51 protein-coding genes (2 of these 51 running past the window's edge) are annotated in these 57245 nt (G+C 67.8%); 16 read left to right on the forward strand and 35 right to left on the reverse strand.

Going from position 1 to position 57245, the window contains the following annotated elements; all coding sequences use genetic code 11:
* Positions 1 to 674 carry the 3' portion of a GNAT family N-acetyltransferase gene (locus HCU76_RS13035; protein WP_218509527.1) on the forward strand. The gene continues 172 nt to the left of window position 1, outside the view, so 674 of the gene's 846 nt are visible here — the last part of the coding sequence; its start codon lies beyond the left edge, outside the window; its stop codon occupies positions 672 to 674.
* Here HCU76_RS13035 and tesB read toward each other — a convergent pair.
* From tesB to HCU76_RS13060, 5 genes are all read right to left on the reverse strand, one after another.
* Entirely contained in the window at positions 652 to 1569 is a 918-nt protein-coding gene (gene tesB, locus HCU76_RS13040) for an acyl-CoA thioesterase II (protein ID WP_218509528.1), read from the reverse strand. The two genes, HCU76_RS13035 and tesB, sit on opposite strands and share 23 nt — an antisense overlap.
* A gap of 126 nt (positions 1570 to 1695) precedes the next feature.
* Positions 1696 to 3051 carry an FAD-dependent oxidoreductase gene (locus HCU76_RS13045; RefSeq protein ID WP_218509696.1) on the reverse strand — a complete coding sequence of 452 codons (1356 nt, stop codon included), beginning with the start codon at positions 3049 to 3051 and terminating at the stop codon, positions 1696 to 1698.
* A gap of 10 nt (positions 3052 to 3061) precedes the next feature.
* Positions 3062 to 4057: a Bug family tripartite tricarboxylate transporter substrate binding protein gene (locus HCU76_RS13050; protein ID WP_371319812.1), complete on the reverse strand. Its 996-nt coding sequence runs from the start codon at positions 4055 to 4057 to the stop codon at positions 3062 to 3064.
* A 73-nt stretch (positions 4058 to 4130) separates the two neighbouring features.
* Entirely contained in the window at positions 4131 to 7052 is a 2922-nt protein-coding gene (locus HCU76_RS13055) for a hypothetical protein (protein WP_218509529.1), read from the reverse strand.
* Between the two features lie 506 nt (positions 7053 to 7558).
* Positions 7559 to 10486 (reverse strand): hypothetical protein, encoded by a 2928-nt coding sequence (locus HCU76_RS13060; RefSeq protein WP_213956179.1) that lies wholly within the window; start codon positions 10484 to 10486, stop codon positions 7559 to 7561.
* 514 nt (positions 10487 to 11000) lie between these two features.
* Between HCU76_RS13060 and HCU76_RS13065 the strand changes: the two genes are divergently transcribed.
* A complete protein-coding gene (locus HCU76_RS13065; protein ID WP_213956180.1) occupies positions 11001 to 11447 on the forward strand; it encodes an acyl-CoA thioesterase in 447 nt (148 codons plus the stop codon).
* A gap of 27 nt (positions 11448 to 11474) precedes the next feature.
* Here the strand turns inward: HCU76_RS13065 and fahA are convergent, their stop codons facing one another.
* The 6 genes from fahA to HCU76_RS13095 all read right to left on the reverse strand — a co-directional run bounded on the left by fahA (position 11475) and on the right by HCU76_RS13095 (position 18081).
* Positions 11475 to 12749: a fumarylacetoacetase gene (fahA, locus tag HCU76_RS13070; protein ID WP_218509530.1), complete on the reverse strand. Its 1275-nt coding sequence runs from the start codon at positions 12747 to 12749 to the stop codon at positions 11475 to 11477.
* Positions 12750 to 12865: 116 nt separating this feature from the next.
* Positions 12866 to 14017, reverse strand: coding sequence for a CaiB/BaiF CoA-transferase family protein (locus HCU76_RS13075; RefSeq protein ID WP_218509531.1), 1152 nt, complete (start codon positions 14015 to 14017; stop codon positions 12866 to 12868).
* 31 nt (positions 14018 to 14048) lie between these two features.
* Positions 14049 to 15083, reverse strand: a complete 1035-nt coding sequence (locus tag HCU76_RS13080; protein ID WP_371319813.1) for a Bug family tripartite tricarboxylate transporter substrate binding protein — start codon at positions 15081 to 15083, stop codon at positions 14049 to 14051.
* The gene (locus HCU76_RS13085) at positions 15073 to 16047 is read right to left on the reverse strand and encodes a tripartite tricarboxylate transporter substrate binding protein (protein ID WP_218509532.1); all 975 of its coding nucleotides are present in this window, start codon (positions 16045 to 16047) and stop codon (positions 15073 to 15075) included. The genes HCU76_RS13080 and HCU76_RS13085 overlap by 11 nt, the downstream gene beginning before the upstream one ends.
* 66 nt (positions 16048 to 16113) lie before the next feature.
* Positions 16114 to 16920: a citryl-CoA lyase gene (locus HCU76_RS13090; RefSeq protein ID WP_218509533.1), complete on the reverse strand. Its 807-nt coding sequence runs from the start codon at positions 16918 to 16920 to the stop codon at positions 16114 to 16116.
* 261 nt (positions 16921 to 17181) lie between these two features.
* The gene (locus HCU76_RS13095; RefSeq protein ID WP_213956186.1) at positions 17182 to 18081 is read right to left on the reverse strand and encodes a LysR substrate-binding domain-containing protein; all 900 of its coding nucleotides are present in this window, start codon (positions 18079 to 18081) and stop codon (positions 17182 to 17184) included.
* Between the two features lie 110 nt (positions 18082 to 18191).
* Here HCU76_RS13095 and HCU76_RS13100 point away from each other — a divergent pair, with 110 nt between their 5' ends.
* Entirely contained in the window at positions 18192 to 19088 is an 897-nt protein-coding gene (locus HCU76_RS13100; protein WP_218509534.1) for a dioxygenase, read from the forward strand.
* Entirely contained in the window at positions 19085 to 19693 is a 609-nt protein-coding gene (locus tag HCU76_RS13105) for an NADPH-dependent FMN reductase (RefSeq protein ID WP_213956188.1), read from the forward strand. Before HCU76_RS13100 ends, HCU76_RS13105 begins: the two co-directional genes overlap by 4 nt.
* 57 nt (positions 19694 to 19750) lie before the next feature.
* Here HCU76_RS13105 and pyrF read toward each other — a convergent pair whose 3' ends face one another.
* The 6 genes from pyrF to HCU76_RS13135 form a co-directional block, all read right to left on the reverse strand.
* The gene (pyrF, locus tag HCU76_RS13110) at positions 19751 to 20575 is read right to left on the reverse strand and encodes an orotidine-5'-phosphate decarboxylase (RefSeq protein ID WP_218509535.1); all 825 of its coding nucleotides are present in this window, start codon (positions 20573 to 20575) and stop codon (positions 19751 to 19753) included.
* A gap of 106 nt (positions 20576 to 20681) precedes the next feature.
* Positions 20682 to 21458, reverse strand: coding sequence for a uracil-DNA glycosylase (locus HCU76_RS13115; RefSeq protein ID WP_218509536.1), 777 nt, complete (start codon positions 21456 to 21458; stop codon positions 20682 to 20684).
* Positions 21455 to 22045 carry a ribosomal protein S18-alanine N-acetyltransferase gene (gene rimI / locus HCU76_RS13120; RefSeq protein ID WP_218509537.1) on the reverse strand — a complete coding sequence of 197 codons (591 nt, stop codon included), beginning with the start codon at positions 22043 to 22045 and terminating at the stop codon, positions 21455 to 21457. The genes HCU76_RS13115 and rimI overlap by 4 nt, the downstream gene beginning before the upstream one ends.
* A gap of 5 nt (positions 22046 to 22050) precedes the next feature.
* Positions 22051 to 22737, reverse strand: coding sequence for a tRNA (adenosine(37)-N6)-threonylcarbamoyltransferase complex dimerization subunit type 1 TsaB (gene tsaB, locus HCU76_RS13125; RefSeq protein ID WP_218509538.1), 687 nt, complete (start codon positions 22735 to 22737; stop codon positions 22051 to 22053).
* A complete protein-coding gene (locus tag HCU76_RS13130; protein WP_218509539.1) occupies positions 22730 to 23746 on the reverse strand; it encodes a DMT family transporter in 1017 nt (338 codons plus the stop codon). The genes tsaB and HCU76_RS13130 overlap by 8 nt, the downstream gene beginning before the upstream one ends.
* Before the next feature lie 71 nt (positions 23747 to 23817).
* Positions 23818 to 24585, reverse strand: a complete 768-nt coding sequence (locus HCU76_RS13135; protein WP_218509540.1) for a DeoR/GlpR family DNA-binding transcription regulator — start codon at positions 24583 to 24585, stop codon at positions 23818 to 23820.
* Between the two features lie 80 nt (positions 24586 to 24665).
* Here HCU76_RS13135 and HCU76_RS13140 point away from each other — a divergent pair, with 80 nt between their 5' ends.
* From HCU76_RS13140 to HCU76_RS13170, 7 genes are all read left to right on the forward strand, one after another.
* Entirely contained in the window at positions 24666 to 25247 is a 582-nt protein-coding gene (locus HCU76_RS13140; protein WP_218509541.1) for a GDP-mannose pyrophosphatase, read from the forward strand.
* Between the two features lie 83 nt (positions 25248 to 25330).
* A complete protein-coding gene (locus HCU76_RS13145; protein ID WP_218509542.1) occupies positions 25331 to 25717 on the forward strand; it encodes a hypothetical protein in 387 nt (128 codons plus the stop codon).
* Between the two features lie 77 nt (positions 25718 to 25794).
* Positions 25795 to 27036, forward strand: a complete 1242-nt coding sequence (locus tag HCU76_RS13150) for a TolC family protein (RefSeq protein ID WP_218509543.1) — start codon at positions 25795 to 25797, stop codon at positions 27034 to 27036.
* Positions 27033 to 28340 carry an efflux RND transporter periplasmic adaptor subunit gene (locus tag HCU76_RS13155; RefSeq protein WP_218509544.1) on the forward strand — a complete coding sequence of 436 codons (1308 nt, stop codon included), beginning with the start codon at positions 27033 to 27035 and terminating at the stop codon, positions 28338 to 28340. The genes HCU76_RS13150 and HCU76_RS13155 overlap by 4 nt, the downstream gene beginning before the upstream one ends.
* Entirely contained in the window at positions 28337 to 31567 is a 3231-nt protein-coding gene (locus HCU76_RS13160; RefSeq protein ID WP_218509545.1) for an efflux RND transporter permease subunit, read from the forward strand. The genes HCU76_RS13155 and HCU76_RS13160 overlap by 4 nt, the downstream gene beginning before the upstream one ends.
* Positions 31568 to 31574: 7 nt before the next feature.
* The gene (gene dacB / locus HCU76_RS13165; protein ID WP_218509546.1) at positions 31575 to 32984 is read left to right on the forward strand and encodes a D-alanyl-D-alanine carboxypeptidase/D-alanyl-D-alanine-endopeptidase; all 1410 of its coding nucleotides are present in this window, start codon (positions 31575 to 31577) and stop codon (positions 32982 to 32984) included.
* A gap of 110 nt (positions 32985 to 33094) precedes the next feature.
* The gene (locus HCU76_RS13170; protein WP_218509547.1) at positions 33095 to 34492 is read left to right on the forward strand and encodes a S9 family peptidase; all 1398 of its coding nucleotides are present in this window, start codon (positions 33095 to 33097) and stop codon (positions 34490 to 34492) included.
* Between the two features lie 120 nt (positions 34493 to 34612).
* On the opposite strand, the gene HCU76_RS13175 is transcribed toward HCU76_RS13170, so the two are convergent.
* Genes HCU76_RS13175 through purE form a run of 3 tightly spaced genes read right to left on the reverse strand, consistent with a single transcriptional unit; the run spans position 34613 to position 37375 of the window.
* On the reverse strand, positions 34613 to 35617 hold the full coding sequence (locus tag HCU76_RS13175; RefSeq protein ID WP_218509548.1) for an L-threonylcarbamoyladenylate synthase: 1005 nt from the start codon (positions 35615 to 35617) through the stop codon (positions 34613 to 34615).
* Between the two features lie 13 nt (positions 35618 to 35630).
* On the reverse strand, positions 35631 to 36818 hold the full coding sequence (locus HCU76_RS13180) for a 5-(carboxyamino)imidazole ribonucleotide synthase (RefSeq protein ID WP_371319814.1): 1188 nt from the start codon (positions 36816 to 36818) through the stop codon (positions 35631 to 35633).
* The gene (gene purE, locus HCU76_RS13185) at positions 36815 to 37375 is read right to left on the reverse strand and encodes a 5-(carboxyamino)imidazole ribonucleotide mutase (protein WP_218509549.1); all 561 of its coding nucleotides are present in this window, start codon (positions 37373 to 37375) and stop codon (positions 36815 to 36817) included. Before purE ends, HCU76_RS13180 begins: the two co-directional genes overlap by 4 nt.
* 33 nt (positions 37376 to 37408) lie before the next feature.
* Between purE and HCU76_RS13190 the strand changes: the two genes are divergently transcribed.
* Entirely contained in the window at positions 37409 to 38329 is a 921-nt protein-coding gene (locus tag HCU76_RS13190; RefSeq protein ID WP_218509550.1) for a tetratricopeptide repeat protein, read from the forward strand.
* Between the two features lie 25 nt (positions 38330 to 38354).
* Positions 38355 to 38852: an META domain-containing protein gene (locus HCU76_RS13195; protein ID WP_218509551.1), complete on the forward strand. Its 498-nt coding sequence runs from the start codon at positions 38355 to 38357 to the stop codon at positions 38850 to 38852.
* 204 nt (positions 38853 to 39056) lie between these two features.
* Here the strand turns inward: HCU76_RS13195 and HCU76_RS13200 are convergent, their stop codons facing one another.
* The 12 genes from HCU76_RS13200 to def all read right to left on the reverse strand — a co-directional run bounded on the left by HCU76_RS13200 (position 39057) and on the right by def (position 49855).
* A complete protein-coding gene (locus HCU76_RS13200) occupies positions 39057 to 39710 on the reverse strand; it encodes a Crp/Fnr family transcriptional regulator (RefSeq protein WP_218509552.1) in 654 nt (217 codons plus the stop codon).
* 275 nt (positions 39711 to 39985) lie between these two features.
* Positions 39986 to 40648 carry a helix-turn-helix transcriptional regulator gene (locus tag HCU76_RS13205; protein WP_218509553.1) on the reverse strand — a complete coding sequence of 221 codons (663 nt, stop codon included), beginning with the start codon at positions 40646 to 40648 and terminating at the stop codon, positions 39986 to 39988.
* Positions 40649 to 40769: 121 nt separating this feature from the next.
* Positions 40770 to 41675, reverse strand: a complete 906-nt coding sequence (locus HCU76_RS13210) for a phosphoribosylaminoimidazolesuccinocarboxamide synthase (RefSeq protein WP_218509554.1) — start codon at positions 41673 to 41675, stop codon at positions 40770 to 40772.
* A gap of 98 nt (positions 41676 to 41773) precedes the next feature.
* Positions 41774 to 42838, reverse strand: a complete 1065-nt coding sequence (gene fba / locus HCU76_RS13215) for a class II fructose-bisphosphate aldolase (protein WP_213959399.1) — start codon at positions 42836 to 42838, stop codon at positions 41774 to 41776.
* A 113-nt stretch (positions 42839 to 42951) separates the two neighbouring features.
* The gene (locus HCU76_RS13220) at positions 42952 to 43836 is read right to left on the reverse strand and encodes an alpha/beta hydrolase (RefSeq protein WP_218509555.1); all 885 of its coding nucleotides are present in this window, start codon (positions 43834 to 43836) and stop codon (positions 42952 to 42954) included.
* Positions 43837 to 43938: 102 nt separating this feature from the next.
* Entirely contained in the window at positions 43939 to 45387 is a 1449-nt protein-coding gene (gene pyk / locus HCU76_RS13225) for a pyruvate kinase (protein ID WP_218509556.1), read from the reverse strand.
* Between the two features lie 99 nt (positions 45388 to 45486).
* Complete coding sequence (locus HCU76_RS13230) at positions 45487 to 46680, reverse strand: phosphoglycerate kinase (protein WP_218509557.1); 1194 nt, start codon at positions 46678 to 46680, stop codon at positions 45487 to 45489.
* A 90-nt stretch (positions 46681 to 46770) separates the two neighbouring features.
* Complete coding sequence (locus tag HCU76_RS13235; protein WP_218509558.1) at positions 46771 to 47112, reverse strand: AzlD domain-containing protein; 342 nt, start codon at positions 47110 to 47112, stop codon at positions 46771 to 46773.
* Positions 47109 to 47792, reverse strand: coding sequence for an AzlC family ABC transporter permease (locus HCU76_RS13240; RefSeq protein WP_371319824.1), 684 nt, complete (start codon positions 47790 to 47792; stop codon positions 47109 to 47111). Before HCU76_RS13240 ends, HCU76_RS13235 begins: the two co-directional genes overlap by 4 nt.
* 60 nt (positions 47793 to 47852) lie before the next feature.
* Positions 47853 to 48809, reverse strand: a complete 957-nt coding sequence (gene fmt, locus HCU76_RS13245; RefSeq protein WP_218509560.1) for a methionyl-tRNA formyltransferase — start codon at positions 48807 to 48809, stop codon at positions 47853 to 47855.
* A 15-nt stretch (positions 48810 to 48824) separates the two neighbouring features.
* Entirely contained in the window at positions 48825 to 49337 is a 513-nt protein-coding gene (locus HCU76_RS13250) for a hypothetical protein (RefSeq protein WP_256354159.1), read from the reverse strand.
* Positions 49334 to 49855: a peptide deformylase gene (def, locus tag HCU76_RS13255; protein WP_213959392.1), complete on the reverse strand. Its 522-nt coding sequence runs from the start codon at positions 49853 to 49855 to the stop codon at positions 49334 to 49336. The genes HCU76_RS13250 and def overlap by 4 nt, the downstream gene beginning before the upstream one ends.
* A 304-nt stretch (positions 49856 to 50159) precedes the next feature.
* Here def and HCU76_RS13260 point away from each other — a divergent pair, with 304 nt between their 5' ends.
* The 3 genes from HCU76_RS13260 (at position 50160) to HCU76_RS13270 (ending at position 53080) form a co-directional block, all read left to right on the forward strand.
* Positions 50160 to 51311 (forward strand): LysM peptidoglycan-binding domain-containing protein, encoded by a 1152-nt coding sequence (locus HCU76_RS13260; protein ID WP_256354180.1) that lies wholly within the window; start codon positions 50160 to 50162, stop codon positions 51309 to 51311.
* Between the two features lie 25 nt (positions 51312 to 51336).
* Positions 51337 to 52485 (forward strand): DNA-processing protein DprA, encoded by a 1149-nt coding sequence (dprA, locus tag HCU76_RS13265; protein WP_218509561.1) that lies wholly within the window; start codon positions 51337 to 51339, stop codon positions 52483 to 52485.
* Between the two features lie 79 nt (positions 52486 to 52564).
* Positions 52565 to 53080 carry a DUF494 family protein gene (locus HCU76_RS13270; protein WP_213959390.1) on the forward strand — a complete coding sequence of 172 codons (516 nt, stop codon included), beginning with the start codon at positions 52565 to 52567 and terminating at the stop codon, positions 53078 to 53080.
* Positions 53081 to 53188: 108 nt separating this feature from the next.
* Here HCU76_RS13270 and HCU76_RS13275 read toward each other — a convergent pair whose 3' ends face one another.
* The 3 genes from HCU76_RS13275 to secD all read right to left on the reverse strand — a co-directional run.
* Complete coding sequence (locus tag HCU76_RS13275; RefSeq protein ID WP_218509562.1) at positions 53189 to 55795, reverse strand: DUF1631 family protein; 2607 nt, start codon at positions 55793 to 55795, stop codon at positions 53189 to 53191.
* A 111-nt stretch (positions 55796 to 55906) separates the two neighbouring features.
* Complete coding sequence (secF, locus tag HCU76_RS13280; protein ID WP_213959388.1) at positions 55907 to 56860, reverse strand: protein translocase subunit SecF; 954 nt, start codon at positions 56858 to 56860, stop codon at positions 55907 to 55909.
* A 9-nt stretch (positions 56861 to 56869) separates the two neighbouring features.
* Positions 56870 to 57245: the 3' end of a protein translocase subunit SecD gene (secD, locus tag HCU76_RS13285; RefSeq protein WP_218509563.1), read on the reverse strand. It continues 1499 nt past the right edge of the window; the window shows 376 of its 1875 coding nt (coding positions 1500–1875); its start codon lies off the right edge, out of view; its stop codon occupies positions 56870 to 56872.

Below are 57245 nucleotides of genomic sequence, written 5' to 3' on the forward strand. Positions count from 1 at the left end.
CCGTGCGCTACGAGGCGCACTTCGGCTTCATCGGCTTCTACGTGGTCGCGCCGCCGTGGCGCGGCAAGGGCTTCGGCCTGAAGCTGTGGCAGGCGGGAATGGCCCGGCTGGAAGGGCGCGTGATCGGCCTGGACGGCGTGCCGGCGCAGCAGGACAACTACCGGCGCAGCGGCTTCACGCTGGCGTGGAACAACGCGCGCTTCGCCGGCGTGGCCCGCCCCGCGGGGCAGGCGGTGGCGGGACAGATCGTGCCGTTGTCGGGCGTCGACTTCAAGCTGGTTCGCAGCGACGACCGCCGCGTGTTCCCGGCCGCGCGCGATGAGTTCCTGCGCGCCTGGGTCGGCATGCCCGACGCCACCGGGCTGGCCTGGATGGAGCGCAAGCGCCTGGCCGGGTGGGGCCTGATCCGCAAGTGCCGCGAGGGCCACAAGATCGGCCCGCTCGTGGCCGAGAGCCGCGACGTGGCCAAGTCGCTCTACCTGGCGCTGTGCCGCAGCGTGCCGGTCGGCGACACGGTGTTCCTCGACGTGCCGCTGCGCAATGCCGATGCCGCCTTGCTGGCCACTTCGCTCGGACTGCAACGGGTGTTCGAGACGGCGCGCATGTATGCCGGGGCCACGCCGGCCTGCGAGATCGAGCGCGTCTACGGCGTCACTTCTTTCGAGCTCGGCTGAGCGTCTCCGGGTCGATCAGGCGCACCACGCCCTCCTGCGCCACCGACGCGACCAGCCGGCCGTCGCGCGAATAGATCTCGCCGCGGCACAGGCCGCGCGAATCCACGCCGTTGGGCGAATCGATCGAATACAGCAGCCAGTCGTCCATGCGGAAGTCGCGGTGGAACCACATCGCATGGTCGAGGCTCGCGGCCACCAGGTCGGGCTGCATGAAGCTCAGGCCGTGCGGCAGCAAGGCCGCGCGCAGCAGGCCGTGGTCCGACGCGTAGGCCAGCATCGCGCAATGCAGCGCATGGTCGTCGGGCAAGGCGGTCAGCGATCGCATCCAGAGGCGGTAGTCGTCCGGGCGCGGCTCTGGCTCCAGCGGGTCGGTCGGGTCAACCGTGCGGTACTCGATGGGCCGCTCGGCGTCGAACTTGGAGCGGGCTGCCAGGTCCGGCACGCGAGTCACCATCGCGCGACGCAATGCGGCGTCGCTCACCAGCGTCTCCGGCGCGGGCACGTCGGGCATCGTGTGCTGGTGCTCGAAGGCGCCTGTCTCGCCGGCCTGGAACGAGGCCATCATCGTGAAGATGGTGCGGCCCTTCTGGATCGCCGACACGCGCCGCGTTGCGAAGCTGCGGCCATCGCGCACGCGGTCGACCACGTAGTCGATGGCCTCGCGCTTGTCGCCGGCGAGCAGGAAGTAGGCATGCAGCGAATGCACCGGGCGCGACGCGTCGACCGTGCGGATGGCGGCCATCAGGGCCTGGCCCAGCACCTGTCCGCCGAACACGTTGCGCGTGCCGATGTCCTCGGTGGCACCGCGGAAGCGGTCGGCGTCAAGTTGCTCCAGCCGCAGCAGAGTGACGAGGTCCTTGACGATGCGGTCGGCGTGGGCGGTGGTGAGACTCATGGCTTTGATTTTGCCGCCGTCGGATCGGCGAAATGCGGGGGCGCGTCGCCTGGGTTCCAGCGGCGCCGCGTGGCATGTGGCCCACGAGGCGCGAAATCGTTGCGCGGCTATTTGCGGGACCGCACGCTAACGCGCAAGAAGCACGCCATCCGCCGCCAGCGCCCCTTGCAGCGCCGCGACGTCGACGGCACGCATCGACGCGCCCCGGGCCATCGCCGCCGCGGTGCCGGCAGCCTGACCCATCACGAAGCAGCCTCCGCTCGCCCGCGCGGCTGATTGGCCTTCGTGCGTCATCGAGGCGCAACGCCCGGCGACGAGCAGGTTGTCGACCTTGTGGGGCACCAGCATGCGCCAGGGCAGGTCGTTGCAGGCGTTGTCGGCGTCGCGCGGAAAGCCCCAGTCGATGCGGCCGTCGCGGTGCAGCTCCATCGGCCAGGCGTTGATGCCGATCGCATCGTCGAAGCGGGCCGACGACAGGATGTCCTCGCCGGTGAGCGCATAGGCGCCATCGATGCGCCGGGTCTCGCGGATGCCGACCTGCGCCGCGATGTCGACGATCTGCGCCTGGGCAAAGCCCGGCACCTTGTCGCGCATGAAGCGGAAGTACTCGACGATCTGGCGCCGGCCCTCGGTTTCGCCGGCGCTGAGCTGACGCGCGTCCACCCCGCTCATCGCACGGCCCTCGGCATTGCGGATCTGCGTCACGTTGGCGCGCCATTCGCTCGGGTTGATCTGCGGCCGCACGATCGCGCCCTCGCGCGGAAACCTGTAGCGACCGGGCTCGTCGCGCAGCGCGGCTTCCATCAGGTCGTTGATGGCCTTGAACTCGCCGATGGCTGCGAGCGCCGGCCCTGGCTCGACATGGCCGACGCGGAACATCGTGGTCGGGAACAGGCTGTTGCCCTGCCCGTCGCCCACCTCGAAAGGCACGCCGGCAAAGGCGGCCACATCGGCGTCGCCGGAGCAGTCGACGAAGGCGCCGGCCCGGATGGCCTGCCGGCCCGACTTGGTCTCGACCACCAGGGCGGCGATGCGCGCCGGCGCACCTTCCGCCGCATCCTCCATCAGCACGGATGCGGCCCACGCGTGGAACAACACATCCACGCCCGCCGCGAGCAGCAACTGGTCGGCCGCGCACTTGTAGGCCGACACATCGTAGGAGCGCACCCGGATGCGGCCCTGCATGCCGTCCTGCGGCTTGTTGAGGCCGCCGAGCGCATCGATGCGGTCCAGCAATTCGTCCACCACGCCGTGCACCACCTGCGTCATCTCGCCGCCGCGCCGGCCATGGAGCCCGGCGAAGTTGGTCACGCCGCCCGCCGTGCCCATGCCGCCCAGGAAGCCATAGCGCTCGACGAGCAAGGTGCGCGCACCGTGGCGCGCCGCACTGGCGCTCGCGGCCAGGCCGGCCGGGCCGCCACCGATCACGACCACGTCGTACTCGCCGAAAACCGGCAGCCTGCGCGCCGGCTCGGTGAGCATGCCGCCGACACTATTCAAGCTTGATGCCCTGGGCATTGATGATGCCGGCCATGATCGCGGCCTCTTTCTTCACCCGCGCGCGCATGCCGTCGGGCGAGGTGCCCACCGCCTGCCAGCCCTGGTCGAACAGCTTCTGCCGCACGTCGGCCGATTTCATGATCGGCCCGAGTTCGTGCGCGATGCGTTCCTGCGCCGCCTTCGACAGGCTGGCCGGCCCGAGCAGCGCGGCCCACACCTCCAGGTCGAAGTCGCGCACGCCGGCATTGGCCAAGGGCGCGACTTCGGGCGCGAGCGGACTGCGCCCACTGGTCAGGCCGATGGCCTTGATCTTGCCGGTGCGCACTTGCGGCATGGCCACGCCGGGTGGAACCAGCGCCATCTGCACCTGCCCGCCGAGCATCGCGGTGATGACCTGCGGATTGCCCTGGAACGGCACATGCACCGGCGCAAAGCCGCGCACGCGGGACTTGAGCAATTCCATGCCGAGGTGCCCGACCGAGCCGACGCCGACCGAACCGTAGTTCCACTTGTCGCCCGCGACACGGGCCGCGTCGAAGAACGTCGGACCCGATGGCAGCGAGGGCAAGGCCACCAGCACCAGCGGCGCGGTGACCAGCAGCGACAGTTCGGTGAAATCGCGCGCCGGGTCGTAGGGCAGGCTCGGGTAAAGAAGCTTCGACGAGGTCAGGTTGCCGTTGATGACGATACCCAGCGTGTGGTCGTCCGTGGCCTTGGCCACGAAGTCCGCGGCGATGTTGCCGGAGGCGCCCGGCTTGTTGTCCACGACGACCGGCTGGCCCAGCGCGCGCGCCAGCGCTTCGGCCAGCACACGCGCTGCAATGTCGGGTGTGGAGCCGCCCGGAAAGCCGACCACGAGATGCACCGGCCGGGTCGGCCAGGTGTTGCCCTGGGCATGGCTGGCAAGAGGCGCAAGAAGAGGCGCAAAAAGAGGCGCGGCGCTAGCCGCAAGCAGGAGGTTTCGACGGGAGATTGGCATGGCCGGCATGATCGCACAGGGCTTTCTTGCGAGCGCCCATGTGAAGAGGCCCGCGCACGGCGGGCCTCGGATTCACACCTTCTCAGGGGACGTTGGCCCCGCTGACCTGGAACGGCTTGCCGGGCAAGTCCATCTTGCCGCCGTATTCGATCTTCACGCCGTTGGTTGCAATCACCGGGCAGCCGCCGGTGGCCTTGGGGCAGGCGCCGCCATCGATGAAGGAGACCGGGCCGTAGCGGAAGTTGTGGACGGCCCTGCCTTCATGGTCGGCGACCGTCACGACGTAACCCCAGTTCGCGAAGTTGTCCGCGTCCTCGACGGCGATCGGGTCCTGCATCCGCGGATCCTGCAGCGTGCGCACGATGCTGCTGCTGTTGGCGCCGAAACGGACCCAGGAGATCTTGCGATCACCGCGCGAAGTCACGATCACCTGCATGTTGGGATCGGCATATTCGGTGGGAATGTCCGGCTCGCCCTTCGACCACGACAGCGATGTCGGGTTGCGGCCGACATTGGCCGCGAACTGCGGCAACTCGGCGATCGAGGACGCCGTGGTCGCCGTCGCCGTCCGGCCGGGCGCATAGTTTCCGAGGCTGTAGACACGCAGGACGCCCTCCTGCGTCGCGATCCAGGCGCGCTGGTTCGGCCCCCACACGGTGGTCTTGACCGCGGTCGGCTTCTCCGGCAACGAGATCATCTTGACCACCGTGGGCGCCTGTTGCGGCTGGTTGGCGAACGTGTACGGCCATTGGCTGTCGGCCTGGCCCAGGCTGGCCATGCGCGCGTTGAAGGTGCCCAGGTCGCCACCGAAGTAGATGCTGTTGACGAAGGCGAACAACGGCTTCAGGTCGATGAAGGCGGCCTTCTTCTCCGACTTGGAGATCACCACCGCCATCCCGCCCTTGGCGTACTTCCATGCGTTCTCGCCGTTCAGGAAAGCCTGCCGGTTGGCCTGGTTGGTCAACGGAAGCGGCGTGCCCACGAAGATGCCGCCGGGCAGCATGGTGTCGAACGGGTCCACCCCGGTGGTCACCGCAATCTCCGTCGGCGCCTTCATCACGGAGCCATCCGGGCCGACGAGGTCGATGTAGCCCAGGATCTTCATGAAGGCGATGTTGCCGATGTTGGGCAGGCCGGGGTACACGCCCATCCACTCGTTCCACCAGTTGTACCAGGCGCTGTAGTCGCCGTTGGCCTGGCTGTTGAACGGGTTGCAGTTGTCGCAGAGGCCAGCCAGCGCCACCACCGCTACCTGGCCCTTCATGGCGGTGGTGTCCCACACCGTGACCAGCGCGAACTCGCTGTTGTTGGTCATGGCGATGCCTGTTGGGACCTTGTTGGGAGGCAGCTTCACCGTCGACCTGTTGGTGGCGGTGTTGGTGCCGACGGTGCCGATCACACCGTTCTGGAACGCCGCCAGGCCCTGGTTGCAGAAACCGGGACGCCCCCCGCAACGCGTGACCGCGACCGGGTCGCCGCCCACGATGCCCTTGGCCCTGTAGTCCGCCACGTTGATGCTGTTGAGGCCCGCCCCGTAGAGGGTCCAGCTCAACTGCGGCAACTGCGCGAAAGTGCTGAACATGTGGGTCGTCGTCTGGAAATCGGCGATCCCCACGTGGGCCGCATTGCTGTCGGCCACGAAGCTGACGTTGGCCTTGTTGCTGGAATACAGGCCCGGACTGGCGGAACGCGCCCCGACCTGCCAGAGATACGGCGCATCGGGAGACATGTACTGGTAGCCCAGAAAGTTGTTGTTGGGCCGCGGCCCGAACAACTGGGCACCTCCGCCCGCGCCGTACGAGGCCGCATTCGGACCGTAGCGGTAGGTCATGCCTTCCGGCTTGCTCAGCAACGCCGCCATGGCGGAATAGGCCGCGTCGACGATCTTGCCGGATGCGTCGACCACGTCGCCGACCAGGGACGAGCCGATGCTCGGCAGCGTCTGGGCGCCGCCGGAACTCGCCCCGTCGCGCACGGTCTCGCAGACCCTGGGCGCCGGAACGCCAGGATTCCCGAAGAGGTCGATGTGGCACATGATGGCGATGTCCGCGGGCATCAGGACCTCGCGCCAGTTGTTGCCGCTGCCAAAGCGCACCACGGTCGGCGACGTCAGCTTGAAGATCTCACCTTCCCTGACCAGGGGTTCGATCAACTTGCCCGGAGCCGGCGGGGGCGCCGCCGGCGTGTCGACCACCGATTCGCAGACCCTGGGCGCAGGCACGCCGGGGTTTCCGAAGAGGTCGACGTGGCACATGATGGGGATGTTGGGGGGCATGGTGACCGTGCGCCAACTGCTGCCGTTGCCAAAGCGGACCGGGGTGATTGCTGCCAGATTGAAGATCCCGCCCTCGTTGGCCACGCGGACGATCGTCTTCCCCGGAATCTGCGAAGACGTCGCCGGCTGCGCCGGTGTGTCGGTCACCGTCTCGCAGACCCTGGGTGCGCCCACGCCGGGGTACCCGAAGAGGTCGACGTGGCACATGATGGCGATGTTGGCGGGCATGGTGACCTCGCGCCAGTTGTTGCCGCTGCCAAAGCGCACGACGGTCGGCGTCGCCAGCCTGAAGATCTCGCCTTCCTTTGCCAGGGCCGTGTAGGTCTTTCCGGTGGCCGGCGCGGTGTCCGGTACGTCGATCATCGTCTCGCAGACCCTGGGCGCGGCCACGCCGGGGTATCCGAAGATGTCGACGTGGCACATGATGGCGATGTTGGCGGGCATGATGATCTCGCGCCAATTGCTGCCACTGCCAAAGCGCACCCAGGTCGGCACCGACAGCTTGAAGATCTCGCCTTCGTTGGCCAGGTGCGTGGTGACGATTTTCTCGCGGGCGCTGGCCTTGGCGTCGGTGGAACCGGACGAGGCTTCGGCACTCGGGACGCTGATGGTCTTGTCGACTGCGCCGGTCGCGCCGGCAAAGGATGAGGCATTGCTGCCGCCGCTGCCACCGCCGCATGCGGTCAAGATGGACGCGAGGACGAGCGCGGCAAATGCTGACTTCTTCATTACGTTCTAATTGTTTTCCGTTCCCTGTAATTACTTATTTGTACATAGCAGGCACTTTCCACGCAACCGTTCTTTCAAATGTTTCTATCTGCGGTGTTGTCACAACATTGGGGGGCAAATGTAAAGAAACGAACGGGCGCTTCATGCGGAATGGGCCCGAATCCGTTGGATTTGACTGGCACCGGATCCGCCGGCTTGTAACAACTCGGGTTGCCCTGGACGCGCAGGCGTCAGTGCCAACGTCTTTCTTTCAAGCTCAGGAAAAAATCACGTTGCCTTCGAGCAACAGTGCAGGCAGTTGGCGACATGAAATCGTTGCAATTTCACGACAACCAAACCGCGCTTGGCGCCGAGCGCCCCCGCGCGCATTGACGGCACTGCCGGACGAAAAAAGGCCCGCGCGAGGCGGGCCCTTTCGAATGTGCGGCGATGCGCCGGATGCGCCGATCTCAAGTCGATGTGGGCATTGCCACCTCGACTCGAGCCGGCCCGGCGGGCCTCGCGGCTCAGGACACGTTGGTCCCGCTCAGTTGGAACGGCCGCCCCGGGAGGGTCATCTTGCCGCCGTATTCGATCTTCATCGTCCCGAAGGGCGTCCCGTTGGTCGGAACGACCGGGCAACTGTTGGCGTTGGGGCAGGCCCCGCCATCGATGAAGATCACCGGACCGTAGCGGAAGTTATGGACGGCCTTGCCCCCGTAGTCGGCAACGGTCACCACGTAGCCCCAGTTCGCGAAGTTGTCTGCATCCTCGACCGCGATCGGGTCCAGCATCCGCGGATCCTGCAAGGTGCGCGCAATGGTGCTGCTGTTGCTGCCGAAGCGAACCCATGAGATCTTGCGGTCGCCGCGCGAATTCACCAGCACCTGGAAGTTCGGATCGGCATAGGTCACGGGAATGTCCGGTTCACCCTTCGAGACGGACATCGAAGTCGGGTTGCGGCCGACGTTGATCGCGAACTGTGTCAGTTCGCTGATCGACGACGGCGTCGGCGAAGCCACGGTCGGGCCCGGCGCATAACTGCCAAGGCTGTAGACGCGCAATGTGCCATCCTGCGTCGCGATCCAGGCGCGCTGGTTGGCGCCAAACACCGTGGTCTTGACGGCTGTCGGCTTGTCGGCCGTGGCGATCATCTTGACGACCGTCGGCATCTGCGCCGTCGCGTTCGTGATGTTGGGCCACTGGTTGGCCCCCTGGCCCAAGGTGGCCATTCGCGCGTTGAACGTGCCGATGTCACCACCAAAGTACACGCCGTTGAAGTACGTGAACAATGGCTTCAGGTCGATGAAGGCCGCCTTCTTCTCCGACTTGGAGATCACGACTGCCATGCCGCCCTTGGCGTACTTGTCGGAAAGATTGCCACTCAGGAAGGCCTGGCGGTTGGTCTGGCTGGTCAGGGGATTGGGGTAGCCCACGAAGGCGCCGCCCGCCACCAGGGTGTTGAATGCGTCATACCCGGTCGTCGCGGCGATCTCCGTCGGAGCGTTCATCGCGGTGCCATCGGTGGCGACGAGGTCGACATAGCCCAGGATCTTCATGAAGGCGATGTTGCCGACGTTCGTCAGGCCAGGGTACACGCCCATCCACTCGTTCCACCAGTTGTACCAGGCGCTGTAGCTGCCGTTGGCCTGGCTGTTGAGCGGGTTGCAGCTGTTGCACAGCCCGGCCATGGCCACCACCGCCACCTGGCCCTTTTGCGTGTTGGTGTCCCACACGGTGACCAGCGCGAACTCGCTGTTGTTGGTCAGGGCGATGCCCGTGGGCACCTTGTTGGCCGGCAGCTGGGTCGTTGCCCTGTTGTTGGCGGTGTTGGTGCCCACGGTGCCGATCACACCGTTCTGGAACACCGCGATGCCTTCATTGCAGAAGCCGGGGCGTCCGCCGCATCGCGCGACCGCGACCGGGGCGCCGCTGACGACGCCCTTGGACCGGTAGTCCACCACGTTGATGCTGTCGAGGCCGCCCCCGTAGAGGGTCCAGCTCAACTGCGGCAACTGCGCAAAGGTGCTGAACATGTGGGTCGTCGTCTGGAAGTCGGTGATGCCCACGTTGGCAGAGCTGTCGGCGGCGAAGGCGACGTTGGCCTGGTTGCTGGAATAGGCGCCGGCGCTGGCGGAACGCGCACCCACCTGCCAGTTGTACGGGGCGTTGGCCGCGATGTACTGGTAGTTGTTGAACAGGATGTTGGGGCGCGGACCGTACAACTGCACGCCGCCGCTGGCGCCGTACGACGGTGCGTCCGGACCGTAGCGGTAGGCCAGCCCGACCGGGTCGCTCATCAGGGAGGCCATCTTGTTGTAGGCGGCCGCAACGACCTTGCCGGAGGAATCGACGACATCGCCGGACAAGGCCGTGCCACTGCTGCCGCCGGACGCCGGGGGCGTGGTCACGGGCGGCGTCGTGACGACGGGCGGCGTCGTGGTGGCGGGGGGCGTCACCACCGGCGTCGAGGGGGCGGAAGCCACTGTGTCGACCACGGTTTCGCAGACCCGGGGTGCGGGCACGCCGGGGTTACCGAAGATGTCGACGTGGCACATGATCGCGATGTTCGCGGGCATGTCGACCGTTTTCCAACTGCTGCCGCTGCCGAAGCGCACCGTGGTGATCGCCGTCAACTTGAAGATTTCACCTTCGTTGGCCAGGTGCGTGATCGTCTTCCCGGGAATCGTGCTGGAGCCTGCAGGCGCCGTCGGCGTCGACGTGGCAGGGGTGGAAGGCGTCGTGGCAGGCGGCGTTGTGGCAGGTGTGCTTGGCGTCGATGCGGGCGGCGAGGTCGAAGCCCCCGCGTCGACCACCGTCTCGCAGACCCGGGGTGCAGGCACGCCAGGGTTACCGAAGATGTCGACGTGGCACATGATCGCGATGTTCGCGGGCATGTCGACCGTTTTCCAACTGCTGCCGCTGCCGAAGCGCACCGTGGTGATCGCCGTCAACTTGAAGATTTCACCTTCGTTGGCCAGGTGCGTGATCGTCTTTCCCGGGATCACCGACGAGCCCGCCGGCGCGGTTCCCGTGGTCGTCGCCGGCGTTGCCGGCGTGGTCGTGGTCGTGTCGGGCACATTGACCACTGTCTCGCAGACCCGGGGTGCAGGCACGCCGGGATTACCGAAGATGTCGACGTGGCACATGATCGCGATGTTCGCGGGCATGTCGACCGTTTTCCAGTTGCTGCCGCTGCCGAAGCGCACCGTGGTCACCGCGGGCAACGTGAAGATTTCACCTTCGTTGGCCAGGTGCGTGTAGACGGTTTTCTGGCGGGTGGTGCCCTTCGGGTCGGCTGTGGTGTCTGGCGTGGTGGCGGCTTCGACTGTGGTGGAAGGCTTATCGAGCGCGGCGACTGTGCCGAGGGAGGAGGTGCCGCTGCTGCCGCTTCCGCCCCCGCACGCGGCCAGGGTCGTCGCGAGGATCAGCGCGAGTAGTGTTGTCTTCTTCATTACATTAAGGTTGATTGCCGAATTTCGTCATTACTTATTGGTACATAGACGACCTTTTTTAGGCAACTTGTCTTTCAAACGTTTTCTGCCTGCTGCGCTGCAGCAACAATTGTTAGTTACAGATCAACAATCGTTCGATCGATATATGCCTTTTCCCTCGGAGGCCTTCGTTCCGGGCCAAGCACATGTCCACGTTTCTGAAACAGATAGCGGGTTACAAGCATCGAAAATGCGCCAAGAATGTGCGTTTTTGCTCCCGTTTGGTGCAGTTATGGCGTTGCAGGCGCGCAACAAAGGAAGATGTAGGACGCCGTCTGTTGCAACGTTGCGTCGTTTCCGACGGGCTGGATGCGCCTTCGCCGACATGTAGATGCGCGATTCGGACCTTTTGCGCTGCGGTTTTCCGCGTTGCGAGGTATCCGCCGTCCGTCACCTCGTGCGCGTCGGAGTGGCGCGGAAACGGGTCCTCAGGATAATCAGACCATCGCCGCCTTGGCCGTCCTCAAAGGGTTCCATGTCCTCCATCACGCTTCGTTTTCTCGCCGAGCCCAGCACGGTCAACTTCGGCGGCAAGGTGCACGGCGGCACGGTCATGAAGTGGATCGACGAGGCCGGCTACGCGTGCGCCACGAGCTGGGCCAAGCGCTACTGCGTGACGGCCTTCATCGGCGGCATCCGCTTTCACCACCCGATCATGATCGGCGACCTGGTCGAAGTGGAGGCGCGCCTGGCCTACACCGGCAAGACCAGCATGAACATCTCGGTCGAAGTGCGCAGCGGCGACATGAAGGGCGGCGTCATGACCAAGACCACCGAATGCCTGATCGTGTTCGTCTCGGTCGATTCGCATGGCAGGCCGATGCCGGCGGAGGCCTTCACGCCCAGCACGCCGGGCGAGATGGCGCTGGCGGAGCGGGCGAAGGCGAATCTGGATGCGGCGCGGGCGGCGTCGAATCCGTAGCGACAGGTTCGATGCGGCAGCGCTGCCTCAACCGACCACCGTTCCGCTCACCTCACCCAACCCGATGCGCACCGCCCCCTTACGCTCGCAGTAGCCGCGCAGCGTAAGCGTGTCGCCGTCTTCGAGAAAGGTGCGGCTCTCGCCATTCGGCAGCGTGATCGGGTTCTTGCCGCCCAGCGTGAGTTCCAGCAGCGACCCCGCCTGGTCGGCCTCGGGACCGGAAAGGGTGCCGGAGCCGAGCAGATCGCCCGGCTGCAGGTTGCAGCCATTCACCGTGTGATGCGCGACCAGTTGCGCGGCGGTCCAGTAGGCGGCCTGCGTGGCGTTGCCGCGCGTGAGCCGCGTCGCGGGTTGGCCGGCCGCGCGCATCTTCGCGGTCTGCAGCAGGACCTCGAGCGTGATGTCGAGCCCGCCGGTGTGGCGGTTGACGTCGCTGTCGAGGTACGGCAGCGGCAGCGGATCGCCCGCCGGACGCTCGAAAGCCTTGGCACGGAAGGGCGCCAGCGCCTCCATCGTCACCAGCCAGGGCGACAAGGTGGTGGCGAAGTTCTTCGCGAGGAACGGGCCGAGCGGCTGGTATTCCCAGGCCTGAAGGTCGCGCGCCGACCAGTCGTTGAGCAGGGTCACGCCGAAAAGGTGCTGCTCGGCCTCGGCGATGCCGATCGGCTCGCCCAGCGCGTTGCCCTGGCCGATGAAGAAGCCGAGTTCGAGTTCGTAGTCGAGCCGCTTCGACGGGCCGAAGCTCGGCGTTTCCGCATCGGGCGCCTTGGTCTGCCCCTTGGGCCGCTTGAAGCGCTGGCCACTCACGCCGATGGACGAGGCGCGGCCGTGGTAGCCGATGGGCATCCACTTGTAGTTGGGCATCAGCGGCGCGTCGGGGCGGAACAGCTTGCCGACGGTGGTCGCGTGATGGATGCCGGTGTAGAAGTCGGTGTAGTCGCCGATGGTGCAAGGCACGGTCATCTCGACGTCGGCCTGGGCATACAGCGCCAGCTGCCAATGCTTCTCCTTGGGGCTGCCTTCGCGCAGGTCCTCGGACAACAGGGCGCGCAATGCTGCCCGCTCGGCGGGCGATGCCGACATGACGATGTTCATGTCGGAGTGCTCCAGCACGTGGGCAGCCTCCAGGTCCAGCACGCGGTCGCCGATCGCCACGCCGATGCGAAACGGCTCCGCGCTGCCGGCCGGCCTGAACCGGCCGAAGGGCAGGTTCTGGATCGGGAAGTCGCAGCCCGGCACGTTGGCGGTCGCCACCCAGCTGCGCAGGTTCGGGTCGTGCGTGGCGTTGATGTCGTAGTTCATTGTTCCCCCTGGTGGATGCGTCGTGATGCGTGCCGAACGGGACGATGTCATCTCGAGAATCTCCGCGAAAGCAGAACTTTGATAGTAGTGCGTCCACGGCGAAAACCGCACCCCGCTCACCCCTGCCGACGCAACCGCTCCCGAATCGGCCCCAGCACTTCCTCGTCGTGCTGCCCCAGCACCGGCGGCGGCGTCACGGTCAACGCGCGCTCCCCATCGAAGCTCACCGGCGAACGCACGGTGCGCCACGTGCCCATGGTCGGATGCGGCGCCTCGATCGCCAGTTGCAGGTGCCGGGCCTGGGGGTCTTCCAGCGCCTCGCTGGTGTCGTACATCGGCGCGTGCGGCACGTCGCGCGCCAGCAGGCGCGCGCACCATTGCTCGCGCGTGCGCCGCTTGAACAGCTCGCCGAGGACCAGGATCATGTCGTCCTGGTGCGCGATGCGGGCCTCGCGCGTGGCGAAGCGCGGGTCGTCGAAGATGTCCGTGCGCTCTACAGCGTCGGCCAGGCCCTGCCAGAACTTTTCCGGCGAGGACATGTGCAGCGCAATCCACTTGCCGTCCGCACACTCGAGCACGTACGACTGCGACACGCTCGGCCGGCTGAACGGCCCCATCACCTCGCCTTCCGAGAAGTAGTGGGTGAACGCATCGAGGTTGAAGTGGCACATCGCCTCGAGCATCGACACCTCGACGCGGCGCCCGACGCCGGTGCGCCCGCGCTCGATCAGCGCGCCCATCACGCCGTAAGCCGCGTAGAAGCCGGTCATCGCATCGGCAAGCGCGGGGCCCACCACGCGTGGGTTCGACGGATTGACGAGCAGCTTCAGATAGGCGCTGGCGGCCTGCGCGACGGTGTCGTAGGCCGGCCGGCCCGAGGCCGGTCCATCCTGGCCGAAGCCGCTGATCGCGCAGTAGACGAGCCGCGGGTTCAGCGCGTGCAGCCGCTCCCAGCCCGCGCCCAGCCGCTCCGCGGCGCCGGGCCTGAAGTTCTGGATGTAGACGTCGGCCTCGCGCACCAGTTCGTCGAACGCGGCCGCGTCTTCGGGATGCTTGGTGTTGAGCGTGATGCTCTGCTTGTTGCGGTTGTAGGTCTGGAAGTGCGGGCTGTAGAGGCCGCCGCGAAAGGCGCGGAACGGGTCGCCGGAGCCGGGCTGCTCGATCTTGATGACGCGTGCGCCCAGGTCGGCCAGCAGCATGCCGGCGGCCGGGCCGGTGATGAAGGTTCCCTGTTCGAGGACGGTGATGCCTTCGAGGACTTTGGACATGTTGAAGCTTCCTGTGAGGGCTTTTTGTTCATCAATCCACCTGCGCGCCCGAGCGCTTGACCAGTTCCGCCCACTTGGCGACCTCGGTGCCGGTGAAGCGGGCCAGTTCGTCGCCGCGCATCGGCCGCACCTCGACGCCCTGTGCGGCGAGACGGGCTTGCGTGTCGGCATCGGACAGGGTGGCGTCGGCCGCGGAACGCAGCCGCTCCAGCGCCGGTGCGGGCGTGGCCACGGGCGCATAGAGGGCGAACCACGCGACCAGGTCGAAGCCGGCAAGGCCTTGCTCGGCGAGCGTCGGCACGTCCGGCGCGGCCTTGCTGCGCTCGGCGCTGCTGACGCCGATCGCCCTGAGCTTGCCGCTCTTGATGTGCTGCAGCACGGCGGTCGGGTGATAGAACATGAAGTCCACGTTGCCCGCCATCAGGTCGGTCAGCGCCTGGGCGCCGTCCTTGTAGGGCACGTGGATCATCGTGCCGCCCAGCTTCGCCAGCAACTCCCCGGCCAGGTGGCCCGAGGTGCCATTGCCGGCGGAAGCGAAGGTGATGCCCTGGGGCCGCTGCGCCATGCGCGCGAGGTCCGCGGGCGTCTTGGCGGCGGAATTGGCCGGCACGACCAGCAGCAGCGGCGTGTAGCCGACGAAGGCCACCGGCGTGAACTGCTTCTGCGGGTCGTAGGGCAGCTTGCGGTACAGCGACGCGTTGATCGCGTGGGTGCCGACCGTCCCCATCACCAGGGTGCCGCCGTCCGATGGCGCCCGCGCGACCTGCTCGGTGCCCATCGAGCCGCCGGCACCCGGCCGGTTGTCGATGATGACGGGCTGCCCCAGCCGCTTGCCCAGCGGCGTGCCGACCACCCGGGCGACGTTGTCGGTGGTGGTGCCGGCCGAGAACGGCACGACCAGGCGCACCGCCGTGGCCGGCTGCTGCGCGGCGACCGTGCCGGCGTTTGCCAGCCCGAGCAGGCCGACCAGGGCGCCAAGCGCGCGGCCCAGCCACCGGCTCGCATTCGAATGCAGCGTCATGAGTGACAGTCCCTCGATGTGCAAGCGTGCGGGCTCAGTCGACACGGATGTTCCTGGTCTTGACGATGCGGCCGTAGATATCGGCGTCGCGCTTGACCAGCTCCGCCATCTCGGGCCGGCTCAGACCCAGCGGCTCGCAGTTCAGGTCCTTGATGCGGCGCTGCATCTCGGGATCCTGGCTGGCGGCCAGCAAGGTGGCATGCAGGCGCTCGACGATCGGCGCCGGCGTGGCCGCTGGGGCCCAGATGCCGTGCCACGACGTCATCGTCAGGCCGGGGGTGGTCTCTGCAAAGGTCGGCACGTTCGGCATCGCGGGATGCCGCTGCGGACCGGAATAAGCCAGCGCCTTCACGCGGCCGCCGCTGATCAGCGGATAGGCCGTCGCCATCGGCTCCAGCACCATGTCGACCTGCCCGCCGATCAGCTCGGTGATGGGCGTCGTGCGGTAGGGCACGTGCACCATGCTGATCTTGGTCTCGTCCTTCAGCCACTCCATGATCAGGTGCGACGGGCTGCCGGCGCCATAGGACGCATGCGACAGCGAATCGGGCTTGCTGCGCGACTCGGCCACCACGTCCCTCACCGAGTTGGCCTTCAGTTGCGGGCCGGCGATGAGCACCAGGCCCTGCCGCATGGTCGTGGCCACGGGCACCAGGTCCTTCTGCGGGTCGAAGGGCAGCTTGCCGTAGATGAATGGGTTGATCGTGAACGCAGTGGAGACGTTGTAGAGCACGGTGTACCCGTCAGCCGGCGCCTTGGCCACCACATCGGTCGCCAGGTTGCCCGCCGAGCCAGGCTTGTTGTCGATGACGACGGCCACGCCCAGCTTCTTGGCGGCGTAGTCCCCGTACATGCGGGCGAAGACGTCGGGCGGCGTGCCGGCGGCGAAGCCGACCACGATCCTGATCGGCCGGATGGGCCAGTCCGCCTGCTGCGCCTGCGCCAATCCGCTGGCACCGGTGAGTGCCAATGCAGCCGCTGCTACCAGATGCCTTCTTGCGAAGTCCATGTCATGTCTCCTGTTGAATGTCTTGTTGCTGATGAATGGGGGTGGACGGCACGCGAGGCCGCCGCTTCAGTGCGCGCCGCCGAAGCCAGCCGGCACTTCGCCTTCGTAGACCACTTCGCGCGACGCCTGGTACGACAGCGCAAAGCCGATCGACTTCTCGAGCTCTTCGTTGAGGTGCGCGATCAGGCCCGCGGTACGGGCCAGGATCGGGACGCCCTTGAGCGCTGGCAGCGGAAATCCGATGCCGAGCAGCACGGCCGGAATGGCCGCCGAGACGTTGAGCTTGAGCTCCTTGCCCAGCACCTGCGGGATCACGCGCTCGACGGCTTCGGCGATGGCGACGAAGCGCAGGTCGGCGCCGTGGGTCCGCGCCACCTCGAACAGCGCGTCGACGCGCGGGTCGCGTTCCTTGTGAAGCGGGTGCCCGTAGCCCGGGATCGCCTTGCGGGCCTGGCGGTACTCGCCCAGCACGGCGAGCGCGGCCTCGTCCAGATCGCCATCGCTGCCGGCGCGCTGGTCGATCTCGCTGAACAGGCGGCCGGCCGTTTCGGAGGCCCCGAGGATCACCGAGCCGCAACCCAGGATGCCGGCCGCCACGGCGCCCTGCATCGCATCCGGGGCGGCGGCGAGCGTCATCCGACTGGCCTGCACGCTGGGCACCAGGCCATGCTCGGCGATGGCGACCAGGGTCGCGTCCAGCACGGCAGTCCCTGCGGCGTCGGGCATCCTGCCGGTGACCAGCAGGTGGAAGTAGTCCGTGAACGACACCTTGCCGATGAGCTCGGTGCACAGGTTGCGGCCACGCACGACGATGGTGTGCTCGTCGGAGGTCGAGATCGCAGTGCGGGGCAATGTCTCCTTGCCAATCTTCATGTCAATCCTTTTCGCTGAGGTGGGCGAACCTTAACGATTGATAGTGAGGCGAGGAAATGAAGAATTTCGATGCCATTGATCGATACAGTCGATTCAAGGCAGAGCCCTCCGGGCGCGGGCGACGAATGCGGGAGCGGAACGCACGGCGGTTGGCGGTTGGCGGTTGGCGGTTGGCGGTTGGCGGTTGGCGGTTGGCGGTTGGCGGTTGGCGGTTGGCGGTTGGCGGTTGCCGTTCCGGCGCCCTGCCGCCCAGGCGCCCGGCTAAGGCGTGGGTTGCAGGCTGCGCTTGAGCGCCGCCTTGCGGATATCCCGCGCAAAGGACTTGACCGCCGCGCTCTGCCGCGCGTCGCGCCGCCAGAGCAGGCCGGGCGTGCGCATCGGGGTCGGGCTTTCCAGCGGGATCACGCAGATGTCGTCGCGCGCCGGCACGGCATTGCGCGACACGATCGCCGCCAGGTGCGTGCGCGCCACCAGGTCGATCATCGGCGCGATGGTGTTGAGCTCCGCGGCGACCAGGGGCTCGGCGCCGCAGCTCGAAAAGCACTGCTCGAGCAGCGTCCGCGTCGTGAACATGGGCGGCAGCAGCACCAGCGGTTGCTTGTGCAGCTCGACCATGCGCAGGCGCTTGCGCGACGCGAACGGGTGCCCGGCACCGACGACCAGCATCATTTCCTCGTTGTAGAGCGGCTCGAACCACAGCAGGTCGGGCTCGGTCGGCTCGTAGGCGATGCCCACGTCGAGCGTGCCTTCCACCAGCCGCTGGCCGATGGCCTGCGCCGCCAGCTCGTCCACACAGACCTTCACCGTCGGGTGGCGGGCCAGGAAGGCGGCGAGGCATTCGGGCACGAAGGCGATGTTGAAGGTGTGCGTGGCGCCGATGCGCACCTCGCCGGACAGCGCGCCGGCCGAGCGCTTGAGTTCACCAAGACCCTGGTCGACCTCGCGCAGCGCCTTCGAGGCATAGCCCAGGAAGGTCTCGCCGGCCTCGGTCAGCAGCACGCGCCGGCCGATGCGGTCGAACAGTTCATGGCCGAGTTCGTCTTCCAGCTGGCGGATCTGGTGCGAGAGGGTCGATTGCGTCACATGCACCCGCTCGGCGGCGCGGGTGAAGTTGAGGCATTCGGCCAGGGCGCAGAAGTAGCGGAGGTGGCGCAGCTCCATCTTGGGTTCCAGTTCAATCGATGACGTAGATAGACTTTATCGAAATTCTTCACTTTGACTGCATTGCATCTATGGATAACGTAGGCGCCCTAGAACACAGGAGACCTCCAATGGCCGAAGCCCCACACGCCACCCAGACCCTCACCGACGAAGTCATCGCCCGCCTGGACGGCTGCACCGACGCCCGCTTCAAGGAGGTCATGACTTCGCTCGTGCGCCATGTCCACGACTTCGTGCGCTCCGTCGACCTGACCGGCGAGGAGTGGATGAACACGATCCAGTTCCTGACCGCCACCGGGCAGGCCTGCAACGACAAGCGGCAGGAATTCATCCTGCTGTCGGACACGCTGGGCGTCTCGATGCTGGTCGTCGCGCTGGCCCAGGCACGCGCATCGGCCGACGCCAGCGGCGCCACGCCGGCGACCGAGGCGACGGTGCAAGGCCCGTATTACTGGGCCGGCGCGCCGGAGCGTCCGCTGGGCTACGACATCGGCGAAAGCGTGCCGGGTGAGCCCACGCTCTACACCGGCCGCGTCACCGACACCGAGGGCAGGCCGCTGGCGGATGCACGGCTCGACGTCTGGTCCGGCGACGGCGACGGCGTCTACGACATGCAGGTGGAGGGCTCCGACCAGATGCTCGCGCGCGGCGTGTTCCGCACCGATGCGCAAGGGCGTTTCTGGCTCTGGTCGATCCGTCCGAGCTTCTATCCGATTCCGATGGACGGCCCCGTCGGCGCCATGATCGAGCGCATGGGTCGCGACCCGAACCGGCCCGGCCACATCCACATGATCGTCTCGGCCGACGGGCATGTGCCCGTCACCACGCACCTGTTCGTCGCCGACAGCCCCTACATCGAGTCCGATATCGTCTTCGGCGTGCGAGAAAGCCTGATCGTGCCCTTCGAGCAGCACCCGCCGGGCACCGCCGCGGACGGCCGCGAGATGGACCAGCCCTACTGGTCGGCGCACTATGATTTCCGGCTCGCCCCTGCAAGAACCGCATGAAGCCCGTACTCCACGTCATTGTCTGCAGCACCCGGCCCCACCGCGTCGGCAGCCCGGTCGGGCAATGGGCGCATCGCGTCGCGCTCGCGCACGGCGGTTTCGATGTCCAGCTGGTCGAACTCGCGGACGTCGGGCTGCCGTTGTTCGACGAGCCCGAGCACCCGAAGAGCGGCAACTACCAGCATGCGCACACCCGGCGATGGAGCCAACAGGTCGACGGTGCCGATGCCTTCGTGTTCGTGATGCCCGAATACAACTACGGCCCGCCACCGTCCTGGCTGAACGCGATGACCTACCTGGTGCGCGAATGGCACTACAAGCCCGCCGCTTTCGTGAGCTACGGCGGCGTCGGGGGCGGCATGCGCGCGGTGCAGGTGGCCAAGCAGTTGCTCACGACCTTCAAGGTGGTGCCCTTGTTGGAGGCCGTGGCCATTCCGTGGGTCGCGCGGCGGATCGTGGACGGCGCCTTCGAAGCGACGCCGGAGGAAGGCGTGGCCTGCGAGGCCATGCTGAAGGAGCTGCTGCGCTGGGCCGAGGTGCTGCCCGCGTTGCGCAGCAGCGGGTCGGCGTCACGCCAGGAAGCGGCGCCGGCCCTGGTCAGGTGACGCCCGGGGCGATCGGCGCGCCGGGCTCGCAACGGTAGGAGCCTTGGCGCGCAGTGCTCAGCCGCGTGCCGCGTGCAGCATGTCGCGGGTCCGCAGCGCCTCGCGCCGCGCAGCTTGCTCGTAGTCGTCGCCGGACGACGCATAGCAGATGGCGCGCGACGAATTGACGACGATCGGCGCGTCTTCGCGCCAGCCGGCGCGTACCGTCGCGGCCGCGTCGCCGCCTTGCGCGCCGACGCCGGGGATCAGCAGCGGCACGGTGGGCGCGAGCGCACGCACGCGCTCGATCTCTGCCGGATAGGTCGCGCCCACCACGAGGCCGAGCTGGCCGTTCAGGTTCCACGGCCCCTGGGCCAGCCGCGCGATGTGCTCGTAGAGGAAGGGTTCGCCCTCCACGCCCGCGAGGCGCTGCCCCTGCAGGTCGGCGCCGCCGGGGTTGCTGGTGCGGCACAGCAGGAAGGCGCCCTTGCCCGCATGCCGAAGATAGGGCTCGACCGAATCGAAACCCATGAACGGCGACAGCGTGACCGCATCGGCGCCGTAGCGTTCGAAGGCCTCGATGGCGTATTGCTCGGCGGTCGAGCCGATGTCGCCGCGCTTGGCGTCGAGGATCGTGGGCACGTGGGGCGCATTGCGGCGCATGTGCTCCATCAGGCGCTCCAGCTGGTCTTCGGCGCGGTGCGCGGCGAAGTAGGCGATCTGCGGCTTGAACGCGATGGCGAGGTCGGCCGTCGCGTCGACGATGCGGGCGCAGAAGTCGTAGATGCGGCTGGCATCGCCCTTGAGCTGCGCCGGAAAACGGCTGGGTTCCGGATCGAGGCCGACGCACAGCATGGATGCGTTTTGCTGCTCGGCCGCGCGCAGCTTGTAGAGAAAAGTCATGGGGCGGGATTTTAGGTTCCGGGGGAGAGCGTGCGCCTCGGCTGCAGGCTCGCAAGAGCAGCCGCCGCTGACGGCCGCGGCTACCGCAGGCGCTGCCGGATGGCTGCTAGAACCGGGCCGCGGCCAGGCAGAGATCGGCCCAGGCCCGCGCCTTGTCGCCCCGGTTGCGCAGCAGGTAGGCCGGGTGATAGGTCGCGACGACCTGCACGCCGGGCATTGCCGGCAGTTCGGCCGCCTGGCCGCGCAGCTTGCCGAGCGGCTCATTGCGCCCCAGCAGGCATTGCGCCGCGAGCGGTCCCATCGCGAGCACGATGCGCGGCGCAATGGCGGCGAGATGCGCGTCGAAGCCTTGTTCGAACGGTTGCGACGTGGACGCCGGGTGGGTGGCGCCACGGTGCGTGCGCATCAGGTGCACAGGCACGGCGCCGCTCTCCAGTTGCAGGGCGCGCAGCATGTTGTCGAGCAAGCGGCCAGCCTCGCCGGCGAAGGGTTCGCCATGGCGGCCGTCGGCCTGGGGCGGCATGTCGACCACGATCAGCCAGCCGCCTTGCGCCGCGCTGCCGCCGTAGAGGCGCTGCGGGGCTTCGATTTGCGTCACCTCCTCGCCTGCACCGGCGGGCCGGGCGACACGCGCCTGTGCCACCGGCGGGGCCGGCGCCGCGACGGGCGGCCGGACAGCAGCGGGGCGAGGAGCCACGCCAGCCGGCATGGCGTGGGCTTCTGGCCGTCCATCACCCGCTGCCGGCTCGTCGGGCGCAGTCGCCGTCTCGCGGGCATCGCGCAACAACGGCTCCGCCACCACGGGTTCGGCTGGCCACCAGACCTTGACGCCCATCTCCTCCAGCATCGCGCGTTGCCGCGCATCCAGTGCGAGCGTGCTCATTTCAACTGGCCCCAGGCGCTGGCCGATTCATTGAGCAGGAGGCTCATGACGATCGCGTCCTCGCGCTGGTTCTGCAGCGCCGGGTAGTAGCCCTTGCGCACGCCCACGCGGCGGAAGCCGCCCCGCTCGTAGACGGCAATGGCGCGCGCGTTGGAGGCACGCACTTCGAGCCACAGCCATTGCGCGCCTTGCCCGCGCGACCATCCGGCCAGGGTTTCGAGCAGCATCGGCGCCCAGCCCTGGCGCTGGAACGCGGAGGCCACGGTGAGATTGAGCAGGTGCACCTCGTCCACGCCCTTCATGGCGACGAAGTAGCCGATGAGTTCGATCGGCTCTCGCCCCGCAGGGTCCGCGGCGCTGCGCCGGGTCGCACGATTCCCGGCAGACGCCGGCACCGGTACATCGACGCCGGGCGAGGGGCCCACCAACAGCTGGCAGTGGTAGCCCGCATGCAGCGAGTCGATGAAGTTGGCCCGCGTCCATGGATGGGTGTAGGCGACGTTCTCGACGGCGCAGACCTGGTCGAGCCGCTCGATAACGAGCGGCTCCAGGCGTGCTTGCAACGGTGGCTGCGGTACGGCGCTCATCGATTTCAGGTGGTGGTGGCGTTGCGGATGCGCATGCGCTCTTCGGTGGTCTGCGCGACTTTATCGCGGACGTAGAGCGGCCAGGCGTCGGCCGGCGCCACCAGACGGCCGGCCGCAATCATCGAAGGGGCGAGCCGCAACAGGGCGGACGCGGTGGGCAACACCTCGAGACGCACGGCGGCAGACGGCAGGCGGTCGCCGTACGCGCCGAACGCATTGCCCGCCAATGCCCAACCCTCGGGCACATGCACTTCCTCCGGCGCCAGCAGGCGCGGCTCGCTGCCGGCACATGCGTCCGCATCGAAGTCGTATTCCGCCGCATAGACCTGGTCCATGCGCGCGTCCAGCAGCGCCACCACCCGCCGCACGCCAGACCGCTCGCGCGCTTCCTCTGCCACGGCATGCAGGGTGTCGATGGGCAGCAGGCGCACGCCCGCGCCAAAGCCCAGGCCTTGCGCCACCGAGCACGCCGTGCGCAGCCCGGTGAAGGAACCCGGCCCGCGGCCGAAGGCGATGGCGTCCAGCGCCTGCAGCGTCAGCCCGGCGTCGGCCAGCAGCTGCTGGATCAGCGGGATCAGCGTGGTGGACGACTGCGCACCACCGGCGCCGGTATGGACGAACAGCGCATCGCCATCGCGTACGGCCACCGAGAGGTGCTCGGTGCTGGTGTCGAAGGCGAGCAGCTTAGGCATCGGCTTTCCTCGCGGCAGGCACCAGGGGCGTGGCGGTTGCCGGCGCGCCCGGCCACGCCCGCTGCACGCCGAACAGGATGCCGCCCGTCACCAGCAGCAGCCCGGCCAGCAGGCTCCAGTGCAATGGCTCGCCCAGCAGGGCCACGGCGGCAAAGGCCGACAAACCCGGCACCAGCGCCGTGATCATGGTGGAGCGCACCGGCCCGAAGTACTGGATCATCTTGGTGAAGGTGATGCCCGAGATCACCACCGAGCCGATCCCCTGGAACAGCATCTGGAAGGCGATTTCGCCCACCGGCGCGCTGCCGAGATGGCTGCTGACCCAGCCGGCCGTCGCCAGCAACGCGTACACCGGCACGAAGGTCAGCGTCGCGAACACCGTGATCGCGATGGTGGCGCGCACCGCATCGAGTCCCTCGCGGCGCGCCAGGATGCTGTAGCAGGCCCAGCAGAAGGCGGCGCTCATGAAGAGCAGGTCGCCCTTCCAGACATCGCCGCCCTCGAATGAATGCAGCAGGCTGCTGCCGCCCACCAGCAGGTCCCCGACCACGATCAGCGCCAGCCCGGCCGCGCGCAGCGGCGTGATCCGATCGCGCAGCACCACGGCGGCCAGCACCGCGGTCCAGAGAGGAAGGCTGCCGGGCAACAGCACCGACGCATGCGCCGCGGGCGCGTAGAAGAAGCCGGAATACGCCAGCAGCGCATAGCCCAGTCCGCCGAACACGCCGCCCACCGCCGTCACCCGCAGGCCCAGCGGCGACAAGCCGAACATCGAGCTGGCGACCGGCGCACCCCTCGCCTCGCGCCGCGCCTTGCGAACCAGCCAGGCGCCCCACGGCATCAGCACCAGGCTGGCGCCGCACATGCGCGCGACGGCGATGTCGAAAGGCGTCAGCGAGCGTGCAGCCGAGGCCCGGGCGATGACGATGAAGGCGGTCCAGACGAGCACCGTGATCACGGCCGCGCCGATGCCGATGGTGCGCGGGGAGAGGCGGGGAGCGGCGGGCATCGGGGGATTATCGAGGGCCGGCCGCCAACCCCTGCGGGCGGGGGCCAATGCGCCGGAAGTGCTGGCACCGGTCACGCCGCGGGATCGGCCTGCACGATCCGCGCCCCGGCCTTGCGCAAGGCGGCCAGCGCCTTTGCCGGCGCCGTGGGCGCCACCAGCAGCGTGACGCCCGGGCCCAGCGGGTTGATCACGCAGGCCGAAGCGGCGCCGATCTTTTCCGGGGACGTTAGCACCACCGTCTCGGCCGACGCCGCCATGAGCGCACGCTTGATGTGCGCCTCCTCCAGGTCGGCCGTGGTCAGGCCGGCCTGCGCGTGCACGCCGGTCACGCCCATGAAGAAGGTGTCGGCACGGACCTGCGCGATCGTCTGCAACGCCGCCGCGCCGACGGCGACCACCGAATGCTTGAACAGACGCCCGCCCACCAGCACCACCTCGACACCCGCATGCCCGGCCAGCTCGACGGCCACCGAGGGGCTGTGCGTGACCACCGTGGCACGCAGCGACGCCGGCAGGTGCCGCGCCATCTGCACGGCCGTCGTGCCGCCGTCGATGAACACCACCTGCCCTGGCAGCACCATGTGTGCCGCGGCGCGGCCGATCAGGCGCTTGTCGGCCGTGGCCAGTTTTTCCCGGCCGGCGAAGTCGGCCTCGGCCGGCGCCAGCGGCAGCGCGCCGCCGTGCACGCGCTGCAGCAGGCCCTCGGCTGCCAGTTCGCGCAGGTCGCGCCGGATCGTGTCTTCCGACAGTCCCAGTTCCTCGCTGAGCGAGCGGGCGATGACCTGCCCGTCGCTCCGCAGCGCGCTGATGATGTGTTGCTTGCGCTGACGGGTGAGCATGACGCGATGCTAAGCGAATCCTGCACGAATCTGCACGTTTTATCTTGAACCTGCACGACTTTGCCCCTACGATGGCCGCCATGAACCTGCATGAACGCGTCCGGGTGCGCGAAGTCACCCTGCTCTCCGACAACTGGTACGTACTGAAGAAGACCGCCTTCGACTGGCGCCGCAACGACGGCCAGTGGCAGTCCATGGAGCGCGAGACCTACGACCGCGGCAACGGCGCCACGCTGCTGCCCTACGACATCGCGCGCCGCACCGTGCTGCTGACGCGGCAGTTCCGCTACCCGGCCTTCGTCAATGGTCATGGCGACCTGCTCATCGAGGCGGCTGCCGGGCTGCTCGACGATGCCGCGCCCGAGGAGCGCATCCGCGCCGAGGTCGAGGAAGAACTGGGCTACCGCATGGGCCACATCCACAAAGTCTTCGAATGCTTCATGAGCCCCGGCTCGGTCACTGAAAAGCTGCACTTCTTCGTCGCGCCCTACGACGCCACGATGCGCATCAGTGACGGCGGCGGGCTGGCCCATGAAGGCGAAGACATCGAGGTGCTGGAACTGGGCATCGACGAAGCGCTCGCGATGGTGGCGGACGGCCGCATCGTCGACGGCAAGACCGTAACGCTGCTTTATCACGCCCGCCTGCATCTGTTCGCGTAGGACGGTCAGCAAGTCACGTGGCGGCGAACGGGTATCGCCGCCGTGTGACGTCGTGCAGGCGTCCATCGCTACACTCCCCCCACATGTTCCGCCTCCGGTCCGCCCATCGCTGCTTCACCATCTTCGTGGTGATGCTGTCGCTGTTGTTCTCGCAACTGGCGCTGGCCGGCTATTCGTGCCCCGCCATGGCCGCGCCCGAGTCGATGGCAGAGCGCATGGCCCGGGGCGCGCCGTGCGAGGGCAGCGACGAGGCGCAGCCGGTGCTGTGCCATCAGCATGCCGTCAACGCGTCGCAGTCGTTCGAGCCGGCCAAGCCGGTCACGCCCTCGCTGCCGATCGTGGTCCAGGTGCTTCCGGCGCCAACGCTGGTGCCGATGGCCGAAGGCCTGAGCCTGCCATTGGCCAACGAGCCCGATCAGCGACCTCCGCCTGATCCCGTTTTTCTCGCGACCCGCAGACTGCGCGTCTGACATCTCCGTCGACCTGACCAGTGCTGGTGCGGCCTGGCCGCTTGCCAGCCATCGCCTCGTTCGATTGCGGAGATCCCATGTCCTTTCCCTTGATACGTTCGGCCTTGCTGGCCGTGGCGCTGCTGCCCTGCCTTGCCAGTGCTGCAGCAACCCTTACCCTGGAGGCGGCGCTGCAGCTTGCGGTCCAGCGCTCCGAAGCCGCGCGCGCATCGCGTGCCGGCATCCTGGGTGCGACCGAGAGCGCACGCGCCGCCGGCCAGTTGCCCGACCCGACGCTGCGCGTCGGCATCGACAACCTGCCCGTCACCGGGCCTGACCGCTTCAGCACCACGCGCGAGCCGATGACGATGAAGCGGGTCGGCATCAGCCAGGAGTGGCTGTCGACGGACAAGCGCAACGCACGCCAGGCTGCAGCCGACGCCACGGTCGAGCGCGAGACCGTGCAGGCGCGCGCGGCCATCGCCGACATTCGCCTGCAGACGACGCTCGCGTATGTCGATGCCTTCTACGCCGCCGAGAGCTCGAAGCTCGCGACCGCGATGGAACACCATGCGCGGGAGGAGTTCGAGGCCGCGCGCGCCCGGCTCGCTGCCGCGGCGGTGGGCAGCCAGGAAGTGCTTGCACTCGGCGTCGCCAGGGGCACGGCCGAGGACGAGTCCAGCGACGCGCTGCAGCAGCAGGACGCCGCCCGGCTCGCACTGCAGCGCTGGGTCGGCGTGATGCCCGACGCGCTCGCGCCCCTGGCCGAAGTGCCGGTCCCCGGCGAAGACGCGTACGTGGCCGGCCATCCGACGGTCGCCGCGTTGCAGCGCGACCTGGAAGTGGCGAAGCGCGCCGCAGCCGTGGCAGCCAGCAACCGTTCGCCGAACTGGACATGGGAGGTCGGCTATGGCCAGCGCACCGGCTACGCGGACCTGGTGACCTTCGGCGTGAGCATCCCGATCCCGGTGGCGCTCGACGCGCGGCAGGACCGCGACACCGCGGCGCGGCTGGCCTTGGCCGACAAGGCCGAAGCCGACCTGGCCGAAGCCACGCGCGTGGCCGCGACGCAATACCAGACGCTCCAGAGCGACGCCCGCCGACTGCGGGAACGCATCGAACGCTACCGCGCCAGCGTGCTCGCGACCGCCGCGCAAAGAAGCTCTGCCGCGATGGCCGCCTACCGCTCCAACCAGGCGACATTGGCGACGCTGTTCGAGTCGCGCCATGCGGAAGTCGAGGCGCAACGCAAGCTGCTGGCGCTGCAGCGCGACCTGGCCAGGACGCTGGCCCAACTGGCCTTCCGTCCCATCGCCTTCGCTGACGAGGTGGCACCATGAAACGCACACATCTCGCAGCGTTGTCGCTGCTCGCTGCCCTGCTGGTCGCGGGCGGCGCCTTTCATGCGGGTCGCACACTCGGCCACGCGTCCGGCGAGCACGCTGCGCACGCGCCGGCCATCGCAGCAGACGCGACCGGAAACGCGACCGGAAGCGCGGCAGGGGACACGGGTGCAAACACGGCCGCACAAACTGCCGGTAGCACGCCCGAAAGAAAGATCCTCTACTGGCACGACCCCATGGTCCCCGGCACGCGCTTCGACAAGCCCGGAAAGTCGCCCTTCATGGACATGCAGCTCGTCCCGGTGTATGCCGACGCCGACAGCACAAGCGGCACGAAGATCGACCCCGCCGTGCAGCAGAACCTCGGCATCCGCCATGCCACGGTGCGACGTATCGAGTCGAGTACATCGATCGACGCCATCGGCTCGGTGCAGTTCGACGAACGGCTCGGCGTGGCGGTGCAGACCCGTGTCGCCGGCTATGTCGAGCATCTCGCGGTGCGCGCGCCGATGGAACAGGTTCGCAAGGGCCAGCCGCTGGCAACGGTCTTCGCGCCGGAATGGCTGGCGCCTCAGAACGAGTGGCTGGCCTTGCAGCGCTCGGGTGTTTCACAGGATTTCATCGCGGCGGCGCGCGAGCGCATGCGGGCGATGTCCATTCCCGCGGACCTCATCCGCCAGAGCGAGAAGGCCGGCACCGCGCAAGCCCGTTTCACCTTGACCGCGCCTTCCAGCGGCGTCGTCACCGAACTGGGGGTGCGCGAAGGCGTGGCCGTCACGCCCGGCACGACGCTGTTCCGCATCGGCGGCCTCGACAAGGTCTGGGCCGTTGCCGAGATTCCCGAAGCGCAGGCGATGCGCATCCGCGTCGGGCAAAAGGCCAGGGCGGTCTTGCAGTCCGATGCCACGCAGTCCTTCGACGGCGAGTTGACCGAGATCCTGCCGCAGATCGATGCCGCCACGCGCACCCTGAAGGCGCGCTTCACGGTCGACAACGCGCAACGCAGGCTCGTGCCGGGCATGCTGTTGCGGCTGCAGGTGGCCGGGCCGACGACCACGCGCCTGGTCGTCACGTCGGAGGCCGTCATCCGCACCGGCCGGCGCGCGGTCGTGATCGTGCGCAGGGACACGGGCGCATTCGAGCCGCGCGACGTGACCCTCGGCGCGGACCTCGGCGATGACATCGAGATCGTCCAGGGGCTGGCCGAGGGCGAGCAGGTCGTGGCGAGCGGCCAGTTCCTCATCGACTCGGAAGCGCGGTTGCGTACCGTGCTCGGCAACATGGCCCCGCAAAAGCCATGATTGCGTCGCTGATCCGCTGGGCCATCGGCAACCGGCTGCTGGTGCTGATGGCGACGCTGCTGCTCGTCGCGGCCGGGCTCTGGTCGGTCTTGCGCACGCCGCTCGACGCCCTGCCGGACCTGTCGGACACGCAGGTCATCATCCGCACGCCCTGGCCCGGCAAGGCGCCGCAGGTGGTCGAGGACCTGGTCACCTATCCGATGACCACCACCATGCTCGGCGTGCCAGGCGCGAAGACGGTGCGCGGCTACTCGTTCTTCGGCGACTCCTTCGTCTATGTGCTGTTCGACGACAAGACCGATCCGTACTGGGCCAGGTCGCGGGTCGTCGAGTACCTCGACCAGGTGCAGGCCCGGTTGCCCGCCGGCGCCAGGGCCACGCTGGGGCCCGACGCGACGGGCGTGGGCTGGATCTACGAGTACGCGCTGGTCGATCGCACTGGCGCCCACGACCTCGGGCAACTGCGCGCACTGAACGACTGGTTCCTCAGGTTCGAACTGAAGACCGTACCCGACGTGGCCGAGGTCGCCAGCATCGGCGGCATGGTGCGGCAGTACCAGGTGGTGCTGGACCCCGACCGCATGCGCTCGCTCGGCATCACGCAGGCGGTGGTGGTCGATGCGCTGCAGAAGGCCAACCAGGCCAGCGGCGGGTCGGTGGTCGAGATGGCCGAGGCCGAATACATGGTGCGTTCGCGCGGCTACCTTCAGTCGCTCGATGACTTCAGGACCATTCCGCTGGCGCTGTCCGGCGCCACGCCGGTGCTGCTGCGCGACGTGGCCACCGTGCAGATCGGGCCCGAGATGCGCCGCGGCATCGCCGAGCTGGACGGGCAGGGCGAAGTCGCGGGCGGCGTGGTGGTCATGCGCTCCGGCAAGAACGCCCGCACGACCATCGCGGCGGTCAAGGCCCGGCTGGAATCGCTGAAGCCGGGCCTGCCGGCGGGCGTCGAGATCGTGCCGGTCTACGACCGCTCGCTGCTCATCGATCGCGCCGTCGACAACCTGCGCGACAAGCTGGTCGAGGAATTCATCGTGGTCGCGCTGGTGTGCGCGGTGTTCCTGTTCCACCTGCGCTCCGCCCTGGTGGCCGTGGTGGCATTGCCGGTCGGCGTGTTGGCCGCGTTCATCGTCATGCACTGGCAGGGTGTCAACGCCAACATCATGTCGCTGGGTGGCATCGCGATCGCCATCGGCGCGATGGTCGACGGCGCCATCGTGATGGTGGAGAACCTGCACAGGCACATCGAGGCCTTCGAGACCCGAGAGGGGCGACGGCCGGACTCGCCTGAACGCTGGCGCCTGGTCGCCGATGCCTCGGTGGAGGTCGGGCCTGCCCTGTTCTTCTCGCTGCTGGTGATCACGCTGAGCTTCGTGCCGGTGTTCTCGCTGGAGGCGCAGGAGGGGCGCCTCTTCTCGCCGCTGGCGTTCACCAAGACGTATGCGATGGCGGCTGCGGCCGGTTTGTCGGTGACCTTGATCCCGGTGCTGATGGGCTATCTGGTGCGCGGCCGCATACCGCATGAGGCGGTCAATCCGGTGAACCGGTTCCTGATGGCGATCTACCGGCCCGCGCTCGAAGCGGTGCTGCGCTTTCCGAAGGCCACGCTGGCCGTCCCCGCGATCCTGCTGGCCTTGACCATCGTGCCGCTGCTGCGGCTGGGCGGCGAATTCATGCCGCCGCTCGACGAGGGCGACCTGCTGTACATGCCGTCCGCCCAGCCCGGCCTGTCGGTGTCGAAGGCCGCTGAACTGCTGCAGCAGACCGACCGCCTGATCAAGACCGTGCCGGAAGTGGCACGCGTCTTCGGCAAGGCCGGCCGCGCCGACACCGCCACCGACCCGGCGCCGCTGGAGATGTTCGAGACCACCATCCAGTTCAAGCCGCGCGACCAGTGGCGCGCCGGCATGACGGCCGACAAGCTGGTCGCGGAACTGGACCGCACCGTGCGGGTGCCGGGCTTGTCCAGCGTCTGGGTGCCGCCGATCCGCAACCGCATCGACATGCTGGCCACCGGCATCAAGAGTCCCGTCGGCATCAAGGTCGCGGGCGCGGATCTGGCCACCATCGATGCGCTCACCGCGCAGATCGAAGCGGCGGTGAAGAACGTGCCCGGCGTGTCGTCCGCGCTGGCCGAGCGCCTCACCGGCGGGCGCTACGTCGATGTCGACGTCGACCGCGCGGCCGCGGCACGCTACGGACTGTCGGTGGCCGACGTGCAGGCCGTGGTGTCCACCGCGATCGGCGGAGACAACGTCGGCGAGGTGATCCAGGGGCGCGAACGCTACCCCATCAACGTGCGCTATCCGCGCGAGATCCGCGACTCGCTGGAACGCCTGCGCACCTTGCCCTTCGTCACCGACAAGGGCGCGCAACTGCTGCTGCAGGATGTGGCCAGGATCCGCATCGAGGACGGCCCGCCCATGCTGCGCAGCGAGAACGCGCGGCTGTCCGGCTGGGTGTATGTCGATGTGCGCGACCGCGACCTGCGCTCCGCCGTGAACGACATGCAGGCGGCCGTCGCCAAGTCGGTGAAGCTGCCGGCGGGCTATGCGGTGTCCTGGTCCGGCCAGTTCGAATACCTGGAGCGTGCGACCGAGCGACTGAAGCTGGCGGTGCCGGCGACCCTGGCTGTGATCTTCCTGTTGCTGTACCTGCTGTTCAGGTCGTTCGGCGATGCGGTGCTGGTGATGGCCGCCGTGCCGTTCTCCCTCATCGGCGGCCTGTGGCTGGTGTGGGCGCTCGGGCATGCCGTGTCGGTGGCTACTGCCGTGGGCTTCATCGCGCTGGCCGGCGTGGCGGCCGAGTTCGGCGTGGTCATGCTGGTCTACCTGCAGAACGCGCTGGCGCGGCGCCTTGCGGCCGGCGAGTCCCTGACTGAGCAGACCCTGCTCGCCGCCATCCGCGAAGGCGCCGTGCTGCGCGTGCGGCCCAAGGCCATGACCGTGGCCGTCGTGATGGCCGGCCTGCTGCCCATCCTGTGGGGCAGCGGCACCGGATCGGAGGTGATGACCCGCATCGCCGCGCCCATGGTCGGCGGCATGCTGAGCGCGCCGCTGCTAAGCATGCTGGTGATGCCGGCCGCATGGTATTTGCTACGTCGGCGGGGCATTTCCGGGGCGGGGACGGAGCCGGGCGTCGATGCCCGTGCCAATACACGTCCCGATGCCGATGCCGATGGCGATCCCGCTGCGGATGCAGTTGCCGGCACCGCCCGGCCGGGATAATCCATCGATGCGATTCGCCCCCCTCGTTTCCCTTGCCGTTGCCGCGCTGTTCAGCATCGGCGCCGCCGCCCAGCAAAGCCTGCCGCCTGAAGTCGACGCGGCGCTGGCGCGCGCCAAGGTGCCGCGCGATGCCGTGACGATGCTGGTGATCGATGCCGAAGGCGGCAAGCCGCCCCGGCTCGCCTGGCGTTCGCAAGCGCCGGTGAACCCCGCATCGGTCATGAAGCTGGTCACCACCTATGCCGGGCTCGACCTGCTCGGCCCCGCCTACACCTGGACCACGCCCGTGTACATCGACGGCCCGGTGAGCAACGGCGTTCTCAACGGCAACCTCTACATCAAGGGGCAAGGCGATCCGAAGCTGGTGGTCGAGCGGCTCTGGCTGCTGATGCGCCGCGTGCAGGGACTCGGTATTCATAGCGTGACCGGCGACATCGTGATCGACCGCAGCGCCTTCGAGAACCAGAGCGAGCCCGACCCCGCCGCCTTCGACGGCGAGCCGCTGCGGCCCTACAACGCATCGCCGGACGCGCTGCTGATCAACTTCAAGTCGGTGGTGATGACCTTCGTGCCCGACCGGCAGGCCCAGGTCGCGCAGGTCAACTTCGAGCCCTCGCTCGCGGGCGTCGCGATGCAGTCGACGGTGCCCCTGTCGAACGAAGGATGCGGCGACTACCGCACCAGTCTTCGCGCCGATTTCAGCGACCCGACGCGCATCCGCTTCGGCGGCAGTTTTGCGGCGGCCTGCGGCGAGAAGACCTGGGCCGTCGCCTATGCCGATCCACGCAGCTATGCGGTGCGCGCGGTCGGCGGCATGTGGAACGACATGGGCAACCAGCTCAAGGGCCAGGTGCGCGAAGGCCGCGTGCCGGCCGGGCTCAAGCCGGCTTTCGAGGCTGTCTCGCCCCCGCTGGCCGAGGTGATCCGCGACATCAACAAGTACAGCAACAACGTGATGGCGCAGCAGTTGTTCCTCACCCTCGGGCTGCAGCAGAAGAACCGCGGCACGCTCGACGGCGCGCGCACCGCCGTGCGCCAGTGGTGGAACGACCGCATCGGCACCGGCGAAGGCCAGCCGATGCTCGACAACGGCTCCGGCCTGTCGCGCGAGGAGCGCATCACCGCGGCGGCGCTGGCCAGGATGCTGCAGCATGCATGGCGCTCGCCGGTGATGCCCGAGCTGATGTCCTCACTGCCCGCCAGTGGCGTGGACGGCACGTTGAAGCAGCGCACCCTGCGCTCCGGCGGCACCGCGCACCTCAAGACCGGGTCGCTGCGCGACGTGGCCGGGGTGGCAGGCTATGTCGATGGCGAAAGCGGCCGCCGCTACGTGCTGGTGGCCATCGCCAACCATGCCAATGCCGCCGCCGCGCGCCCGGCCTTCGATGCGCTGGTGGACTGGGCCACGCAAGACTGAACCGCTTTCGAAGCGGCCCCCCGTTTCAATCTCCTCGGGTAGTTCTTTTGGCGTAGGTGATGGGCTAGGATGGCCAGCGCCTTCGTTCAAAACAACATTCAGGGAAACAAATGAAACACTTCCAGATGTGGAGCGTGGCGGCTGCGGCCGCCGTCTTGACGGCATGCGGCGGGGGAGGCGGCGGCAACGCGTTCCTGCCGATCGTCGCGCCCACCGCCACCGCGCCGGCGGCAACCACCCCCGAGACTCCCGCGCCAGGCTCCCTGCGTGAACCCGCCATGGTGGCGACCACGTTCACCGCCGCCCAGATCAACGGCGCCACCAGTGCCAGCGGCTTGCAGGCCCTCAGCGGCAAGGCCAAGTGCGACGTCAAGCTCGTGCCGATCCACTACAACACCATCGGCGTCAAGGGCGAGCCGGCCAATGCATCGGGCGTGCTGCTGTTGCCGGCCGGGGCTTGCGCCAGCACCGCCGCGCCGCTGCTGGCCTATGCCCGGGGCACCGAAGTGTCGAAATCGCGCACCATGGCCAATCCGCAGGACGGTGAGACGCAATTGCTCCTGGCCATGTTCGCGGCGCAGGGCTACGCGGTGGTGGCCACCGACTACCTCGGCTATGCCAGGTCGACCTACGCATTCCACCCTTACCTGCATGCCGACTCGGAAGCCAGCGCGGTTGTGGACTCCCTGCGCGCCGCGCGCCTGGCGGCGACCAGCCAGGGAGCGCTGCTGTCGGGCAAGGTGATGTTCACCGGCTACTCGCAGGGCGGCCACTCGTCGATGTCCGCGCACCGGGCCGCCGAACGCGACAACGCCGCCGAGTTCAACGTCGTGGCGGCCGCCCACCTGGCCGGCCCCTACTACCTGTCGAACACGCTCAGGTCCACCGACGCCATCGCCGGCTACCAGATCTTCGTGCCATTCCTCGTCAATTCGTACCAGAAGGTCTACGGTGACGTGTACGCGAACACCAGCGTGGTCTACCAGGACGCCTACACCAGCGCCGCCTACGACACGAAGTTCGGCAGCATCGCCGACCTGCTCCCCAGCCCGACCCTCAGCTACACGACGCTCGTGACCAGCGGCGCCGTGCCCGGCGCCAACGGGGAGACGCCGGCCCAGGCGCGCGATGCGCTGTTCCAGCCGGCTTTCATGTCCAGGGTACAGACAGACAAGACCAGCACGCTGTACCTGGCCGCGAAGAAGAACGACCTGCTTGGCTGGAGCCCCAAGGCCAGCACCCTGCTGTGCGGCGGCGCCGGCGACCCGACCGTGCCGCCGGCGGCGCACATGGTCCCGCTGATGGCGGACTTCCAGGCGCGCGGCGTGACGACGGTGACCAGCCTGGACGTGGACTCCCAGATCCAGGCCGCCTACGGGCCGGGCGGCGCAGCGCCGACCGACCCGGCATCGCCCGACTTCGCCGCCTACTACGGCAAGTACCACGGCACCTACGAGCCGCCGTTCTGCCTCCTCGCCGCGCGCACGTTGTTCAACACGCTGAAGTAGCGGCGGGGCTGGAAGGCTTGGCAGGCCGCCGGGGCTGCGTATGGCGGCGCCGCGCGGCCGGCCGCCTTGACGCCCGAAACCGTGCAGGAAGCGAACGGCGGCGTTCGAACTACGGAGTCGTCAATCCGCCGCCGCGGCGCGCCGAAGCCGGTCGCGCACGCCTTCCCACTCGGGCGCATCGGGCGGCGTCTCGATCCAGATCAGGCGGGCTCCGCCCGCATCGAATTCGCGCAGCACTGCAAAGAGTTGCTGCGCCGCCGCCACCGCGTCATCCGGCATGCGCCGCTGCAGCACGCGCTGCGAGCGGCTCTTGACCAGGCTGCGCGACCACACCGCGATATGCGCTGCCTCGGCCCCGAGCACATCGAGCCCGGTCTGCAACGCGCGCGCGTCCATCAGGCGCACCTTGGCATGGGGCGCGTAGTGCGCTTCCAGCGTGCCGGAGGCGCGCGGGTCGGGCTGGGCCAGTTCGGCGGGATCGCGCACCCGCTCGCCGCAGGCGGCCTCGATCTGCGCGCGCGTGATGCCGCCGGGCCGCAGCAACACCGGCGCACCGCGGCTGCAATCGATGATGGTCGACTCGATGCCGACATGGCATGGGCCGCCGTCGATGACCATGAGGCCGTCGCCGAACTCATCGTGCACATGCGCCGCTGTGGTCGGGCTCACGCGGCCGAAGCGGTTGGCGCTCGGCCCGGCCAGGCCGGGAACGTCCTGCGCCAGGCAGGCCACCAGCAGCGCCTGTGCCACCGGATGCGCCGGGCAGCGCAGGCCGATGGTGTCCTGCCCGCCGGCCGCGGCCGCGCCCACGCCAGGCTGGCGCGAAACGATCAAGGTCAGCGGACCGGGCCAGAACGCCTTCTCCAGCAATTCGGCGAACGGCGGCAGCGGCTGCGCGAAACGCGCCACCGCCTCCGCGCCGGCGGCGCCGGCAGCCACATGCACGATCAACGGGTGGTCGCTCGGGCGCCCCTTGGCCGCAAAGATGCCTGCCACCGCCGTGTCGCTGGCGGCATCCGCCCCCAGGCCGTAGACCGTCTCGGTGGGAAAGGCAACCAGCCCACCGGCGCGCAACCGCGCCGCGGCCTGGTGGATGGAATCTGGCGAGTGGCCGTCGAGGATCATGGAATACGCGCGCTCATTCCGACAGCGGTATCGGCAAGCCCAGCAAGGCCGCCACGAAATCGGCCGTCCCGCGCACCGCATCGATGTCGGCGCCGGTCACGTTGAGGTGGCCCATCTTGCGGCCACGTCGCGCTTCCGCCTTGCCGTAGAGATGCAGGTGCACGCCCGGGAGCGCGAGCACGTCGGCCCACGGTGGCTCGCGGGGCGTGTCGCTGTCGGGGAACCACAGGTCGCCCAGCAGGTTCAGCATGATCGCCGGGCTGTGCTGGCGCGGCTGCGTGAGCGGCAGGCCGGCCAGCGTGCGTACCTGCAGCTCGAACTGCGAGATGTCGCTCGCGTCCATGCTCCAGTGGCCGCTGTTGTGGGGCCGCGGTGCCATTTCGTTGACGACCAGGGTGCCGTCCATCAGCACGAAGAACTCGACGCACAGCACGCCGACGTATTCGAGGCCCTCCGCGATCGAGCGGGCCGCGGCCGTGGCCTGCTGCGCCACGTCGGCGGGCATGCTGTATTCATGGACCTCGGTCACCGCGAGGATGCCGTCGCGGTGCAGGTTGCGCTGCGGCGGCAGGTGCACCATCAGGCCATCGCGGCCGCGCGCCACGATCACCGAGCATTCGAAGTCCAGCGGCAGCATCTTTTCGAGCACGCAGGCGACGCCGCCAGCGGCCTGCCATGCCGCGGCCAACTCGTCGCGCGTGCGCACACGCTGCTGGCCCTTGCCGTCGTAGCCGAGGCGCGCGGTCTTCAGGATGCCGGGCAGCAGTTCGTCGCCGACGGTGGCCAGGTCGGCCTGGTCCTGAAGCACCGCATGCGGCGCACAGCTCACGCCGCAGCGGATAAAGTGCGACTTCTCGCGGATGCGGTCCTGCGCAATCGCCACGGACGCCGCGGCCGGGGAAACGGGCCGCGCCACGGCGAGGTGCTGCAGCGAAGGCGCGGGCACGTTCTCGAATTCGGTGGTGATGGCGTCCGCCAGGCCGGCCAACCGCGCCAGGCCGTCGACATCCGCATAGCCGGAAGAGACGTGGTGGTGGCTGACTTGCCCAGCCGGGCTGTCCGGGTCCGGGTCCAGCACCGCCGTGGCGTAGCCCATCCGCTGCGCCTCGTGCACGAACATGCGGCCGAGCTGCCCGCCGCCCATCACGCCGAGCGTGGCGCCGGGAAGAATGGGTGCGCCGTTCTCGCGCGCCACGCTCACAGCGCGCCCCCGCCTTGCGGCGAGAAGAGCGGGGCTGCGGCGCCGGGCGACGCGGCATCCGCGCCCGGCGGCGGCAAGGTCATGGCTTGCGCCGCGGCCGTCTGCGCTGCGCGGAAGGTGTCGAGCTGGGTCCGCAGGCGCGGGTTGTTCACGGCCAGCATGGCCACCGCGAACAGCGCCGCGTTGGCCGCGCCCGCATTGCCGATGGCGAAGGTGGCGACCGGCACGCCCTTGGGCATCTGCACGATGCTGTAGAGCGAATCGACACCCTGCAGGTGCCGGCTGGCGACCGGCACGCCGAGCACCGGCACCGTCGTCTTGGACGCGAGCATGCCCGGCAGGTGGGCCGCTCCGCCCGCGCCTGCGATGATGGCGGCGAGGCCGCGCGGGGCGGCGTTCTCGGCGTAGGCGAAGAGCTGGTCGGGCATGCGATGGGCAGAGACCACTTGCGCTTCGTGCGCAATGCCGAATTGCTGGAGAATCTCGACGGCGTGGCGCATCGTCTCCCAGTCGGAGTTCGAGCCCATCACCACACCGACCTGGATTGCTTGGTTCATGGTTGCAATTTTACGTTTGACCCACCTTTCCCGATGATCGACATCACCCTGGACAACTTTCAGACCGAGCTCATCGATGGCTCGATGGCCGTACCCGTGCTGCTGGACATCTGGGCCGAATGGTGCGGCCCTTGCAAGCAGCTCGGGCCCGTGCTCGAACAACTCGAGGTCGAATACGCCGGCCGCTTCATGCTGGCCAAGCTCGACGCCGACAAGGTGCCGCAGATCTCGCAGCAGCTCAGCCAGATGTTCGGCGTGCGCAGCATCCCGTTCTGCGTGATGTTCAAGGGCGGCCAGCCGGTGGACGGCTTCGTCGGCGCCATTCCCGCCGCGGACATCCGCACCTTCCTCGACAAGCACGTGCCCGCCGCCGAGGAACTCGAAGCCGCCGCGCAGGAAGAAGCCGCGCAGGACGCGCTGGCCGAAGGCGACACCGAAGGCGCGCTCGAAAAGCTGCAGCATGCGGTGGCCACCGACCCGTCCAACGACGACACGCGCTTCGACTACATCAAGCTGCTGCTGCAGCAGGGCCGCGATGACGACGCGAAGGTGGCTTTTGCGCCAGTCATCAGCAAGGCCCCGGTGGTGCGCCGATTCGATGCGCTGCAGCGCTGGATGGACGCCATCGATTTCGCCAACCCGCCGACCGGCGCCGCGCCCGCGCTGGCCGACATTGACGCGAAGATCGCTGCCGCCAAGCGCGATTTCCCGGCCCGCTTCGATCGCGCCCGCCTGCTGATGGCCGCGCAGCAATGGACCGACGCGATGGACGAACTGCTGGAGATTCTCATGCGCGACAAGGGCTGGAGCGAGGAGCTGGCGCGCAAGACCTACGTGGCCATCCTCGAAATCATCGAGCCGCCCAAGGTCAAGGTCGCCGACGGCCAGATACCGCCCGCCGACCCGACCGTGTCGACGTACCGGCGCCGCCTGAGCAGCGTCGTCCTGAGCTGATTCGCCCCTGGACGGCGCACGCAACATGGCCTCAATCCCATCGCAGGCTCCGGCCCCTTCGGCCGCCTCCCGGCTACGCAGCGCGGCGCGCCTCGCCTGCGCCGGAATCGCATTGGCCGCGCTCTCGGCTTGCTCCAGCGTGAGCCTCGACGAGCCGCTCGAAGGCACGCCTTGGCGGCTGACACAACTCGATGGCCAGCAGGTGATGTTCGGCGCCGATCCGAAGATCGATCCGACCATCCAGTTCGACGCCGGCACGCAGCGGGTGAGCGGCAGCGGCGGCTGCAACAACCTCTCGGGCGGCTACAGGCGCAGCGGCAATGCGCTGCGCATCGGGCCGCTCGCCTCGACCCGCAAGGCCTGCATCGACGCCGACCGATCCAGGCTGGAAGGACGCTTCCTGGCCGCGCTCGAAGCGACCGCCGGCTACACCGTCAAGGGCGGCCAACTCACGCTGCTCGATGGGCGCTCGATGCCTCTGGCGGTGCTGGACCTCGGCCTGCGGACGGCACCGCCGCCTTGACGTGGGAGGGCGGGCTCCGTCGTTGAAGCGCGCACCGGCTTGGCCGGCGACACTGCTGCCGGAAGGCGCCGGCGGAGCGGTCCAGGCGTCCATGCTGCCGTCACTGCTGAAGTCGATGAGGTTGGACTCTGCCTGGCTCGCCGCACCGAACTGTGAAGGAGGCGCAGCTTTCACAATGTTTGAGCACCTCAGGCTTGCACAGCCCTACCAGCGCGCGGGCAGCGTCTTGAGTATGGTCAGGGTGCTTCGTTCATCGAGCAGGTAGTCGCCGCGCTTGAGGTCCATCAGGAGGCGGCTCACCATTTCGCGGGAGCAGCCGATCTCGCTGGCGATGGTCTGGTGCGTGAGGCGGCCGACCACCAGCGTGCCGTCGGCTTGTACCTGCGCGCGTTGCTCCAGCAGCAGCTTGAGGCGGGTGTACACGTCGAGCAGCGCCATGCTGCGGGCGCTTTCGGTGGCCAGGCGGGCGCGACGGATCAGGCGCAGGATCAGGCCCATCGCGAACTCCGGCTCGGCCGCGATGTGGCGCAGCACGGTCTCGCGCGTGACCACGGCGCAGAGCGTCGGCTCCACCGCCTGCACGCTGGCTGAACGCAGGCCGCCATCGAGCGACATCTCTCCCACGTACTCGCCCGGACCATGGTGACTGAGCGTGGCCTCGCGTCCGCGCGAATCGGAAACGAAGGCACGCAACCGACCGGCGAGCACGACGTAGATCGCATCGCCCCGATCGCCCTCGTTGATCAGCACCGCATGCGTCCGGTAGCGGCGCTGCACGCCCAGGGCGGCCAGCTTGAGCACGTGGGAAGGCAGGATGGAAGTCGAGTCGGCATGCGATTCGGAGGCGGACGGCGGCATCCACCGAATATATAGGGACGACCTCGGCGAGCCGCTCCTTGCGTGCTCGCCAGACCGCTTGTCGATTTCCCTCTTGCGATGGCTTCGCAGGCGCATCGGGGTGGACTCTCAAGTAGATGGCCCTGCCATCTCGACTTGGTCCCCCGCGGGCTCAGAAGGTGTGAAGATTTCGTAGCGAGGGCGCCGAGGTCGGGTTGAGGAGCGGAACTGCACTCACGTGCAGTGAGCACCGCAGACCCGAGATCGGCGGCCGCAGTAGAAAGATTCGCACCTTCTCAGTTCACGTGCATGCGCAGGGCCGATACCACCTGCGGCATGCGCGAGACGCGGTGCACGACCTCGCGGATGCTGCCGCTGCCGGTCTTCTGCCGCACGTTCTTGATATGGGTGCGCACGGTCGACAGGCAGATGCCCTGAAGGCACGCGATTTCCTCGGCGCCATGCCCGGCGCAGAGCTGGGCCAGCACGTTCTGCTCGGCGCGGGTGAGTTGCTTGGCGCGCGCGAACATCTGCATGGTGATGGTTTCGCAGCCCGCCGAGCGGCTGCACATGATGAGCACGGTGTCGACGTCGGCGCCGGTGTCGCGCGGGCCCAGCGGAATGAAGGCGAGCGACAGTGGCTCGGTCGCGTGCTCCAGTTCGACGATGCTGCGGCAGCCGCGCTCCGCATCCTTCAACGCCTGGCGGATCGGGGTTTGCCAACCGTTCTGCGCAGCATTGAGCATGCCGTCGACATTGCGCAAGGTGCGCTGCGCTGCGAGTTCGCGCAGCGCCGGATGGTTTGCGTGCAGGATGCGCCCGGTGAGGTCCACCAACATCAGCCCGTGGTCGATTTCGTCGAGCACGCGGGCCAGCATGCCCGCATGCAAGGCTTCCGGCGGCGGCATGCTCGCGACGCTGTAAGAGGTCCAGGTCTGCGGTTGGGTTGCCAGATTCATTTCGCTCTCCTCAATCGTTGGGATGAGAAGAGTTTGCGGATTCTGTACGCTGGCAGGTGGGGACTATTGCCGCAGCATTTGTGACTTATTCACATTGACTCGGCGGCCGGAAACTGTTGGCTTATCCGGTCAGCCGCTCCAGAGCCTCGCGGTACTTGGCGGCGGTCTTCTGGATCACGTCGGCAGGCAGTCGCGGCGCGGGCGGCGTCTTGTCCCAGGGCTTGCCGTTGATCTTGGTGGCCTCCAGCCAGTCGCGCACGAACTGCTTGTCGTAGCTTGGCGGATTCGCGCCCGTGCGCAGCGCCTCCTCGTAGCCTTCGACGGGCCAGTAGCGCGAGCTGTCGGGCGTCAGCACCTCGTCCATCAGCACCAGCGTGCCGGCTTCGTCGAGGCCGAACTCGAACTTGGTGTCGGCAATGATCATCCCCTGGCCCAGCGCGATCTCGGCGGCGGTCTCGTAGAGCTGGATGCTGGTCTCGCGGATCTGCTGGGCCAGCGCGGGGCCGACGATTTCCACCACGCGGTCATAGCTGATGTTCTCGTCATGTTCGCCGGCCGCCGCCTTGGCCGCAGGCGTGAAGATCGGCAACGGCAGCTTGCTTGCGTTGGTGAGGCCTTCGGGCAGCGGCACGCCGCAGACGGCACGGTTCTCTTGATATTCCTTCCAGCCGCTGCCGGCCAGGTAGCCGCGCACCACGGCCTCGACCGGGATCGGCTTCAGGCGCTTGACGAGCATCGAGCGGCCTGCGACCTGCGCCACTTCGTCGGGCTGGACGGCGCTCTCGGGCGCATCGCCGGTCAGGTGGTTCGGGCAGATGTGGCCGAGGCGGTCGAACCACCACAGCGCCATCTGCGTGAGGATCTCGCCCTTGCCGGGGATCGGCTCGCCCATGATCACGTCGAAGGCGCTCAGCCGGTCGCTCGCCACCATCAGGATGCGATCGTCGCCGACGGTGTAGTTGTCGCGCACCTTGCCGCGCGCAAGCAGGGGCAGGCTCTTGATGGAGGACGTGTGGACGGTCGTCATGGGCTGGTAGCGATATGGAAAACGAAGCGGGGGGTGTCGATTGTGCGCGCAGAAAAAAGCCACCGCGAACGGTGGCCTGCATCGCGTCCGGGCGGGGATCAGACCACCGCTTGCGCGAGTTCCCCCTTGGCGTACCGGGCGGCGACGATCTGCAGGTTGTCGCCCTTGATCTTCGCGCCCTGGCCTTCGCAGCCGAACTCGATGTAGCGTTGCTTGCAGATCTGCCTGGCGGCTTCGCGCGCGGGCTTGAGCCATTCACGGGCGTCGAACTTCTCGGGGTTCTCGAACAGGAACTTGCGCACCGCGGCAGTCATGGCCAGGCGGATGTCGGTGTCGATGTTGATCTTGCGCACGCCGTGCTTGATGGCTTCCTGGATTTCCTCGACCGGCACGCCGAAGGTCTCCTTCATCGCGCCGCCGTACTGGCGGATGATCGCCAGCAAGTCCTGCGGCACGCTCGACGAACCGTGCATCACCAGGTGGGTGTTGGGAATGCGGCGGTGGATTTCCTTGATGCGGTCGATTGCCAGGATGTCGCCAGTGGGCTTGCGCGTGAACTTGTAGGCGCCATGGCTGGTACCGATGGCGATGGCCAGCGCGTCGATCTGCGTGCGCTTGACGAAGTCGGCCGCCTGCTCGGGGTCGGTCAGCAGTTGCTCGCGCGTCATGGTGGCGTCGGTGCCGTGGCCGTCTTCCTTGTCGCCCTTCATGGTTTCCAGCGAGCCGAGGCAGCCGAGTTCACCTTCGACGGTCACGCCCACACGGTGCGCCATGTCGGACACCTTCTTGGTGGTCTCGACGTTGTATTCGTAGCTGGCGATGGTCTTGCCGTCGGCTTCGAGCGAGCCGTCCATCATCACCGAGCTGAAGCCCAGGTCGATGGCGCCCTTGCAGACCTCGGGGCTCTGGCCGTGGTCCTGGTGCATGACCAGCGGTACGGTGGGGTAGGCCTCGATGGCCGCCTGGATCAGGTGCTTGATGAACGCCTCGCCAGCGTATTTGCGGGCGCCGGCGCTGGCTTGCAGGATGACGGGAGCGCCGACTTCCTTGGCCGCTTCCATGACGGCCTGGACCTGCTCGAGGTTGTTGACGTTGAATGCCGGAATGCCGTAGCCGTTAGCGGCTGCGTGGTCCAGCAGCTCGCGCATCGATACAAGTGCCATGGGGTTGCCTCGCGATATGTGTTAGGGGGATCAGGAAAAAGTACAGCCGCTGATTCTATCGACGCCCTCCCGGCGCAGCGGCGGGCATTGACCACACACGCGTCGATGTGCGCCTACGGCAACCCGAGGAATTTCACGATCGGCGGCAGAACCGGGCCACCCAGCCACCGGAGCGGCTTCGCAACCGCGGCAATCAGTGTCACGTGGCCCAGGTTGTCGAACTCGCGCACCTCTACGTCGACGCCCGCGGCGCGCAGCCGCTCGGCCATTTGCCGGGTGTTGCGGACCGGATTGACCAGCGTGTCCTTGCTCACCGCCATGAGCAACGTGCGTGGCGCCGCGGCCGAGACATGGCCAATGGGCTGCGACTCGGGCTGCGTGGCGGGCCAGTCGAAGGCGATCCTGGCGTCGGGGTTCTCGATGGGCAGGAAATCGTAGGGGCCGGCCAGGCCGATCCAGCCGGCGAGTTGCTTCGGGCTCGTGCCGACCGCGCCGAGCCAGCGATCGTCCAGTGCCACCATCGCCGCGTTGTAACCGCCCGCGCTGTGGCCCATCACATAGACCTGCTTCGGATCGGCGCCGAGGCGCGCCGCGTTGTCGAGCGCCCATTTGACGGCTAGCGCGCTGTCCTGCACGAACACGGGATACCTGAACGCGGGCGACAGCCCGTAGTCGGGCAGCACAACCACCGCCCCGCGCGACGCCAGCGCTTCGCCGACGAAGCGGAAGCCGGCCCGGTCGCCGGTGGTCCAGGCGCCGCCGAAGAAGAACACCACGAGGGGCCGTCGCCCCGCTGCCGGCAATGCGGCTGGCAGCGGCCGGAACACGTCCAGCCTCTGTCGTGGCGCCGGGCCATAGGCCACGTCGCCCTCGAAATCGTAGGTGTCCTGCGGCACTGCTCGGTCCAGCAGCCTGGCGGGCGAGCAGGCCGACAGCAGCGCGGCGCCAATGGCGGCAACGAACAACGCGGCACGGCGCACGAAGGGAGCGTGAGTCATGGCTTCAATACGCCGGACAGCGCGACATGGATTCGCGAGTCCGGGCCACAGCCTGAATGAGTCGGGTGATCGAGCGCAATCAACCGGCCCTTCACGCCCCGGTCAGGTAGCCCGGCAGATCTTCAGCATGTTGGTGCCCCCGGGCGCGCCCATCGGCTCGCCGCAGGTGATCGCGTAGACGTCGCCGCTCTGCACGATGCCGCGCTTCTTCAGGTGCGCCTCGGCCTGTTCGAGGGCGGTGTCGCGGTCGCTTTGCGAATCCATCAACAACGGGCGCACGTTGCGGTAGAGCGCCATCTTGCGCTGCGTGGCGAGGCGCGAGGTCAGCGCGTAGACCGGGATATGCGCGGCATGCCGGCTCATCCACAGCGGCGTCGAGCCCGATTCGGTCATCGCGACGATCGCCTTGGCGCCCAGGTGATGCGCCGTGAACAGCGCGCCCATCGCGATCGACTGGTCGATGCGGTTGTAGGTGTGGCCGCTGAAGTCGGTGTCGAGCGTCTTGTCCTCGGCCGCTTCGGCGGCTTCGCAGATGCGGCTCATTTCCTGCACCGTCTCGAGCGGGTAGCGGCCCGAGGCGGTCTCGGCCGAGAGCATCACGGCGTCGGTGCCGTCGAGCACGGCGTTGGCCACGTCGCTGACCTCGGCGCGGGTCGGCACCGGGTTGGTGATCATCGACTCCATCATCTGCGTGGCGGTGATGACCACGCGGTCCATCTCGCGCGCCATGCGGATCATCTTCTTCTGCAGCGCCGGCACGGCCGCGTTGCCCACTTCCACGGCCAGGTCGCCGCGCGCCACCATGATGCCGTCGCTGGCGCGGATGATTTCCTCCAGCTTGGGAATCGCCTCGGCGCGCTCGATCTTGGCGATGAGGCCCGGCTTGTGGCCATGCTCCGCCGCGGCCACGTTGCAGAGCTGGCGCGCCATTTCCATGTCGGTCGCGTTCTTCGGAAAGCTCACCGCCACGTAGTCGGCCTTGAAGCTCATCGCGGTCTTGATGTCTTCCATGTCTTTACCGGTGAGCGCCGGCGCGGTGAGGCCGCCGCCCTGCTTGTTGATGCCCTTGTTGTTGGACAACTCGCCGCCGAGCTTGACGGTGGTCAGCACGGTCTCGCCCTTGACCGCATCGACCGTCAGCACGATCAGGCCGTCGTTCAGCAGCAGCCTGTCGCCGGCCTTCACGTCGCGCGGCAGGTCCTTGTAGTCGAGGCCTACGCCATTGATGTCACCGAGTTCGGTGCGTGCCGCGTCGAGCACGAACTTCGCACCGGGCTCCAGCCAGACCTTGCCTTCCGCGAACTTGCCGACGCGGATCTTCGGGCCCTGCAGGTCGGCCATGATCGCCACCTCGCGGCCGGTGCGGCGCGCGGCTTCGCGCACCATGGCCGCGCGGTCGATGTGATCCTGCGCCGTGCCGTGGCTGAAGTTCAGCCTGACCACGCTGACCTTGTTCAGGATCATCTGTTCGAGCAGCTCCAGCGTGTTGGAGGCCGGGCCGAGGGTGGCGACGATCTTGGTGGCGTGACGGGGAAGGCGGACGGTGTCCATGGGGCTTGTCTCCAGAAGCGGTTGTTGTGGTTTGGGAATCTTCGAGGAATTCGACCGCGCCGCCTTCGGGACCGGCGCGCAGGTGTCAGTTCGCGCGGCTCACTGTGCGGCGCGCCGGGTCAGGATCTCGAATGCGGGCAGCGTCTTGCCCTCGAGGATCTCGAGGAAGGCGCCGCCGCCGGTCGAGATGTAGCCGACCTTCGATTCGATGCCGTACTTGGCAATCGCGGCCAGCGTGTCGCCGCCGCCGGCGATCGAGAACGCGGGGCTGTCCGCGATGGCTTCGGCAATGACTTTGGTGCCATTGGCGAACGCATCGAACTCGAACACGCCGACCGGACCGTTCCACACGATGGTGCCGGCTTCGCGCAACTGCGCGGCCAGTTGCGCGGCGGTCTTCGGGCCGATGTCGAGGATCAGGTCGTCGGCGGCCACATCGGTCGCGGCCTTGACCGTCGCGGGCGCATCGGCGGCGAAGGCCTTGGCCGTGACCACGTCGACCGGGATCGGCACGGCGGCGCCGCGCGCGCGCATGGCTTCGATGACGGCCTTGGCCTGGTCGAGCAGATCGGGCTCGGCGAGCGACTTGCCGATCGGCAGGCCGGCAGCCAGCATGAAGGTGTTGGCGATGCCGCCGCCGACGATGAGCTGGTCGACCTTCTCGGCCAGGCTCTTGAGGATGGTGAGCTTGGTACTGACCTTGGAGCCCGCAACGATGGCGACCAATGGCCGCTTGGGCGTGGCCAGCGCGCGGGTGATGGCGTCGATCTCGGCCGCCAGCAGCGGGCCGGCCGAAGCGATCTTTGCGTACTCGGCGATGCCGTAGGTGGTGCCTTCGGCTCGGTGGGCGGTGCCGAAGGCGTCGTTCACGTAGATGTCGCACAGCGCGGCCATCTTCTTCGCGAGCGCGGGGTCGTTCTTCTTCTCACCCTTGTTGACGCGGCAGTTCTCCAGCAGCACGACATTGCCCGGCTTGACGTCGACGCCGTCGACCCAGTTGGCCACCAGCGGCACCTCGCGGCCCAGGAGTTCGGCCAGCCGCGCCGCGACGGGCGCCAGGGAGTCTTCGGGCTTGAACTCGCCCTCGGTCGGGCGGCCCAAGTGCGAGGTCACCATGACGGCTGCGCCTGCGGCCAGCGCCTGCTGGATGCAGGGCACCGAGGCGCGGATGCGGGTGTCTTCGGTGATGCGGCCGGTGTCGTCTTGGGGCACGTTGAGATCGGCGCGAATGAAAACGCGCTGGCCGGCAACTTTGCCTTGGGCGCACAGGTCGGTAAAGCGGATGACGTTCATGCGGTTGATTCTAGGAGTCCGACATGACGCTGCCTGTACGCACTGGCACGCCGCCCCCAAATTCGATGCACGGCGGGACTGCGGTATCGGCTACCAGCCCAACCCCAGGTGCAGCGGCAGGTAGACCACCATGCCCGCCACGATGGTGCCAAGCACGCCATGACGCTTGAAGTAGTACGCGGCACCCGCAGCCGCGGCGTAAAGCCGGGCGTCCTGCCACGTCGCGATGAAGTGGCCCTGCGTCATCACGATCTCGGGAATCACCACCGCCGCCAGCGCCGCCACCGGCGCATAGTGCAGCGCCCGATGCGCCCAGGGCGGCAAGCCCCAGGGCCGATCGAGGATGAAGAAGAAGCAGCGCGTGAGTACGCTGATGGCTGCGAGACCGAGGATGATCAGCAGCGTCCAGCCGTCGGTGACGCCTGCAGTCATTTTTCATCCCCTTCGTTCGGATCGAGCCCAAGCTGCTTCTCCAGCCAGAAGCACAGCAGCACCGCGACGCCGATCCCGGCCACGATGTTGAGCTTGAGCGGCAGGTTGTAGGCCATCACGGCGGTCGCACCGGCGATGCCGATCGCGACCATGCGCAACTTGCTGGTCGCCATCGAGCACAGGATGGCGACCAGGCTCAACACACCTGCGAAGCCCAGCCCCCAGGCCAGCGGAATGAAGTTCGCGAGCGCCACGCCGATCAGGCTCAGTCCCATCCATGCCGCCCACGTGATGAAGTAACCGCCCGCCAGGTACGCCTCCTGCTCGTGGCGCCCAGCCACATCCTGTGCGGGCTCCGGGTAGCGCCGCGTGAACATCACGTAGCTGAGGTCCGCCGTCATGTAGCCGTTGACCAGCCGGCGCCAGCGCGGCAAATGCATGAGGTAGGGCCGCAGATGCAGGCTGAACACCACGAAGCGCAGGTTGACGCAGAAGGCGGTCGCCAGGATCACCCAGCCCGGCGCGCCCGCCATGAGCAAGGGAATCGCCGCCAGCTGCGAACTGCCCGCATAGACCAGCAGCGTCATGGCAACCGCCTCGAACACGCTCATGCCCGACTGCACCATCGCCACGCCCGTCATCAGGCCCCAGGCCGAGATGCCGAGCGCCAGCGGCGCCATGTGGCGGGCGCCTTCCTTGAAGGCCGGATGGTTGCGGACGGCGCGAAGGAAGAACAACGATCAGCGCCCGAAGACCTGGCCCGGCTGCGCACCGAAGCCGCGCACGAACTCCGCCGCCGGCAGGCGCTTGCCACCGGGCCGCTGCAGTTCGGTGAGGACGATGGTCGAATCCCGCGCGGCGACCGCAATGCCCGAAGGCGCAACGGACAGGATCGTGCCGGGCGCCCGGTCGTCTGTGGACCCCGCCTCCACGCGGGCCGCCCACAGCTTGACAATCTCGCCGTTGAGTTCGCCGGTGGCACCGGGAAACGGGTCGAAGGCGCGGATGCGGCGCACGATCGCTTCGGCCGGCTGGCCCCAGTCGACCTTCGCTTCGTGTTTCTCGACCTTGTGGGCGTAGGTCACGCCTTCGGCGGGTTGGGGCTGCGGCTTCAACCCGCCGGCTTCGGCCAGGCGCAACGCGTCGACGACAAACCGTCCACCCATGTCGGCCAGCCGGTCGTGCAGCTTCGCGGTGCTGTCGTCGCCGATGGCGAGCGACTCGCGCAGCAGCATGTCGCCGGTGTCCAGCCCGGCGTCCATCTGCATGATGGTCACGCCGGTTTCCGCATCGCCGGCCTCGATCGCACGATGGATCGGCGCGGCCCCGCGCCAGCGCGGCAGCAGGCTGGCATGGATGTTGAGGCAGCCGAGCCGTGGCAGGTCGAGCACCCACTGCGGCAGGATCAGGCCGTAGGCGGCCACCACCATCGCATCTGCGTTGGCGGCCAGCAAGGCTTCGCGCGCGGCGGCCGCGTCGTCCGGGTACTTGCCGTCCAGGCGCAGGCTGCGCGGTTGCGCCACGCGCCACCCGCGCAGCAAGGCCAGCGTCTTGACCGGCGAGGCCTGCAACTTGAGGCCGCGGCCTGCGGGACGGTCGGGCTGGGTCAGCACCAAGACGATTTCAACGCCGGCGACGTCGAGCCGGGCCAGCGCGGTCGCGGCAAAGGCGGGAGTGCCCGCAAAGACAATTCTCAAGGGGTGCTCGCAGGTTCAGCGGATCCGGCGCTCGAGCGACAGGTCGTCGCCGACGTTGTAATGGTCAACCACGCCTTGCGGATCCACATACAGGTACAGCAGGCGAATCGTGTTGTGCCACTTGTAGCGCCAGGTCCAGACGTCGCCATCGAAAGAAGTCACCCGGCTGATCTCGAACGGCCGGCCGTAGGTGCGCAGCACGTCGGGCTCGCGCCAGGCGCCGGGCTGGATGGTGTTGCCGAACAAGCCCTCGTCGAGTTCCTGCCGGATGGACACGACCCGGCCGGCTTTGTCCAGGTCGACGTTGTTGACTTCGAAGCCAGCCGGCGCGCGCGAATACTGCAAGCGCTCTCCGCCGTCAGCGAGCGCATACGTCGCGGTGGGCGGGCCCAGGCGCTGGAGCGTCTCTGCCCGGGTGCTGTCGAGCGGAAGGCGGGTCGGCTCGCCAGCGCATCCCGTCAGGCTGCCCACCAGAACAAGCGCCGCCAGCCCCGCAGCCAGGCCCTGCCGACAGCGAAGCATGCTCATCCCCGCCCTTCGCGCTGATCTTCGCGTTGTTGCTTCAGCAGCTTGCTCTTGATCCGGTTGCGTTTCAGCGGCGACAGGTATTCGACGAACACCTTGCCCAGCAGGTGGTCGAGTTCGTGCTGGATGCAGACCGCCAGCAGGCCGTCGGCCTCGATCGTGCGCGGTTCGCCATCCAGGTCGAGGGCCGTGCAGCGCACGGAGGTGGACCGTTCGACCCCGTCGTAGATGCCCGGGACCGACAAACAGCCCTCTTCGTTCATCACTTTCTCGTCACTGGCCCACACGATTTCGGGGTTGATCAATATCAGCGGGGCGTTACGCTCCTCCGAAACGTCAATCACCACAAGACGTTCGTGGACGTCGACCTGGGTGGCCGCCAAGCCGATGCCCTGGGCGTCGTACATGGTTTCCAGCATATCGGCCACCAAGGTCTTGATGCGGGCGTCCACGCCCTGCACCGGCTTGGCAATGGTGTGCAGACGTTTGTCGGGAAAACTCAGAATGGGTCGTTTGGCCATGAAAGCGTGGGAAAGTTGTGGCTATTTTCGCCAATTCCGCGACGCCTCGCGGACACCAAAAGGGATAAACGTTGCCCTCTCCAGGGCTTCAGCGCAAAATTCGTTGCAAATTGTGAGGATTCGTTTCCGCTGTTCGTGGCGGTAGTGTGTGCACACCATCCAACTCATGAAAACATTCCGAACCATCGCCGGCTTGCGTCCGACCATTCTTGCGTCGATGTGGCTTTGCCAGCTCGACTCAATCTCCCAGCGGGGGCGGGCCGGGCGCCGCCCGGTCCTGGGGGCCATCACCTCGCTCGCGGCCATGACACTGTTCGGCTCTGCCACGGTGGCCTCGGCGCAAACCTATCCGGTCACGCCGACGCAACGCGCCACCGCCCAGCAGACGGCGCAAACCGGCATTCCGGTGAGCGAACTGGCGCCCAACGCGCCGGACGAATACACCGTCAAGCGCGGCGACACGCTCTGGGCGATTTCGCGCATGTACCTGCGCACGCCGTGGCGCTGGCCGGAGTTGTGGGGCATGAACCTCAACGACATCCGCAACCCGCACCTGATCTATCCGGGCCAGGTGCTGTACCTCGACAAGACGGGCGGCCGCGCCCGCCTGAGCACCCGCCGCGGCACCGGCGCGCCCGAGGGCACGATCAAGCTGTCGCCGCACACCCGCACTGAATCGCTGTCCGGCATGGCGTTGCCGACGCTGAACGCGGCGCTGATCGAGCCCTTCCTCACCGAGCCGATCGTGGTGGACGAGGACACCGTCAAGTTCGCGCCCCGCATCGTGGCCGGCAACGACAACCACGTGCTGCTGTCCCGGGGTGATCGGGCCTATGCGCGCGGCGAAGCCAATGCGCCACTGATCGAGAAGCCCGGTCCGATCAACCAGTACCGCGTGTTCCGCAATGCCACGCCGCTGAAGGACCCGGCCACTGCCGAAATCCTCGGCTACGAGGCGCAGTACCTCGGCAAGGTCCAGCTGCAGCGCAGCGAGACGACCGAAACCATGATGCAGGATGGCAAGGAGGTCACCAACGTGGTGCCTGCCACCGTCGACGTGGTGGCGGCCAAGGAGGAAATCCGCGCCGGCGACCGCCTGCTGCCCGAACCACCGCGCCAGTTGCTGAGCTACGCGCCGCGTGCGCCCGCGGGCACCATCACCAACGGCCGCATCATTTCCGTCTACGGTAACGCCGTGCAGTTCGCGGCGCAGAACCAGGTGGTGTCCATCAACAAGGGCACCCGCGACGGCATCGAAACCGGCAACGTGCTGGCCATCCTGAAGAATGGCGAGACGATCGTCGACCGCACCAACGGCAACAAGGACACACTCAAGCTGCCAAACGAACGCATCGGGCTGCTGATGGTGTTCCGTCCGTTCGAAAAGGTGTCGTACGCCCTGGTGCTCGAGATCAGCGACACTCCGAAGGCAGGGGATTTGCTCATCAACCCCTGAAAAACAACAGGGGAGTGGGTAGGGAGTGGAACGTGAAGAACTCGCGGGCTGGCTGCGGCTGACCCTCACGCCGGGCGTCGGCGACATCACCGCGCGCAAGTTGCTGGGCGCCTTCGGGTTGCCCGGCGACGTGTTCCGGCAAACGCCGGCCGCGCTTGGCCAGATCGTGCCCGAAGGCACCGTTGCCACGCTCCGGCAACCGCCCGCCGGTCTCGAAGCCCTCGTGGAAGAGACATGGCAGTGGCTGCACGGCAGTGACGCCACCGGCGCCGCGCGCCGGGTGCTGACCCTCGCCGATGCCGGCTATCCGGCCGGGCTGCTGCAGATGCCCGACCCGCCCTTGATGCTCTACACGCTTGGCGCCCCAGGGTTCGACCTGGCACAGGTCGATCGCAGCCTGGCGATGGTGGGCAGTCGCAACCCGACGCCGCAAGGGCTTTCAAATGCACGAGCCTTTGCGCAGGCGCTGGGTGAAGCGCACATCGTGGTCGTGTCGGGCCTGGCACTCGGCATCGATGGCGCGGCGCATCAAGGTGCACTGGACGCTGCCGGCAGCGCACAGCGGCTGGCGACGATCGCCTTCGTCGGCACAGGACTCGACCGCGTCTATCCCGCGCGCCACCGCGACCTGGCGCGCCGCATCGTCGGGCAGGGCATGCTCGTCAGCGAGTTCCCGCTGGGCACGCCGCCGCTCACCCAGAACTTCCCCAAGCGCAACCGGCTCATCGCCGGGCTGTCTCAAGGCACGCTGGTGGTCGAGGCTGCGTTGCAATCCGGCTCGCTGATCACCGCGCGGCAGGCGGTCGAGCAGGGCAAGGAAGTGTTCGCAATCCCGGGTTCGATCCATGCGCCGCAATCCCGCGGTTGCCACGCGCTGATCCGGCAGGGGGCCAAGCTGGTCGAATCGGTGCAGGACATCCTGGAGGAACTGCGCTTCCCGGAGGCCATGAATTCGGCAGGCGCCGGCGCGGCATCTGCGGGGGTCTCCGGCACCGGAACGCCTGAAAGCCCGCTGCTCGAAGCGCTCGGACACGATCCCGTGAGCCTGGACGCACTCTCCGCGCGCACCGGCTGGAGCGCGGCCGACCTGCAGGTCAAGTTCCTGGAACTCGAACTGGACGGCCATGTGGCGCGGCTCCCGGGCGGCCTGTTCCAGCGCATCGCTTCGGCGTGAATGAGCCCATGCCGAAGCCCCTTCGGCGCCGGATGACACATTTCATACGCCATTTCGGGCGGCTGGGCTATATTGGGGCATGTTCGAAGTGCTCGTATTCGTCTATGAAAACTACTGGCGCGGCGACGCGTGCCCCGAACCCGAGCAACTGGGCCGCAAGCTCAGCGCCCACGGCTTCGACCACGATGAGATCCGCGATGCGCTCCAATGGCTGGACGGTTTGAGCCTCGCCACACGGGGCGCCCAATTGAAGTTCGAGGGTGACGGCAGCACAGCCACCGTCACCCTGCGCGCCCCGGATGAGGCCGCCCTGCCCCAATCGGCCTACGCGATGCGCGTCTACTCGGGCGCCGAGCAGGACCACCTGGGCGCCGAATGCCTGGGCTTCATCAACTTCCTCGAAGCCTCGAAGGTGCTTGACGGCGGCTTGCGCGAGATCGTCATCGAGCGCGCCATGGCGGCGCCGGGTGACCCGGTGGCGCTCGACGAGTTGAAGATCATCGTGCTGATGGTGCACTGGAGCACCGGCATCGAGCCCGACGCCCTGGTGCTCGACGAACTCTGCGAAACCCGCGCCGGGCGCGTGGCGCATTGAGCGTTGCGGGCCCGCAGGCGCCGAAAGGCTGCTGCGCCCGAGGTCGGCGAAGCACCCCCCGCGCGCAGCCCCGCGAAGCCGGTTTCGCGGCCGTCGTGGCCTCTGGTTCTAGTTCAGCAAGCGTTCGGGGTTCGCGTCGAGCTTGGCCAACGCTTCGCGCGTGGCGCGCACGGTGAGCGTTTCCTCTTCGGCCGGCACCAGCAGGCCGGCTTGCAGGTAGGAAGCGAGTCGCCCGGCCTGGATCAGGAAGTTGCGCCCGTGGGTCGCGGCGAACAGGTGCAGCTGTTTGCGGTCGCTGCGCCAGACGAATTGAACCTGGCTCACATGGCCGTTGTGGTCGAGCATGAACCAGGTGCCCACCTGGAGCTCATGCGCCCAGGCCAGCATGTCTTCGCTGACCTTGGTGCCCGCGTTCGGAATGACCTCGATCGACGCGGCGTCCACGCCGAGCAACAGTTCGATGCTGCCGGCGTCGATCGGCAGCTCACCCGAGACATCCCCCGCCTCGTCGGTGACGAAGTCTTCCAGGTTGGCCAGGCGCTTGGCCATGGCTTCGATCTGCGCGGCGGGAATGGCTTCGGTCTTCGACATGAAGGCGTCGGCCAGCGTGTCGCCGATGATCTTGATGTGCACTTCCTGCGGCTCGCCCACGATGCCCAGCAGCGTCATGCCGGCGCGCAGGCGCTGCAGCAGCTTCGGCAGATCCTGGATCACGCGGGTTCGGTCGTTGCGGTTGGGCTTGGCGCTGGCGGCCCAGACCAGTTCGGAGGCCGCGCGCTTGAGTGTCACGGTCTGTTCGTCCTGCCCGCCGTAGCGCAGCGCGGCGATGGCCAGCACCTCGGCCCAGACCTTGAACAGGAACTCGCGGATCTCCTCGCGCACCGGCATGTCGTTGAGCATCTTGCGCAGCTCGATGGTGTACTGGATCGCCATCGTTTCCTTCTGCTCGACCTGCTGCGCGACGCTCATGAGGCGCTGGGTGGCATCGCTCTGCGTCAGGTACTTGTTCAGGAATGCGACGAACTCGTCGAACACCAGCTTGAACACCCGCTGGCCGGTTTCCGGGTATTGCTCGATGACCTGAACGACGCGGCGGATTTCGCCTTCGAGCGCGCTGCCCGAGATGGCGGCCGCGTCGAAGCCCATGACGCAGGAGCCCATGCGGTCGATCAGCATGCGCGCGGGATGCTGCAGGGTGCCGAAGAACTCGGGCTCGGCAATCGCCACGCGCAGCACGGGCATTTGCAGGCGCGCGAACCACACGCGCGCCGAAAACGGAATGCGTTCTTCGGCCAGGATGGCCTGGAACATCAGCGCCACGATCTCGACCGTGGCCTTGTCGGCGGTGGTCGGCGCTTTCTTCTTCAGTTCGGCACTGCGCCGGCGCAGGTCGACGGCGGTCTGCTGCACGGCCGTCGCTTCGTCGGCGGCCAGCAGGTATTGCGATGCGGCAATCTGATAGGCCGCCTCCGCATCCGCGATGGCCGCGGCAAAGGCTGCGCCGCCGACGCCGCCACTGACACCGCCGGCCATCCCGCCGCCGACACCACCGGCGCCGCCGCCACCACCGCCACCGCCCGACGACCGGACGCCCACGCCAGTGGCGCCGACCCCGCCGCCCATCGCGCCGCCGCGCTGGGCCACGGTTTCACCGCCGATGCGCGCCGTGACGAAGCGCTTCAGATTCAGCAGCACGCCCTGGGCGCGCTGGCGCGCTACAAAAAAGGGCGATCCACCCGCGCCATCCATGCCGGGCAGGCCTGCGCCGCCATAGCCGCGACCGCTGGAACTGCCGCCGCTTCCATTGCCGCCACCCGCGCCGCCGCCCTGCACCACGCCGATCGCCGCAGGCGCAAAGCTGCCGGGGGGAATGCCGAAGCCGCCGGCATAGCCGCCGCCTCCGCCCCCACGTTGCAGGCCACCACCTTGCACGCCACCGCCTTGCACGCCGCCAGCGAATCCGCCTGCTGCGCCGCCGCCAAATCCGCCGCCACCCGTGTGCGCATGGCTGCCTGCTTCATGGGCGAAGCTGCCGCCGAGCGCACCGGAGTTGGTCGCGGCGCCGGTGCGCTTGACGAAATTCTTGAGGTCGATCTCGGGCATCACGCCCTTGGAGATCAGGAATGCATTGGCGTCGTGATAAGCACTGACCACCACTTCCAGCAAACGAGTATGGACAACCTCCTGCACCTTGGTCCAGAGCTGCCGGCTGAGCCCGGCGGCCAGCCATTGCTCGACCAGCATCTTGGCCAGCGACTCGGGGCGCAGCACGTCCTTGGAATCGAGTTCGGTGGTGCCTTCCAGGTACTGGATGCGCAGGCGCAGGTCGTTCAGCTCGAAGCTGGCCTTGTCCTGGATCACCAGTGCCAGCCGTGAGGACAGGATGTTGTTTTCCACCACCTCGTCGCCGATGAGTTCGAGCGAGGACAAGGAATTGTGCGAATTGCCGGTGCTGGTGGCCACTTGGGCCAAGGCCTTGCGCCAGCTGTCCTGCGCCAGCGAAACCCAGTTCGATTCCTTGGTCCGGAAGGTCAGGAAGTCGTCTCGGTGCTCCTGCATCTCGCGGGCATTGCCGACGGCCTGCGAGAGCGACGTCAGGCGCTCCCGGATCGCATGCGCGGACGGCGCGATCACGCCGCCGGTGGCGGTCACGAAACGCTCGCGGGCCTCACGGGCTAGCTGCAAGGAGGCGACGTGGGACCGCTGGGTGCTCATGAATAGATCAGGACGGCTCGGGAACTTTGGCGATCACCGAGCTTGCATCGGGAAGCCTTTTGACACAAGACCCGTTGCATGCTCGCCAACCCGCAATTTTCAGCAATTGAATCACACCACGGCACCGGCGTTCGGATCGTCCGGATCGCCATCGCGCTTGACCGGACCCTTGACCAGGTCCTCGCGCTTGACACCGAGCCACATCGCGATGGCCGCCGCCACGAAGGCCGACGAATAGATGCCGAAGCAGATGCCGATGGTCAGCGCCAGCGCGAAGTAGTGCAGCGTCGGGCCGCCGAAGAAGAACATCGACAGCACCACCAGCTGCGTGCAGCCGTGGGTGATGATGGTCCGGCTGATGGTGGACGTGATCGCGTTGTCGATGATCTCGTGCGTGTTCAGCTTGCGGTAGCGCCGGAAGTTCTCGCGCACGCGGTCGAAGATCACGACCGATTCGTTCACCGAATAGCCCAGCACCGCCAGCACCGCCGCCAGCACCGCCAGCGAAAACTCCCACTGGAAGAAGGCGAAGAAGCCCAGGATGATGACCACGTCATGCATGTTGGCCAGCACCGTCGCCAGTGCGAACTTCCACTCGAAGCGGAAGGCCAGGTAGATCATGATGCCGACCACCACCATGCCGAGCGCCTTGAGCCCGTTGGTGGTCAGTTCGTCGCCGACCTGCGGGCCGACGAATTCATTGCCGCGCAACTCGACCTCGGGGTCGCTCGCCTTCAGTGCGCCCATGACCTGCTCGCTCTGCTGGGCCGAGCTCATGCCCTTTTGCACCGGCAGGCGGATCTGCACGTCGCGCGAGGTGCCGAAGTTCTGCACCTGCACATCGGCGTAGCCGAGCTTGGCGATGGTCTCGCGTACCTTGCCGACGTCGGCCGATTGCTTGTAGGCCACCTCCATCACCGTGCCGCCGGTGAACTCCACCGACAGGTGCAAGCCGCGGTGGAACAGGAAGAACACTGCCAGCGCGAAAGTGATGAAGGACACCGCGTTCAGCACCAGCGCATGGCGCATGAACGGGATCGTCTTGTGGATTCGGAAAAACTCCATCTTGATTCCTTATTCGGCCACGGCCACGCCGTCGGTCTTGGGGCGCCACACGGTGCCGATGGAGACGGTCTTGAGCTTCTTCTTGCGTCCGTACCAGAAGTTCACCAGGCCGCGCGAGAAGAACACGGCCGAGAACATCGAGGTGACGATGCCGATGCAATGCACCACCGCAAAACCGCGCACCGGGCCCGAGCCGAAGGCCAGCAAGGCAATGCCGGCGATGAGCGTGGTCACGTTGGAGTCGAGGATGGTGCCCCACGCGCGGTCGTAGCCGGCATGGATGGCCGCCTGCGGTGCCGCGCCGTTGCGCAGTTCCTCGCGCACGCGCTCGTTGATCAGCACGTTGGAGTCGATCGCGACACCGATGGCCAGCGCCATGGCCGCG

It is taken from the genome of Variovorax sp. dw_308, assembly GCF_019207085.1.
GTDB lineage: Bacteria > Pseudomonadota > Gammaproteobacteria > Burkholderiales > Burkholderiaceae_C > Variovorax.

Coding starts and splice junctions, on each gene's coding strand:
- tesB (WP_218509528.1), bottom strand. CDS start 1,569: ATGAGTCTCACCACCGCCCACGCCGACCGCATCGTCAAGGACCTCGTC.
- HCU76_RS13045 (WP_218509696.1), bottom strand. CDS start 3,051: ATGCTCACCGAGCCGGCGCGCAGGCTGCCGGTTTTCGGCGAGTACGAC.
- HCU76_RS13050 (WP_371319812.1), bottom strand. CDS start 4,057: ATGCCGGCCATGCCAATCTCCCGTCGAAACCTCCTGCTTGCGGCTAGC.
- HCU76_RS13055 (WP_218509529.1), bottom strand. CDS start 7,052: ATGAAGAAGTCAGCATTTGCCGCGCTCGTCCTCGCGTCCATCTTGACC.
- HCU76_RS13060 (WP_213956179.1), bottom strand. CDS start 10,486: ATGAAGAAGACAACACTACTCGCGCTGATCCTCGCGACGACCCTGGCC.
- HCU76_RS13065 (WP_213956180.1), top strand. CDS start 11,001: ATGTCCTCCATCACGCTTCGTTTTCTCGCCGAGCCCAGCACGGTCAAC.
- fahA (WP_218509530.1), bottom strand. CDS start 12,749: ATGAACTACGACATCAACGCCACGCACGACCCGAACCTGCGCAGCTGG.
- HCU76_RS13075 (WP_218509531.1), bottom strand. CDS start 14,017: ATGTCCAAAGTCCTCGAAGGCATCACCGTCCTCGAACAGGGAACCTTC.
- HCU76_RS13085 (WP_218509532.1), bottom strand. CDS start 16,047: ATGGACTTCGCAAGAAGGCATCTGGTAGCAGCGGCTGCATTGGCACTC.
- HCU76_RS13090 (WP_218509533.1), bottom strand. CDS start 16,920: ATGAAGATTGGCAAGGAGACATTGCCCCGCACTGCGATCTCGACCTCC.
- HCU76_RS13095 (WP_213956186.1), bottom strand. CDS start 18,081: ATGGAGCTGCGCCACCTCCGCTACTTCTGCGCCCTGGCCGAATGCCTC.
- HCU76_RS13100 (WP_218509534.1), top strand. CDS start 18,192: ATGGCCGAAGCCCCACACGCCACCCAGACCCTCACCGACGAAGTCATC.
- HCU76_RS13105 (WP_213956188.1), top strand. CDS start 19,085: ATGAAGCCCGTACTCCACGTCATTGTCTGCAGCACCCGGCCCCACCGC.
- pyrF (WP_218509535.1), bottom strand. CDS start 20,575: ATGACTTTTCTCTACAAGCTGCGCGCGGCCGAGCAGCAAAACGCATCC.
- HCU76_RS13115 (WP_218509536.1), bottom strand. CDS start 21,458: ATGAGCACGCTCGCACTGGATGCGCGGCAACGCGCGATGCTGGAGGAG.
- rimI (WP_218509537.1), bottom strand. CDS start 22,045: ATGAGCGCCGTACCGCAGCCACCGTTGCAAGCACGCCTGGAGCCGCTC.
- tsaB (WP_218509538.1), bottom strand. CDS start 22,737: ATGCCTAAGCTGCTCGCCTTCGACACCAGCACCGAGCACCTCTCGGTG.
- HCU76_RS13130 (WP_218509539.1), bottom strand. CDS start 23,746: ATGCCCGCCGCTCCCCGCCTCTCCCCGCGCACCATCGGCATCGGCGCG.
- HCU76_RS13135 (WP_218509540.1), bottom strand. CDS start 24,585: ATGCTCACCCGTCAGCGCAAGCAACACATCATCAGCGCGCTGCGGAGC.
- HCU76_RS13140 (WP_218509541.1), top strand. CDS start 24,666: ATGAACCTGCATGAACGCGTCCGGGTGCGCGAAGTCACCCTGCTCTCC.
- HCU76_RS13145 (WP_218509542.1), top strand. CDS start 25,331: ATGTTCCGCCTCCGGTCCGCCCATCGCTGCTTCACCATCTTCGTGGTG.
- HCU76_RS13150 (WP_218509543.1), top strand. CDS start 25,795: ATGTCCTTTCCCTTGATACGTTCGGCCTTGCTGGCCGTGGCGCTGCTG.
- HCU76_RS13155 (WP_218509544.1), top strand. CDS start 27,033: ATGAAACGCACACATCTCGCAGCGTTGTCGCTGCTCGCTGCCCTGCTG.
- HCU76_RS13160 (WP_218509545.1), top strand. CDS start 28,337: ATGATTGCGTCGCTGATCCGCTGGGCCATCGGCAACCGGCTGCTGGTG.
- dacB (WP_218509546.1), top strand. CDS start 31,575: ATGCGATTCGCCCCCCTCGTTTCCCTTGCCGTTGCCGCGCTGTTCAGC.
- HCU76_RS13170 (WP_218509547.1), top strand. CDS start 33,095: ATGAAACACTTCCAGATGTGGAGCGTGGCGGCTGCGGCCGCCGTCTTG.
- HCU76_RS13175 (WP_218509548.1), bottom strand. CDS start 35,617: ATGATCCTCGACGGCCACTCGCCAGATTCCATCCACCAGGCCGCGGCG.
- purE (WP_218509549.1), bottom strand. CDS start 37,375: ATGAACCAAGCAATCCAGGTCGGTGTGGTGATGGGCTCGAACTCCGAC.
- HCU76_RS13190 (WP_218509550.1), top strand. CDS start 37,409: ATGATCGACATCACCCTGGACAACTTTCAGACCGAGCTCATCGATGGC.
- HCU76_RS13195 (WP_218509551.1), top strand. CDS start 38,355: ATGGCCTCAATCCCATCGCAGGCTCCGGCCCCTTCGGCCGCCTCCCGG.
- HCU76_RS13200 (WP_218509552.1), bottom strand. CDS start 39,710: ATGCCGCCGTCCGCCTCCGAATCGCATGCCGACTCGACTTCCATCCTG.
- HCU76_RS13205 (WP_218509553.1), bottom strand. CDS start 40,648: ATGAATCTGGCAACCCAACCGCAGACCTGGACCTCTTACAGCGTCGCG.
- HCU76_RS13210 (WP_218509554.1), bottom strand. CDS start 41,675: ATGACGACCGTCCACACGTCCTCCATCAAGAGCCTGCCCCTGCTTGCG.
- fba (WP_213959399.1), bottom strand. CDS start 42,838: ATGGCACTTGTATCGATGCGCGAGCTGCTGGACCACGCAGCCGCTAAC.
- HCU76_RS13220 (WP_218509555.1), bottom strand. CDS start 43,836: ATGACTCACGCTCCCTTCGTGCGCCGTGCCGCGTTGTTCGTTGCCGCC.
- pyk (WP_218509556.1), bottom strand. CDS start 45,387: ATGGACACCGTCCGCCTTCCCCGTCACGCCACCAAGATCGTCGCCACC.
- HCU76_RS13230 (WP_218509557.1), bottom strand. CDS start 46,680: ATGAACGTCATCCGCTTTACCGACCTGTGCGCCCAAGGCAAAGTTGCC.
- HCU76_RS13235 (WP_218509558.1), bottom strand. CDS start 47,112: ATGACTGCAGGCGTCACCGACGGCTGGACGCTGCTGATCATCCTCGGT.
- HCU76_RS13240 (WP_371319824.1), bottom strand. CDS start 47,792: ATGGCGCCGCTGGCGCTCGGCATCTCGGCCTGGGGCCTGATGACGGGC.
- HCU76_RS13250 (WP_256354159.1), bottom strand. CDS start 49,337: ATGAGCATGCTTCGCTGTCGGCAGGGCCTGGCTGCGGGGCTGGCGGCG.
- def (WP_213959392.1), bottom strand. CDS start 49,855: ATGGCCAAACGACCCATTCTGAGTTTTCCCGACAAACGTCTGCACACC.
- HCU76_RS13260 (WP_256354180.1), top strand. CDS start 50,160: ATGACACTGTTCGGCTCTGCCACGGTGGCCTCGGCGCAAACCTATCCG.
- HCU76_RS13270 (WP_213959390.1), top strand. CDS start 52,565: ATGTTCGAAGTGCTCGTATTCGTCTATGAAAACTACTGGCGCGGCGAC.
- HCU76_RS13275 (WP_218509562.1), bottom strand. CDS start 55,795: ATGAGCACCCAGCGGTCCCACGTCGCCTCCTTGCAGCTAGCCCGTGAG.
- secF (WP_213959388.1), bottom strand. CDS start 56,860: ATGGAGTTTTTCCGAATCCACAAGACGATCCCGTTCATGCGCCATGCG.